We start from the raw sequence: 55,394 nt of genomic DNA on the forward strand, positions 1-55,394 counted from the left end.
CAGATCACCCAGGACGGCTGGACGATCGACTATGTGGCCTATGCCGATCCGCCAGCCACCGGCGTGAAGCGCCTCGATCTGAGCCGCTCGGAGCCGCCACTCGACATCAAGCTCGTGCTGGATCAGTGAGTCGTTCTTGCTGGGCCTTTTGTCCCAGCATCCGCTCACGTAACCTTGCTACCCGTTTGGCGCCACCGTGGCGCATGTAGCCCTACTCATGATCGAAACAACCAATTCGCTGCGCGACTGTCTCGCGCCAGCGAAACTCAATCTCTTCCTGCACATCACCGGCCGTCGGCCGGATGGTTATCACACGCTGCAGACGGTCTTCCAGTTGCTTGACTGGGGCGACACGCTGCACTTCACGCGACGCGACGACGGTCTCGTCACGCGCCGCACCGAAATCGCCGACGTGCCACCCGAGCATGACCTGACCGTACGCGCCGCGACGTTGCTGAAGGTACATACGGGCTCCCGCGAAGGCGTCGATATCGAAATCGACAAGCGCCTGCCGATGGGCGCGGGCCTCGGCGGCGGCAGTTCCGATGCGGCGACGACGCTGCTCGCGCTCAATCGCCTGTGGAAGCTCGATCTGCCACGTCAGGAGTTGCAGGGTCTTGCGTTGAAACTCGGCGCGGACGTGCCTTTCTTCGTATTTGGAAAAAATGCGTTTGCAGAGGGTGTCGGAGAATCATTGGACGTTGTACAATTGCCGCCGCGTCACTTTCTGGTAGTGACGCCGAGGGTGCAGGTTCCGACTGCAGCGATTTTTTCCGAAAAAGCGTTGACAAGAGATACAAAGTCCCTCAAAATTACGGACTTTCCTGCAGAACACAGCTGCAACACTGAATGGCCAGAAAGCTTCGGCCGGAATGACATGCAGCAAGTTGTCGTAGGAAAGTACGCGGAAGTAGCGCAAGTGTTGCGGTGGTTTGGAAGCATCGCGCCGGCGCGGATGTCCGGATCGGGTGCCAGTGTTTTTGCAGCGTTCCGTAGCAAAGCTGAAGCAGAAGCGGCGCAAGCCAAACTGCCCGGCGAGTGGAACAGTGCAGTAGCAGCGGGCTTGGATCAGCATCCACTCTTTGCTTTCGCGTCATAAGTTTTGCATCGTCGAACGAAACTCCACGTTCGGCGGAGCTCAAAGTTAGTGTAGGGGAGTCGCCAAGCTGGTTAAGGCACCGGATTTTGATTCCGGCATGCAAAGGTTCGAATCCTTTCTCCCCTGCCAAAAATTCTCGTAGTTCGCCGTAGTTCGCATTTCTCCCGCCCCCAGCCTGAAGTAGGTGCACGATGAGCAGCCATGACGGCCTGATGGTTTTTACTGGCAACGCAAATCCCGCGCTTGCACAGGAAGTCGTCAAAAACCTCGGTATTCCCCTCGGCAAAGCAATGGTTAGCCGTTTCTCGGACGGCGAAATCCAAGTCGAGATTCAGGAAAACGTGCGCGGCAAGGATGTCTTCGTCCTGCAATCCACGTGCGCGCCGACTAACGACAATCTGATGGAACTGATGATCATGGTCGATGCGCTCAAGCGCGCATCCGCAGGCCGGATCACTGCAGCCATCCCCTACTTCGGTTATGCCCGTCAGGATCGTCGCCCGCGTTCGGCGCGCGTCGCCATCTCGGCTAAGGTCGTGGCGAACATGCTGGAAATCGCCGGCGTCGAGCGGATCATCACGATGGATCTGCACGCCGACCAGATTCAAGGCTTCTTCGACATCCCGGTCGACAACATCTACGCAACGCCCGTGCTGCTCGGGGATCTGCGCAAGCAGAACTACGACAACCTGATGGTAGTTTCGCCGGACGTTGGCGGTGTGGTCCGCGCCCGTGCATTGGCGAAGCAACTCAATTGCGATCTCGCGATCATCGACAAGCGTCGCCCGAAGGCGAACGTCGCCGAAGTGATGAACATCATCGGTGAAGTCGAAGGCCGCACCTGCGTGATCATGGACGACATGGTCGACACGGCTGGCACGCTGTGCAAGGCCGCGCAGGTTCTGAAGGAACGCGGCGCGAAGCAGGTATTCGCGTACGCCACCCACCCGGTTCTGTCGGGCGGCGCGGGTGAGCGTATCGCCGCTTCCGCACTCGACGAACTCGTTGTCACGGACACGATTCCGCTCGGCGAAGAAGCCCGTTCGTGCGCGAAGATCCGTTCGCTGACGAGCGCCGGTTTGCTCGCCGAAACGTTCTCGCGCATCCGCCGCGGCGATTCGGTGATGTCGCTGTTCGCTGAGAGTTAAGCATTTGCGAAGACACCGGGTACCGCTTCATGCGACACGCGGCGTTTTTGCACAATCGGCTTGAACGAACGAAGGTTCTTGCCGCTATCCTGGGCCTCAGCCATTACGGCTTCGAGGCCCTGTTTTTACTGCCTGGTCGCGGGCAGTGCATTGGAGATTCAACATGAAAGTAGTCGCTTTCGAGCGTTCCCTGCAAGGTACGGGTGCGAGCCGCCGCCTGCGTAACTCGGGCAAGACCCCGGGTATCGTTTATGGCGCCGGCGCTGACACGCAACTGATCGAACTCGATCACAACGCCCTGTGGCACGCGCTGAAGAAAGAAGTTTTCCACTCGTCGATCCTCGATCTGGAAGTGGCAGGCAAGTCGCAACAGGTTCTGCTGCGCGACGTGCAATACCACCCGTTCCGTCAGCTCGTGCTGCACGTGGACTTCCAGCGCGTCGACGCGACGAAGAAACTGCACACCAAGGTGCCGCTGCACTTCTTGAACCAGGAAACCAACCCGGCAGTGAAGCTGTCGAGCGCGGTGATTTCGCACATCCTCAACGAAATCGAAATCGAGTGCTTGCCGTCGGCACTGCCGGAGTTCATCGAAGTCGACCTCGCGAAGATCGAAGCAGGTCAATCGGTTCACGCGAAGGACATCCCGTTGCCGGCAGGTGTGGCGCTCGTGGCCCACGTCGACGCGGAAAACCCGGTGGTCGCTGCTGCAACGATCCCGGCTGGCGCAATCGCTGGAGACGCTGCTGCTGCTGAAGGTGGCGAAACGCCGGCTGCTTAAGAGCTTTCCGGTTCGAAGCAAGCAATCCTCTCGATCCGTTTCCTATGAAACGGTCGATGTGACCCGCCGAGGTTCGCCCTGGCGGGTTTTTTTTCGGCTTTTCTAGTCCGGTACGTTTCACTTCCGGACCTGGCGGACTCACGCAATCATGATCAAGCTGATCGTCGGGCTCGGCAATCCGGGCGCCGAATACACCGCGACGCGTCACAACGCCGGCTGCTGGCTGGTCGATCAACTCGCGCGCGAGGCGGGCACCGCGCTGCGCGACGAGCGGCGCTTTCACGGCTTTTACGCGAAAGCGCGGTTGCATGGCGAGGAAGTGCATCTGCTCGAGCCGCAAACCTACATGAACCGCTCTGGTCAATCGGTCGTCGCGCTCGCGCAATTCTTCAAGATTCTTCCCGACGAGATCCTCGTCGCGCACGACGAGCTCGACATGCCACCCGGCAGCGTCAAGCTGAAGCTTGGCGGCGGCAGCGGCGGGCATAATGGGCTGAAGGACATCAGCGCGCATCTGTCGTCGCAGCAATACTGGCGGCTGCGGATCGGCATCGGCCATCCGCGCGATCTGATTCCCGAAAGCGCGCGCGCCGGCGCGAAGCCGGACGTCGCGAACTATGTGCTGAAGCCGCCGCGGCGAGAAGAGCAGGAGGTCATCGACGCGTCGATCGAACGCGCGCTCGCGGTGATGCCGCAGATCATCAAGGGCGAGCTCGAACGCGCAATGATGCAACTGCATCGCAACAACAGCTGACGCGCGCCACACTCATCGACACCCGCAATCGGCCCCGCAAGGAGAATCGCTTGAGCCGCTACTGGAGCGACATCGTTCACCGTCTGACGCCGTACGTGCCGGGCGAGCAGCCCGCGCTCGCGCATCCGGTGAAGCTGAATACCAACGAGAATCCGTATCCGCCGTCGCCGCGCGTGCTAGACGCGATCCGCCGCGAGCTCGGCGACACGGCCGACGCACTGAGCCGCTATCCCGATCCGAGCGCACGCAAGCTGCGCGAAACGGTCGCCGCGTATCACGGCATTCGCGCCGAGCAGGTGTTCGCGGGCAACGGCTCGGACGAGGTACTCGCGCTGACGTTCCAGGCCTTGCTCAAGCACGACAAGCCGCTGCTGTTTCCCGACATCACTTACAGCTTCTATCCGACCTACGCGAAGCTGTTCGAGGTCGACTACCGGACCATTCCCCTCGACGACAGCTTCGCGATCAACGTCGACGACTACACGGTGCCCAACAGCGGCATCCTGTTTCCGAATCCGAACGCGCCGACCGGCCGGCCGCTGCCGCTCGCGGAAATCGAACGCCTCGTCGCGAGCCATCCTGATTCGGTCGTGGTGATTGACGAAGCGTATGTCGACTTCGGCGCCGAGTCGGCGATTGCGCTGATCGCGCGCTATCCGAATCTGCTCGTCGTGCAGACCGTGTCGAAGTCGCGTTCGCTCGCCGGCATGCGCGTCGGCTTTGCGTTCGGCGATCCTGCGTTGATCGATGCGCTCAATCGCGTGAAGGACAGCTTCAATTCGTACCCGCTCGACCGCCTCGCGCAAGTCGCGGCCACCGCCGCCTACGAAGACGACGCGTGGTTTCGCGAATGCTGCGCGAAGGTGATCGCGAGCCGCGAACGGCTTGCGGCGGAATTGACCGCGCTCGGCTTCGAGGTGGTGCCATCGGCGGCGAATCTGCTGTTCGCGCGGCATGAGGGGTGCGACGCGGCGACGCTCGCGTCGCGGCTGCGGCAAAAGGAAATTTTCGTGCGGCATTTCAACGCGCCGCGCATCGACCAGCATTTGCGGATCTCGGTCGGCACCGACGCCGAATGCGACATACTGCTCGACGCTTTGCGCGGCATTTTCAGCGCTTACGTCGGATAGCGGAAACGCCGCCCCCAAAAGAAAACGGCGAAGGCCCGCAGGCCTTCGCCGTTTTCTTTTGCGCGTCTCCCGCGAACGTCAGGTGCCCTTGGCGGCCTGCAACGCGTGATATTTCGCCATCAAACCTTCGGGCGTTTCCAGGTGGTTCGGGTCACGCGGAATGCACTCGACCGGACACACCTGAATGCATTGCGGCTCGTCGAAATGACCGACGCACTCGGTGCACTTCTTCGGGTCGATCACATAGATTTCCGGGCCCATCGAAATCGCGTCGTTCGGGCACTCGGGCTCGCAGACGTCGCAATTGATGCACTCGTCGGTAATCATCAGGGCCATTGCCGCCACCAACTTTGCTAGAGAAAACGATACATTATAGCTTTTTCGCCCCCGCACGGCCGTGCAATCCCACGCCAGGATCATGGACGGCTGCGCTTCTCGGCCAGGTAGCCTTCGTCGCAAACTGGTTGGCGTATGCGCTGTTCAACGCCAACTGGATGCTGAACATGCCATTCGACACGCGGGAATTGCCGGGCTGTTTCGGCAACAAGGCCAGCAGTGCCTTCATCACATACAGAATGATCAGCGCGCCGGCCAGATCACCCACAAACATCGTGAAGAAGCTTTCGAACCAGTTCTTCGTCGTACCGGCCAGCGCGAACCACAGGTGGTGAAACAGCGTATTTGCTCCCGAATAGGCGACAGCCAGAACAAGCAGCCGCTTCGGCGTCAGGTTCGTCAGCGATGCGCGCAGATCGAAATACTCGAGCGCAAACCTGTAGACCAGATACGGTGCCAGTGACCCAAGCAAAGCGCCTGCTATTGCACGCACCGGGTCATGCGGAAACCAGTACAGAAAGTCTGTAATCAGTCCGGCAAGCAGCAGGCCGAGTGCGCCATCGAACCCAACCAGCAACGTACTGAGAAGCCGAACACCAGACGGCAGGAAAATCCAGTTGACGCCTCGCACGAAAGACGTGTGCGTAAACACCTCCTGATTGATCCACAGCGACGCCAGGAACGCGATCAGGGTCCCAGCGATCGACCAAAAATGCAAACGTAAGCTAGACATTGCGGTGAGCCATCCTCGGTTGCTTTTGCCGAATGCATCATAGCGTGCCCGTATGGCGTTCCGCGAGCACAAGCAGCAGGCTTTCGGTCACAGATATCGTGACGCTCACGGAAAAAATTTCGCGAGGCCCTCAAGTTCTGCGCGACGCGACCGAAAACCCATGTATAGCCTTATGCCCGGCTCGACAAGCATGCAGAGCTGCGTCCATATTGATATGCTTTTTATAGCGATGAACCTGAGAGAACAGGCTGGAACGGAACGCGCTATCCGGACGAACCGGTGGCTATCGGCACGCCGACCAGTAGGCCGCCCGCCTGCTGCATGGCTCGCGTGCTATCCCGTCTTTCAAGATGCGTTGCTCGGCTGCGAAACAAGGTTGGGGGCGCTTCCTGACTTCGTCAGGCGCGCTGCTTTGGAAAGGCTGGGTGGCTCCAATTATTCTTGTGTGCCCACTTCAGTACTTGATGAAGTCCGCGCCTCTTACCTGGAACTTCGCAGCACATGCGTCGCAGAAGAAGTACGTCGATACCTGTCTGATGCCGGGGACAGTCTGCTGGCGTCACACGAATCGTCGGACGCCCTTGAAACCCTGGCGGCGGGAATGCCGCGGATGCTGGTTCCGCCTGTCGCTCGCCCTCCGTGTCTGCTGAGTTCTGGCAACGGAATGTTTCTCGGGGGCTGGGCGCGGTTTGTTGCGTACTGGTGTCGGAAAGACCCAACGATTCCGCTACTCGCGGTAGATTGGCCGATCCTCTACGAGCACGTAGCGCCCTACAGCCTTCGCCACCTGATCGACGATCCTGGTTTTGCATCGACCGGTTGAATCCGCATTCGGAAAGCAGCCAATCGTCCTCCAGCGACGGCTCGAGTTGATCACCCCCACGAACCTTGCCAACGCGCGACTTTATCGTTATAGTTTTTGTAACGGCCAAACCTGAGAGAAATGGTTCGCGTGGAACGCGCTGTCCGGACCGACCGGTTTTCTGGCTCGCGCCGACCGGTCGGTTACGTTTGATCGGTTGCATAACGGCAAAAGCCCATGCTCAACCTGCTTTTTCCTTTAGTACCCGTGCAAAAGAGTACGAGGCCGTACGCTGAGCGCGCCGGCGATTGACCGCACAGGTGCATGCGGGAAGAAATAGAAGAGGTCGACGAGCCAGCTCGCTAATAGCAAGCCGATTGCGCCATCGCCCCCAGAAGCAAGGTGCTCAATAGTCTGACTCCTGACGGCAGGTAGATTCAGTTCACGCCCTGGACGAACTCGATGTACGTGAAGACTTCCTGGTTGATCCAGAGCGACAGCGCGAACGCGATGGCCGCGCCCGCGACCGGGAGCAAACCCAAACGTAAGCTGGACATGGAGATAAAATAAAGAAGCCCGGTTGTCGCAGGGCATCAAGGTTCGCTTTCCGCGCTCGGGTGAGCGGCGTTTTCGTTGGAGCGATGGTCATGAGCCGCCCTGCTGATATCTATCTTCGATTTCTTCAATTGACCGAAGCACTGCGAGGTCTTCCCTCACTTCCCGCGCTCGATCCGCTCGAAGAAAAGATCCTGGAGTTCGTTGCTCGCATGAGGCAAAAAAACGAACGCCTGTCGGTTCGAGACATGATGGCCCAAAGTGCGCTGGGGTCGCCGGCTACCTTGCATGCCCGTATCACGTCAATGCGCGAAAAGGGCTGGCTCCTGCTCAACGACACCGAAGACGCTCGCCGCAAACAGGTCGAGCTGACGCCAGCGGCCCTCCGGCACTTCGACAAACTTGCCGAGGCGTTCACGAAAGCTGCGAAGGGAAGCTGACATTGTTCTGCTTCGGTTAAGCCGGCACTATCCGGTTAGGAAAAACTCCTCATTCCTCTTGCAATGCCCGTCTAGTTGCTCCGCTCCGGCAATTCCACGTATGCGGCACCTGTCACCCTGTTGAAATCCATCGTACCGTACTGGTGCGCTTCGTCAGTTCATACTCGGCGAATTGGACAAAGGTATATCGATTGCCCACGCCCGTGACGTTTTCCGGATAGGGTTCCGTAGGAACCCGACAAGCCGGCTTGACTATTGATGATCGCCCCGTTTGCGATGAAGAGACAATTCTTGTTCTTCGCATCATCATTGACATCGCAGCTTGCGCGAACCATCGAATACACCGATGCCCGTGCATAACGACAGGATTGACGTTCGCCGCCAATACGGCTCGCCAACATTACTTGGAACAGCCGACCGATGCACCTGGCGCCGATCACCGAGGCCTGGCCGGTCTTGATCCGTCAAAACCGGCATTCGCGCGACTCAGGCTCAGGTCCCCTGAGCGCCGTCCTGCGAATCCAGCGAAGCGACCTTCTCCTTCAGCCATTTTTCGACGGACGGGAATACGAACTTGCTGACGTCGCCGCCCAATTGCGCGATCTCGCGCACGATCGTGCCCGAGATGAACTGATACTGATCGGACGGCGTCATGAACATCGTCTCGACGTCGGGCAGCAGATAACGGTTCATGCCCGCCATCTGGAACTCGTACTCGAAGTCCGACACCGCGCGCAGCCCCCTGACGATCACCCGCGCGTTGTTGGTCCGCACGAAGTCCTTCAGCAGTCCCTTGAAGCTCATCACCTGGACGTTCGGATAGTGGCCGAGCACCTCATGCGCTATCGCGAGGCGCTCCTGGAGAGTGAAAAACGGCTTCTTGGCACGGCTGTCGGCCACACCCACCACCAGCGTGTCGAAAATGCTCGACGCGCGCCGAACGAGGTCTTCGTGACCGCGCGTCAGCGGGTCGAACGTGCCCGGGTACACGGCGACTACCATGAGACTTCTCCTCTCTTCAGACAAAAGGGCACGACGTCCGGGCGACGCATTTCGCACCGGCGCGGATGACGATAAACCGCCCGGCCCTTTTTTGGAACGCGCATTATTCCTTATTTTCGCGCTGCAGCAAATGAAAGTGCACAGCGCCCGCTTTGCCCTGCCGCACGAGCTCCCAGCCTGACAGCGGCTCGTGAGCGGCCGGTTCGAGCGCTTCGCCGGCCTCGACATAAAGATAGCCGTCGGCGCGCACGAGCGGCACGGCCACCGCGAGCGCCTTGCCGAGCAGGTCGGTATCGAACGGCGGATCGAGGAACACGACGTCGAACGAGCCTGGTGCGAGACTCGCCGCAAGACGCAGGCCGTCCGCCTCGGCGATTTCGATCATGCGTGCATCGAGCCGCTGCTGGTTTGCGCGCAACTGGCCGGCAGCGCGCGCATGGCGCTCCACCATCAGCACGCGAGCGGCGCCGCGCGACGCGGCCTCGAAGCCGAGCGCCCCACTACCAGCGAACAGATCGAGGCAGTGCTGGCCGTCCAGACGCTGGCCGAGCCAGTTGAACAGCGTTTCGCGGACGCGGTCGGGCGTCGGGCGCAAGCCGTCCAGATCGAGCACGGGCAGCGGCGTGCGTTTCCAGTCGCCGCCGATGATGCGAATGGCATGCGGTTTGCCACTTTTGGACGAAGCGCCAGCGGCGCGCGAAGGTGCTAAACGAGGCATGCAGTATCGTGCAGTTTCAGCTAGGTGATGAACACGCCCGCGGCGTCGATGCGCGCGGGCCGGAGCGCTCACGTTACCACAGGGTTGGCGCGCGTCCAGCCTGGCCGAGCGGCCGATACGACGCGCCGCGGCACGCCTGATAAAATGTGCGGCTGCCAGCGCCCCGCCTTTTCGCATCCCGGCGCTGCCCACCGCTTCGCCGGTCCCGTGCCGGCTGCGCGCATCGGCGCGCTCTCCCATACGTCAGATCATGTTCAGCTTTTTCAAACGATTCAAGGGCTCGAAAGAGTCCGATACCGCCGCAGACGAATCGCTGGCGGCGCAAGACGGCGCGGCACCCGAGGCCGAGGCCGCGCCCGTTGCGCCCGCCGAACCGATCGAGCCTACCGCGCCCCCCGTTCCTGTGGCCACAACGATCATCGAGCCGCAGCCCGAGCCGCCAGACGCCATGCTCGACACCGTCGAAATCCTCCCGCCGCCCGTGCAGGATGCCGGCGCGAAGCGCTCGTGGCTTACGCGTCTGAAGAGCGGCCTCGCGAAAACCAGTTCGAACCTGACCGGCATTTTCGTCGGCACGAACATCGACGAGGACCTGTACGAGGAACTCGAAACCGCGCTGCTGATGTCTGACGCCGGCGTCGAGGCGACCGAATTCCTGCTCGAAGCGCTGCGCGAAAAAGTGCGCGGCGAACGCCTGACGGCCCCCCTGCAGGTCAAAACCGCCTTGCGCACACTGCTCGTCGAGTTGCTCAAGCCGCTCGAAAAATCGCTGATGCTCGGCCGCGCGCAGCCGCTCGTGATGATGATCGCCGGCGTCAACGGCGCGGGCAAAACCACGAGCATCGGCAAGCTCGCGAAGCATCTGCAGAGCTTTGACCAATCGGTGCTGCTCGCCGCCGGCGACACGTTCCGCGCCGCCGCGCGCGAGCAACTCGCCGTGTGGGGCCAGCGCAACAACGTGACCGTGGTCGCGCAGGAAAGCGGCGACCCGGCCGCGGTGATCTTCGACGCGGTCGGCGCCGCGCGCGCGCGCAAGATCGACGTGATGATGGCCGACACGGCCGGCCGCCTGCCCACGCAACTGCATCTGATGGAAGAACTGCGCAAGGTGAAGCGCGTGATTGGCAAGGCGCAGGACGGCGCGCCGCACGAAGTGCTGCTCGTGATCGACGCGAACACCGGCCAGAATGCGCTCACACAGGTCAAGGCGTTCGACGACGCGCTCGGGCTCACCGGACTGATCGTCACCAAGCTCGACGGCACCGCGAAGGGCGGCATCCTCGCGGCGATCGCGCGGCAGCGGCCGATTCCGGTGTATTTCATCGGCGTCGGCGAAAAGGTCGAGGATCTGCAACCGTTCAGCGCGGAGGAGTTTTCGGACGCGCTACTGGGCGGCTGATCGCGTGATCGTTGCGGCGCTCGGCGCTCGCGGCGAGCCAAAGGAAAAGGGCACTCCACGGAGGCCCTTTTTTCGTTTCGAGCTGCCGTCGACGTGTCAGCGATCCCGGGCTCACTCCGCGTCCGGCTGCACGCCCGGCGCCGCGCGCGCGAACGCATCGAGTTGCATCGCGTGATCGTAGATGCGCTGGATCGTCGGAAACTTTGCGGTGTCGACCTTGAAGCGCTGCGCGTTGAATACCTGCGGAATCAGGTACGCGTCGGCGAGTGTCGGTGCGTCGCCGAAACACAGTTTGCCGGTGCGCGCGTCGCCGGCAAGATGCGTCTCCAGCGTCGCGAAGCCCGCGTCGATCCAGTGCCGGTACCACGCGTCCTTCGCGTCGTCGTCGACTCGCAGCGTGTGCTTCAGATAGCGCAGCACGCGCAGATTGTTCAGGGGATGAATCTCGCACGCGACCTGCAGCGCCACCGAGCGCACATACGCGCGATCGAGCGGTGCCTTCGGTAGCAGCGGCGGCTCGGGATGCGTCTCCTCGAGATACTCGATGATCGCGAGCGACTGCGGCAGCAAATGACTGCCGTCGGCGAGCGTCGGCACGATGCAGTCGGGGTTGATCTTGCGATACGCGGGCTTCAGCTGCTCGCCGCCTTCGCGCACGAGGTGCACGGGTACGTAGTCGTACGACAGGTTCTTCACGTTCAGCGCGATGCGCACGCGATACGACGCCGAGCTACGGAAATAGCTGTAGAGCTTCATGTTGTCTGCCTCCTCCACCTGCACGCAAGCCGTCTCAGACGACGCGCACGCTGAACTCGCCGAGCCCGTCCACGCCGCCCTTCATCAGGTCACCCTTCGCGACCGCGCCGACGCCTTCCGGCGTGCCGGTGAAAATCAGGTCGCCAGGCCGCAGTTCGAACAGCGTCGACAGATACGCGATCGTCTCGGCCACCGACCAGATCAGCTGCGACACATCCGCGCGCTGCTTGTCCTCGCCATTCACCGACAGCCAGATCTCGCCTTTGCCGATGTGACCGACCGTCGAAGCCGGATGGATCGGGCCGAGCGGCGCCGAGTGATCGAAGCCCTTGGCGGTATCCCACGGACGACCCATTTTCTTCGCTTCGCCTTGCAGGTCGCGGCGCGTCATGTCGAGACCGAGCGCGTAGCCGTAGACGTGGTCGAGCGCGCGGTCGACGGGGATGTCTTTGCCGCCCTCGCCGATCGCCGCGACCATCTCCATTTCGAAATGGACGTTCCTGGTCTGCGACGGATACGGAAATTCGCCGGTCGTGCCCGGCGCGACGTACACGATCGCATCGGCCGGCTTCGTGAAGAAGAACGGCGGCTCGCGGTCCGGGTCGTGGCCCATTTCACGCGCGTGCGCCTCGTAGTTGCGCCCCACGCAGTAGATGCGGCGCACCGCGAACTGCTCGCCCGACCCCACGACCGGCACCGCGACCTGCGGTGCCGGTGCAAATACGTAACTCATCCCGTTCTCCGTTTTCCGATGTGCGCCGCCGAGGCGGCGAGAAACATCGAGTGTAACGCGCGGCACGGCGCGCGGGCGTGTCAGACGGCCCGTCGCGCGCCACTGCGTGCCCGCTTCGTTGCTGTTCGCCCGCTCGCCATAGATGCGATACTCACACCGAACTGTTCCCCGAATGGCGTAGCGAACCGCCAGGCGCGGCACGCCACCCGCCTCTTGCGCACGATGACCGACTCCACCGATACCACTTCTCCCTTCCCCTGGGCCCGATTCATCAAGGAAATCGGCCGCGGCCCGAATGGCGCCCGCGCGCTGACCGCCGACGACACGCGCTCGCTCTACACCGCGATGCTCGACGGCCGCGTCGACGATCTCGAACTCGGCGCGGTGCTGCTCGCGTATCGCGTGAAAGGCGAAACCGCCGACGAACTCGCCGCGATGTTGGCCGCCGCGCATACGTCGTTCGAGCCGGTGCGGCTGCCGCACGGCGCGTTTCGGCCGGTGTCGATTCCGTCGTACAACGGCGCGCGCAAGCAGCCGAACCTCGTGCCGCTGCTCGCGCTACTGCTCGCCCGCGAAGGCGTGCCGGTGCTGGTACATGGCGTCACCGAGGATCCGGGTCGGGTGACGAGCGCGGAAATCTTCACACATCTGCGCATCGCCCATGCGCAGTCGCACGCGCAGATCGAAGCTGGACTTGCGGAGCGCCGCGTCGCGTTCGCCTCGATCGACGTCCTGGCGCCCAAGCTCGCGCGCCTGCTCGCGCTGCGCCGGCGCATGGGCGTGCGCAATTCGACGCATACGCTCGTGAAGCTGCTGCAGCCGTTCGCGCCCGCGGGATTGCGGCTCGTGAACTACACGCATCCGCCGTATCGCGACAGTCTCACTCAGCTGTTCGTCACGCATCCCGATGCGGCCGTCGGCGGTGCGCTGCTCGCGCGCGGCACCGAAGGCGAGGCGGTCGCCGATACGCGCCGCCAGGTGCAGGTCGACTGGCTGCATGACGGCATCTGCGAGACGCGGCTGCCGCACGAGCGCTCGTCGCCCGATGCGCCCGAAGTCGAGCTGCCCGAAGCGCGCGACGCGGCGACCACGGCCGCCTGGATCGACGCCGTGCTGCGCGGCGAAGCGCCGGTGCCTGGCGCGCTCGAGCGGCAAGTCGAGCTGATCGTCGATATCGCGAAGACGGCGGCCTGACGGCCGCGGGTTGACAGGCCAACGCACGCCGTCATACATTTGGCCTCATGCGTTCCCTTCCGAACACCCTCCGAATTATCTCCGGCCGCCTGGCGCGGCCCCTATCGCTACGCCTGGCGTAAGTCTCGCGTAGCGCCGCGCGCTGGCAGCTCCGGTTGCCGTCGGCGGTCCTCCCCGCAGTTTCGCTTCACCCCCGTCGTAGTTCTCCACAACCTGTCGTCGTTTGCATTCGTCCGTTTACCGCGCGGACGATGCGAGAGGATCACATGTACGTTGCATGGGCAGCATCCGCAGCGTGCATGCGTGAACAGTCGGCCAACCGCTCGACGTCCCTACCCTCCGCCGACGACACCACGAATGAGGCACCTCACCATGTTGCGCAATCCCGCTGAAAAGTACCGCCCCTTTCCCGCCGTCCGGCTGACCGGCCGCAAATGGCCGAGTCGCACGGTCGACGCCGCACCCGTCTGGATGAGCACGGACCTGCGCGACGGCAATCAGGCGCTGATCGAACCGATGAACGCTGCGCAGAAGCTCGAGTACTTCGAGATGCTGGTCGCGATCGGTTTCAAGGAAATCGAAGTGGGCTTTCCGTCGGCGTCGCAGACCGATTTCGACTTCGTGCGCAAGCTGATCGACGAGCGACGCATTCCCGACGACGTCACGATCGAAGTCTTCGTGCCGTCGCGCGCGGAGCTGATCGCACGCACGTTCGACGCGCTCGAAGGCGCGCCGCGCGCGATCGTGCATCTGTACAACGCGATCTGCCCGTCGTTCCGGCGCATCGTGTTCCAGCAGTCGAAGGATGAGATCAAGGCGCTCGCCGTCGAAGGCACGGGCCTCATCAAGCAACACGCGCAGGCGCGGCCGGGCACGCGCTGGACCTTCCAGTACTCGCCCGAGACCTTCAACACGACCGAGCTGCCGTTCGCGCGCGAGGTGTGCGACGCGCTCGCGCAAACGTGGCGGCCTACGCGCGATCACAAGATGATCGTCAACCTGCCGGCAAGCGTCGAAGCGGCCACGCCGAACGTGTTCGCCGACCAGATCGAATGGATGCATCGCAACCTCGGTTACCGCGACAGCATCGTGCTGTCGGTGCATCCGCACAACGATCGCGGCACCGCCGTGGCCGCGGCGCAGCTCGCGCTGCTGGCGGGCGCGGATCGCATCGAAGGCTGTCTGTTCGGCAATGGCGAGCGCACCGGCAACGTCGATCTCGTCACAGTCGCGATGAATCTCGACGCGATGGGTATCGACAGCGGTCTGGATTTCTCGGATCTCGCGACGATCAGGCGCGTGGCGGAACGCTGCACGCGGCTTCCGGTTGCGGCGCGGCATCCGTATGCGGGACAGGTAGCGATGCGCGGCGCGCGACGCGGATGCCGATGTAGACGAGCACGGCGCAAACAGCCGCGACAAAGCTGGCGAATGCGCGACCGCGTGAATTCGCGTTGGGCCTCGAGCCTGCTGCAGCGGAGTGCACACCCGCATTCCGCTGCCGCTGGAGACGCGCTCACGAGGCGCGCCCGCCCGATGAGAATCTCACTCGAGCGCGCAGCGGGTCGCCTGCCACGCGATCAGTCGCCACTGCCCGTCTTCGTGTGTGTGAATCGCGGTATAGGCAATCGGAAACAGGAGCGCGCCGTTGTTCGCCTCCATCTCGATCAGCGCGCGGCCCGTGACGACGTAGGTCTCGCGCCCGGCCGGCAAGACATCCTGCGACTGCACCTCGATTTGCCGATAACGACGGCGCCCCGCGGTGATCCCGTCGATGAACTGCCGCTTCGTCTCGCGCTTGCCATTCGTATGGACGTAGCTCACGTTGTCCGCGAGCAGCGTGTCGAGCGACTGCCCATCGCCATCGACCATCGCGCGAAAACGCTCTCGCTCGAGCCCGCGAATCGCTTCGATCATCTTTGCCGCCATTGCAGAGCCCCTCGAACACCGCGAGCCGCAGGCGGCCACGGTCAGAAGTGATATTGCAAATATAGCTGGCTGAAATTTATACCAGGATTCGGCTCTTTGATACCGCCATTGGAGACATGCTGGAAGCGGTAGCCGGCGACATAGTGCTCACGAGCGCCGAACTGCAACCCGACGCCCGCCATCTCGGCGAACTGGAACGCGGTGCCCAACGTGAAGTCGGAAGAAATGCGCGGGCTGGTCAGCAGCCGGACGCCGGCACCCACCTCGATGAATGGCCGCACCGAACCCGACGACCTGATGAAGCGGATCACCGGCGTCACGCCGATCTCGCCGATGTTGTCGTGAACGTTTCCTTCATTGGTGTGCCACCACGCGACATGCGCCTCGCCGAGCAGCGCGAAATGCCAGTCGCCGATCTGCCACCAGGTCGGGTTTGGATCCCAGACCACGCCGAGATCGAGCGTCCTGACGTGATGGTCGCCGACGCCGCCGGCCACCTGCACGCCGAACTGCCCGGCTTGGGACGCGCCCGCCGCACCCAACAGCAGAACGAGCAGAACGGCAAACGTGCTTTTTAGAGTAAGCCCACGCACCACAAGATTCTGCCTGTTCATCCGCCCCCATACTGCCGGGTATTAAGCGAGCGCCCCCTTTATTCCAAGCACGAATTCAAGAGCAAGTATTTTCCAGATAATGCCCCATGAACAGCAATTATTCTCTTAAAACGGGACGATATCAGTCAAACATGAGCCTGCAAGCGCTCCGGGCGGTACTTTGTACAGGTCCAACGCGCAAGGCAAATAGAGCGTATGATGGCTATCAGAAGTCAAAACTCAATAGGGTTTTCGGGAACCCGGATGCCCCTGCGACCTCTAAGTATTAGCACTCGGCAGATCTGAGTGCTAACATCCGTCGCTGGAGTCGTTTACTGAGTACGCAATTGTCTGATTCCAAAGGAGCTTCAAACGTGAGCCATGCAATGACCCTTCCGAGTACTTTGAGCCCGTCGTCGGCTAAGGCCGCTCCGGCAGGTGCACTGGCGCTCTCGCATTCCTCGCTGCTGTCCGGTCACCTGGGCAACATCGACGCCTACATCCAGGCGGTCAACCGGATTCCGATGCTGACCCCGGCGGAGGAACGCCAGTTCGCCACCGCATTGCGCGAACACGACAATCTGGAGGCTGCGCGCCGCCTGGTGCTGTCGCACCTGCGACTCGTCGTGTCCATCGCGCGTAACTACCTCGGTTACGGGTTGCCGCACGCCGACCTGATCCAGGAAGGCAACATCGGCCTGATGAAAGCGGTCAAGCGCTTCGATCCCGAGCAAAACGTGCGCCTCGTGTCGTACGCGATGCACTGGATCAAGGCCGAGATCCACGAGTACATCCTGCGCAACTGGCGCATGGTGAAGGTCGCCACCACCAAGGCGCAGCGTAAGCTGTTCTTCAACCTGCGCAGCCACAAGCAGGGGCTTGGCGCGTTCACGCCGGACGAGATCGACGGTCTCGCGAAGGAGCTGAACGTGAAGCGCGAAGAGGTCGCGGAGATGGAGACGCGTCTGTCAGGCGGCGATATCGCGCTGGAAGGTCAGGTCGAAGACGGCGAGGAGTCGTACGCGCCAATCGCCTATCTGGCCGACTCGCATAGTGAGCCGACTGCCGTGCTGGCTTCGCGTCAGCGCGACCGGCTGCAAAGCGACGGCATCGCAAGCGCGCTCGACGCGCTCGATCCGCGCAGCCGCCGCATCATCGAAGCGCGCTGGCTGAAGGTGGCCGACGACGGCTCGGGCGGCTCCACGTTGCACGAACTGGCCGACGAGTTCGGTGTGTCGGCCGAACGTATCCGCCAGATCGAAGCCAGCGCGATGAAGAAGATGCGCGGCGCGCTGACCGAATACGCATAAAGCGTCGAAGCCATGCGCGCGTCAATTGTGTCCCGCCCATGACATAGGTAAAAACGACAGGCGTTATTCGGTCGCGCCATTTAGCGACCATCGCGCTCAAGCCCCGCCCTCGCAAGACGGCGGGGCTTTTTCATTCTTTTCGCCCTTTCTTGCGCCCCCGCGGCCGCGCATTCGCGTCGGCCTACCCGCAAGCCGGCCTGTCGAGGCCGGTAAGCGTTTCTTGACGTATCGCAAGTCCGGTAGCAATACTGCACAGACGCGGCAAGTTTCGCGACGTGTTGCCGCATGGCTGAACCTGAGCGCGCGAGGTTCACCTCCTACAATCGGCATGCATTCGCCAGACTGCCAGACTGCCTGACGGCCAGGGCGGTCTGGATCCAGCCGGACTCACCGGCATGAAGTCGTCCTCGACCGATCATGACCATAGCCCTGAATCGCAGCAGCACTGTCCGGTCGCGCTTGCGCGGCCGGTTCACCAGGTGGGTGCGCGGTCCAACGCTGGCGCGCGATATCGCCATCATCCTCGCCATCAAGTTCGTCCTACTGATGGCGCTCAAGTACACATTCTTCAATCATCCACAGGCGCAGCACATGATGCTGCCGCCTGAGCAGGTCGCGCAGGCGCTGCTGTCGGTGCCCGCCCCGCATCCGTCTCGAGGTGATCAACATGCCCGTTAGCGAAGTCGTAGAACTGTCGCGGTTCCAGTTCGCCATCACGGCGCTTTATCACTTTCTGTTCGTGCCGCTCACGCTCGGTCTCGCCTGGCTGCTCGTCATCATGGAATCGGTCTACGTGATGACCGGCAAGCAGATCTACAAGGACATGACGCAGTTCTGGGGCAAGCTGTTTGGCATCAACTTTGCAATGGGCGTCGCGACCGGCCTCACGCTCGAGTTTCAGTTCGGCACCAACTGGGCTTATTACTCGCATTACGTCGGCGACATTTTCGGCGTGCCGCTCGCCGTCGAAGGGCTGATGGCGTTCTTCCTCGAATCGACGTTCGTCGGACTGTTCTTTTTCGGCTGGAACAGATTGTCAAAAATCCAGCATCTGATCGTCACGTTCTGTGTCGCGCTCGGTTCGAACCTGTCGGCGCTGTGGATTCTGATTGCCAACGGCTGGATGAACAATCCGGTCGGCGCGAAGTTCAACTATCAGACGATGCGCATGGAGCTCGACAGCATCAGCGCGGTGATCTTCAACCCGGTTGCACAGGTCAAGTTCGTGCACACGGTATCAGCTGGATACGTGACCGCGGCGATGTTCGTACTCGGCGTGTCGTCGTGGTATCTGTTGAAGCGCCGCGACACCGAGTTCGCACTGCGCTCGTTCGCGATCGCCGCCGGCTTCGGCCTCGCGTCGGCGCTGTGCGTGATCGTGCTGGGCGACGAATCCGGCTATCGCACCGGTGAAGTCCAGCAGATCAAGCTCGCGGCTATCGAATCCGAATGGGACACGGCGCCCGCGCCGGCACCGTTCACGATATTTGGCATCCCCAATCAGAAAGAGCAACGCACCGACTATGCGATCCGTGTGCCGTACGCGCTCGGCATTATCGCGACCCGCTCGCTCGACGAACCCGTGGTCGGCCTGCGCGACCTGATCGCCCAAAACGAAGGTCGCATCAAGGACGGCATGCTCGCCTATTCGGCGTTGCAGCGGTTAAAGGGCGGCGACTCCAGCGACGAGGCGCATGCGGAGTTCGACAAGTACAAGGACGATCTCGGCTACGCCCTGCTGCTCAAGCGGTTCACGCCGAACGTCATCGACGCGACGCCAGACCAGATCGCCGCGGCGGCACGAAGCACGGTTCCGCCGGTGTTGACACTGTTCTTCTCGTTCCGCACGATGGTCGGCCTTGGCCTGCTGTTCCTCGCCACCTTCGTGCTCGCCTTCTGGTTCTGCGCGCAGCGCACGTTGCTGCTCGAAAGGCGCCGCTGGTTTCTGCGCTGGGCGGTCATCGCGATTCCGCTGCCGTGGCTCGCCGCCGAGCTAGGCTGGATCGTCGCGGAAATGGGCCGCCAGCCGTGGAGCATCGCGGGCATTCTGCCGACCAACCTGGCCGCGTCGACGCTGACGCCGCGCGATCTGTATCTGAGCATCGGCGGCTTCGTGCTGTTCTACACGGGGCTGTTCGTCATCGAGATCATGCTGATGTTCAAGTACGCGCGGCTCGGCCCTTCGTCGCTGCATACGGGCCGCTATCACCACGAGATCGGACAGCCGGTGACGCAGCCACTGTCGAACACGGCCGCATGACGCACCGCTGCACCGCCCCGGAGGAGAAACCCATATGGACTACGCAGCTCTCAGACTGATCTGGTGGGTGTTGATAGGTGTACTGCTGATCGTCTTCGCGCTCACCGACGGCTTCGACATGGGCGCGGCGATCCTGCTGCCGTTCATCGCCAACACCGACTCCGAGCGACGCATCGTCGTGAACACGGTCGGCGCGACGTGGGAAGGCAACCAGGTCTGGTTCGTGACCGCGGCCGCCGCGATGTTCGCCGCGTGGCCGCTCGCCTACGCGGCATCCTTCTCAGGCTTCTACTTCGCGATGCTACTCGTGCTGTTCGCGCTGTTCTTCCGCCCGGTCGGCTTCGACTATCGCGGCAAGCGCGAGGATCCGCGCTGGCGCAACGCGTGGGACTGGGGCCTCTTTATCGGCGGCTTCGTGCCGGCGCTGGTGTTCGGTGTCGCGTTCGGCAATCTGCTGCAAGGCGTGCCGTTTTCGTTCGATACCGATCTGCGCGTCACCTATCACGGCAGCTTCTTCGGCCTGCTCAATCCGTTCGCGCTGCTGACGGGACTCGTCAGCGTGTCTATGTTGGCCGCGCACGGCGCCGCGTTCGTCAAGTGGAAGACCGATGGGGTGGTTCACGAGCGCGCGTCGAAGGCGCTGCGGCTCGCGGCGCTGTGCACGGTGGTGCTGTTTCTCGTCGCGGGTGCGTTCGTCGCGACGATGATCGGCGGCTATCAGATCGTCGACGCACCGCCGCTCGACGCCGTCTCCAATCCGTTGATGAAGACCGTGATCGGCGCGCCGGGTTTGTGGCTGAACAACTACGCGCTCTACCCGTGGATGGCGATTGCGCCGCTCGTGGGTCTCCTCGGCGGGGTGCTCGCGGTGCTGCTCGCGCGTTCGCGCTTCGAGGCGACGGCGTTTCTGTCGACGTCGTTGATGATCGTCGGCGTGATCTTGACCGCGGGCTTCTCGATGTTCCCGTTCATCATGCCATCGTCACTCGACGGCCGCAGCAGCCTGACCATGTGGGATTCCACGTCGAGCCGCATGACGCTCGAGATCATGCTGTTCGCCGTCATCGTGTTCCTGCCGATCATCCTGCTCTATACGGGCTGGGTGTATCGCGTGATGCGCGGCAAGGTGACCGCCGCGGCGATCAAGGAAAACCACCATTCGATGTATTGACCGGCACGACGCTTCAACAGAAAACAGGAGTTGGCGATGTGGTATTTCAGCTGGATTCTCGGCGTTGGCGTCGCGCTGGCGTTCGGTGTCATCAATGTGATGTGGCTCGAATCGCGCGAGGTGGCGCGCTCGGCAAAGCGGGGGACTCGCTAGGCGCCACGCTCTGGTCGTCAACGCGAAAGCGGCACCTTGGGACCAGGTGCCGCTTTTTTATTGGCGTGCTGCGATCGCCGTGCAACTCAACAGCGCTCGACAGCCATCAACCGATCACGCCGGCACCGGCGCCGCGCCCGCGCCGCCGCCTTGCGACGACAGGCGCTCGGCCAGCTTCTGCGCATAGCGCTGCGCGGCCTCGCCGACGACGATATGGAACGTGTCGGTCGATACCCACGCGGTATCGAGCGTCGCGAGGCGCTGACGCTCGACCGCCGACGGATCGCGCACGACCACCCGCAGACGCGTCGCCGCGACCGCATCGAGCGACACCACGTTGCCCGCGCCGCCGAGCACGGCGAGCCAGCGCAGCGGATCGGGATCGAGCGGACCGCCTTGCGCGTCATCGGCGTGCCCAGCGTTTCGCGCGACCGGCGCGGCAGCGGTAGCCGCCGCGGCAACAGCCGGCGCCGATACAGCAGCACCCGCCACCTTCACCGCGTCGCCCTGACCCTGCGCGATCGCCGTGCGCATCTCATCGGCGATGATGTCCGCCTCCGGTCCGATGATCACCTGCACGTTGTTCGTGCCGCGCTTGAGCACACCGCGCGCACCGATCGACTTCAGTTCGCTTTCGGAGACCTTGTCCGTATCGACGACAGACAGACGCAGACGCGTCGTGCACGCATCCACGACCGACAGATTCGCCGCGCCACCGAGCGCCGCGATATAGCGCTGCGCACGCGGCACGGCCGCACCAGCCGCCGGCGCGACGAAACCGCCCGCCGCGAACGACTCGACCTGCTCGTCGGCAGCGGCGGGCTCGCGGCCCGGCGTCGCCATGTTGAACTTACGGATGAAGAAGCGGAACAGACCGTAGTACACGACCGAGTACACGATGCCGAGCGGAATCGCCCACCAGCCCTTCGTCGACAGACCGAAGTTCAGCACGTAGTCGATGAAGCCCGCCGAGAACGTGAAGCCGAGGTGAATCCCGAGCGCCGAGCAGATCGCCAGCGACAGACCCGTCAGAAGCGCGTGGATCGCATACAGCACCGGCGCGAGGAACATGAAGCTGAACTCGATCGGCTCAGTCACACCGGTCAGGAACGACGTGAGCGCCATCGAGAACAGCAGGCCGAACACCATCGCGCGACGCTCTTTCGGCGCCTCGTGATACATCGCGAGACATGCGGCCGGCAGGCCGAACATCATCACCGGGAAGAAGCCGGTCATAAAGGTGCCCGCGGTCGGATCGCCAGCGAAGAAGCGGTGCAGGTCGCCCGTGACGGGTGCACCGCCCGCCGGCGTGAAGCTGCCGAACACGAACCACGTCAGCGAGTTGAGGATGTGATGCAAGCCCGTGACGAGCAGCAGCCGGTTCAGCACGCCGAACACGAAGGCGCCGAGCGCGCCGGCCGTCGTGAGCCAGTGGCCGGCCAGGTCGATCGCGTTCTGCACCGGCTCCCACACATGCCCGAATACGATGCCTAGCACCACGCAGACCACCCCTGTCACGATCGGCACGAAGCGTTTGCCGCCGAAGAACGCCAGGTAGTCGGGCAGCTTGATGTCCTTGTAGCGGTTGTACAGCAGCCCCGCGACGATGCCCGCGATGATCCCCGACAGCACGCCCATGTTGAGCTTGTCGTTGATGTCCTTCATCACCGCGATCTGCACCAGATAGCCGATCGCGCCAGCCAGACCCGCGACGCCGTTGTTGTCTTTCGCGAAGCCGACCGCCACGCCGATCGCGAACAGGAGCGGCAGGTTGTCGAAGATCGCGCCGCCCGCATCGGCGATCATCTTGATGTTGAACACGTCGGGCTGGCCGAGCCGCAGCAACAGGCCGGCCACCGGTAGCACCGCGATCGGCAGCATCAGCGCGCGTCCCAGGCGCTGAATCTTCAGAAACGGATTTCCATCCATCGGTATCTCCAATTTTGTCTCGTAGGGGTACGTCTTGGTTGAGTGGTGCAGCTGTACGGAGAATCGCGCCGCGCGTGAAGGCAGACGTGCTGCCGGGCGCACGGCGTGCGGGTTCTCAAATTCGCTAGTGTTTCAATCGAGGGGCCACGTGGCGCGGCTTGCGGCTCTGACCGCCTGCGCCGAGTCGAGCGCTAGCGCATCGCGGGCGCGCTGGCGACACAGCTGATAGTCGAGCGTGCGCACGCGTGCCTTGATGCCTGGCACGGAGACCGGATCGACCGACAGCTCGGTCACACCGAGGCCCACCAGCAGCGGCATCGCGAGCGGGTCGCCGGCGAGCGCGCCGCACACGCCAACCCATTTGCCGTGCTTCGCGGCACCTTCGACGGTCGCCGCGATCAGGCGCAGCACCGCCGGATGCAGGCCGTCCGCCTGCGCCGCCAGATCGGGCTGGCAGCGGTCCATCGCGAGCGTGTATTGGGTCAGGTCGTTGGTGCCGATCGACAGGAAATCGGCGTGCTGCGCGAGCTGATCGGCGAGCAATGCAGCCGACGGCACTTCGATCATCACGCCAACTTCGACCGGCTCCGATCTACCCGCTTCGCGTGCAAGCTCGTCGATACGCTTGCGGATGCGGATCAGTTCGCTCGCATCGGTGACCATCGGCAGCAGGATGCGCACGGCGCCGACCGGACGCACCGCGAGCAGGCCACGCAACTGGTCGTCGAGCAGATCCGGGCGCACCTGCGCGAGGCGCACGCCGCGCAGGCCGAGTGCGGGGTTCGGCTCGGGCGGCAGCGTCAGATAATCGACTTCCTTGTCCGCGCCGACGTCGAGCGTGCGGATGATCGCGGTGCGGCCGCGCAACGCATCGACGATCGCCTGATAGCTGTGGCGATGCTCGTCCGCGCTCGGCGCGGCCGGGCGGTGGATGAACAGCAGCTCGGTGCGCAGCAGGCCGACCGCGTCCGCGCCGTTGTCGACCGCGGCGTTCGCGTCGTCGAGTGTGGCGATGTTGGCGGCCACTTCGATCGCGCGGCCGTCCGAGGTCGCCGCTGCCTGCTGCGACGTGCGGCGATTCGCTTCGCGCACGTCGGCGAGGCGGCTGCGTTCGCGTCGCGCGCGTTCGACGTCGAGTTCGGTCGGCGCGAATTCGAGCCGGCCGATGCTCGCGTTCACCACCACCTGAGTGCCCTCGGGTATCGCATGCAACGCGTCGCCGAGCGCGACCAGCGCCGGAATGCCCGCCTGACGCGCGAGAATCGCCGCGTGCGAGGTCGCGCCGCCGCGTGCCATCACGAGCGCGGTCACGCGCGTGCGATCGAGCGACGACAGATCCGACGGCGTGAATTCGTCGGCCGCGAGCACCGCCTCGTCCGGCAGGGTGCGAGCCGCGCTGCTCGTGTAGCCGAGCGCGCGCTGCACGCGCTTTTCGATGTCGCGCAGATCGGCGGCCCGCTCGGCGAGCAGTGCGTCCTCCACATTACTCAGGATGCCTACTTGCGCGCGGATCGCTTCGCGCCACGCAAAACCGGCGCTCTTGCCGAGGCTGATCAGATCGCGCGCGGCGTCGAGCAGTGTCGGATCTTCGAGCAGCACGCGATGCACCGCGAAAATCCCCGCCTCGCCGACCGAGCCGCGTTGCGACGCATCGCGCACGATCGTGTCGAGATCGGCGTCGACGGTCGCGATCGCCTTGTCGAGCAGACGGCTTTCCGCCGCCGACGTGCCGCTCGCCTGCTCCGGCGGCTCGAGATCCGCGTCGTCCCAGCGCACCAGCTTGCCGAGCGCGATGCCCGGCGCGGCGCACACGCCCGCGAGCGCGTTCGGCGCGAGCGGCTCGCCCGCGGCGGGCGCCGCAACGACTGCCGCCGGTGCGGCCGCTGGCCGCGCCGCTTTCTGTTCGCGCTTCGGTTCGACCTCGCCGTGCGCTTCGCGCGTCAGTTCGTCAGCGATTGCATCGACCGCCGCCTGCGCGTGCGGACCGACACCGAGCAACTCGACGCTTGCGCCTTCGCCGGCACCGAGTCCAAGCAGACCCACCACGCTTTCGATCGGCGCCTTGCGCCCGTCGTAGCGCACCTCGACCCGTGCGTCGAAGCCGCGCGCCGCTTCGCGCGCCCGCGCCGCGGGCCGCGCATGCAGGCCGCCCGCGTGCGTCAGCGTGATCTGCCGGCGCGCTTCGTCCATCACGTGCGCGGCGCTCGCCTCGCGCACCGCGTCGTGGCTGACGCCCTCGCGCGCGCGCAGCACCAGCAGCGTCGTTTCGCCGGCCTTGACATGCCCGTTCGGCGCCCGCTCGATGACCTCGAACGCATCCGAATTCGCAATCGCGATCACCGAGACGAGGCTCGGCGCATTCAGCGCGATCTGGTCCAGATCGAACTCGATCAGCACGTCACCGGCGCGCACCTGCGCGCCCTGCTCGATCATCGGCGCAAAACCCTTGCCGTTCAGTCCGACGGTGTCAATACCGATATGCAGCAGAATCTGCGCGCCCTCGGCGCTCTCGAGCGTGACCGCGTGGCCGGTGCGCGCGAGATGCGTGACGACGCCGTCGCATGGCGCGACGAGCCGACCCTCGAGCGGATCGACGCCGATGCCGTCGCCGAACATGCCGCCCGAAAACACCGGGTCCGGCACCTTCGCGAGCGGCACGACCGGGCCGGTCAGCGGTGCAAGCAAAACAATGTGATTCTCGGATTGGCTCATCAGGTTGGACTTCTCGACACGTCGCATCGTCATTCTCGTCAGTGAGTTTCGGTGACTTTGTTGAGATGGCGAGGCGCGTCGGGATTGCGCCCGCGCGCGGCGGCAAGATCCGCGGCCATCACGTAAAAGGACAGGATGGCGGCGATCGGATCGAGCGCCGCGTGTGCGGTGGCGACGAGCGGCAGCGAGGCTTGCGCGACGTCGTCGGGCGCCGCGAGCAGCACGCGCGCGCCGCGCGCGCTCATGTCGTGCGCGAGTTGCAGCAGACCCGCCTGCTCCGGGCCACGCGGCGCGAACACGAGCAGCGGATAGTCGCGGTCGATCAGCTCCATCGGACCATGACGCACTTCCGCGCTCGAAAACGCTTCGGCCTGGATGCCGGAAGTTTCCTTCAGCTTCAGCGCGGCTTCCTGCGCGATCGCGAGGCCAAGACCGCGGCCAATCACGATCATCCGTTCGATACCGCGCAACTCGTTCACGGCCATCGACCAGTCGAGCCGGCCCGCGCGTTCCAGCGCGTCGGGCAGCGTATTCAGTCCATCGAGCAACTCGGCGTCGTTCTGCCAATGCGCAACCAGCTGCGCGGAGATCGACAGCATGGCGATATAGCTCTTGGTCGCCGCGACGCTCAGCTCGGGACCGGCTACGAGCGGTAGATGCCATTCGCACGCGTCGGCGAGCGGCGAGCTCGGTGCGTTCACGGCGGCGACCGTCAATGCGCCGGCCGCGCGCAACGCGTTCATCGTGCCGACGAGGTCGGGGCTCTTGCCCGATTGCGAAAACGCGAGCGCAAGCTGGTCGCGCACCTGCAGCGGCGCCTGCTGCAGCGTCGCGACCGACATCGGCAGCGACGCGACCGGCACGCCGAGGCGGCTCATCGTCAGGGATGCAAAGTAGCTGGCGGCATGATCCGAGCTGCCGCGCGCGACGGTCAGCGCGACATGGCGCGACTGTTGCGCGAGCTTCGCGGCGAGCGCCGCGACGCGCGAGGTGTCCTTGAGCTGCTCGGCTACAGTTGCGGCGGACGCGAGCGCTTCCTTAAGCATATTCGACAATGGCTTCTCCTTCGACGTAGGTCGCGCTCAGCGCCAGCTCGCGGTCGAATACGACCACGTCGGCCCACGCACCGCGCGTGATGCGGCCGCGGTCCTCGATGCCGAGATAGTCGGCCGCGTAGCGTGACAAACGGTGGGATACATCGGCGATCGGCAGGCCGATCGAGACGAGATTGCGCAGCGCCTGATCCATCGTCAGCGTGCTGCCCGCGAGCGTGCCGTCGGCCAGACGTACGCCGCCGAGGCACTTGGTTACGTGCTGGCTGCCGAGGCGATATTCGCCGTCGGGCATGCCGGTGGCCGACGTGCTGTCCGTCACCACATACAGGCGCGGAATCGCGCGCAGCGCGGTGCGGATCGCCCCCGGATGCACGTGCAGCAGGTCGGGAATGATTTCGGCGTATTCGGCGTGCGCAAGCGCAGCGCCGACGAGGCCAGGGTTGCGGTGATGCAGCGGCGACATCGCGTTGAACAGATGCGTGAAGCCGCACGCGCCGTGCTTGAGCGCGTCGACCGCGTCGTCGTAGGTGCCGAGCGAATGGCCGAGCTGCACGCGTACGCCGCGCGCCGCCATCTCCGAGATGATCTCCATGTGGCCGGCGATCTCGGGCGCCAGCGTGACGACGCGGATCGGCGCGATCGACAGATACCTGAGCACCTCGTCCAACACCGCCGATACCGCCGCGTCGGGCTGCGCGCCGAGCTTGCCGGGGTTGATGTACGGTCCTTCCAGATGCACGCCGAGCACGCGCGCGCAACCCGGCGTGCGCACCCGCGTGACGTTGCCGAGCCCGGCGACGACGTTCATCAGCTCGTCGCGCGGCGCGGTCATGGTCGTTGCGAGCAGGCTCGTGGTGCCGTAGCGCGCATGCGTGCGGGTGATCGTTTCGATCGCGTCGCCAGCTTCCATCACGTCGGCGCCGCCGCCGCCATGCACGTGCAGATCGATGAAGCCGGGCAGGATGTACGGTGCGTCGTTCGTCGACGGATCGACGCGCTCGCCGGACAGCGTCGTGATGCGGCCGTTTTCGTATTCGAGCGTGCCGTGGATCCACCCTTCGGTGGTGAGTATGTTTCCGGTCAGCATGAGTCTCTCTGGTGCGTGATACGTATGCGGCAAATGGCGTCCGCCGGACTTGCGGCCTGCGAGGGCCGCGCAGCTCAGGTGCGCAATTCAGCGACGAAGTCGTAGTAGTCGTCGCGGCAATAGGTGTCGGTCAGCTCGATTGCGCGTTGATCCGCGCTATAGCCGATCCGGGTGATGACCAGCAGCGCGGTGCGCGCTTCGATGTCCATCAGCGCGGCGATTTCGCTCGACGCGTTGACCGCGCGGAAGTGCTGCAACGCGCGCACGACCGCCGCGCCGCGCTGCTCGAGATAGCTGTACAGCGAGTCGCCGATCACGAGCGGATCAGGCACGATCGCGACCGGCAGCGCCGAATGTTCGACCGCCATCACGATGCCGTCCGCGCGCCGCAGCCGCCGCAGGCTCGTGACGGCCGCGCCGGGTGACAAGCCGAGGCGCAGCAGCTCGTCGCGATTGGCGGCGCGCACGTCGCGTTCGAGCCAGACCGAATCGGGCCGGAAACCGCGCTGCTGCATCTTCTTCGTGAAGCCGGTGAGACGCGACAGCGGATCTTCGACGCGCGGCGTGATGAAGCTGCCCGCGCCGCGCGAGCGCCGGATCAGCCCCTGCTCGACCAGCAGTTCGATCGCCTTGCGCGCGGTGACGCGCGACACGCCGATCGCGTCGGACAGCGTGCGCTCGGAGGGCAGCGCCTCGCCGGCCGACCAGACGCCGCAATGGATCGCCGTCGCCAGGTTGCGCGCGAGCTGCAGGTAGAGCGGCGTGACGTTGCGCACGTCAGGCATCAATGCGGACCAGCGAGTTTCCATGGGGCTCCAAGGACGCCGTGAGCAGTACAGCCCGGAAAATTGAGAGCCCATTATATAACCAACATAATACCAGTCAACGGACTGGTTCCAGGCCAGGCCGGATCGCCGGAAAGCCTTGCTGAGTGGGAATCACAGCGGGATTCAAGGGCTCCCTCGGAGGGATTTTCAGACCAGGGACTTTCCCGCATCGCACGCATTTGACGATACCAGCGAGTCGTTATCAGCTCTGGTGGTATCAAAACAGCCCAAATAATCAATACCTGTTTAATACCAGTTGGCGTCTCGTTGCAATGGAGTGGCTTTGTAAATAAGGGTCGCGCCGATATAGTGCGCTGTACCGACCATAAAAAGTCCCGGGGAGCCGCCCTTGACAGATTCCGACGCGCTGCGGCGCGCTCAGGCCGTCCGCCATTTCAATCGCTTCTATACCCAATGCATCGGTGACCTGCACGAGCATCTGGCTCGAAGCGAGTTCTCGCTGACGGAAGTGCGCGTGCTGCACGAGCTATCGCGCGCCCGCGCGCAGACCGCGTCGGTGCTCGGGCGCGCGCTCGGGCTCGATAGCGGCTATCTGAGCCGTCTGCTGACCAGTTTCGAGCGACGCAAGCTGATCACCCGCCGTCCGTCCGACACCGACGCACGCCAGTCGCTGATCGCGCTCACCGAGCACGGCCACGCGATCTACGCGCCGCTCGACGCCGCCGCCATCCACGAAGCACTCGGCATGCTCGACAGACTCAGCGCGCTATCGCAGGAGCAGTTGATCGCCGCGATGAAGCTGATTGAGCGCCTGCTCGGCGACAAGCCGAAGCACGAGCTCGTGGTGCTGCGTCAGCCGCGCGCCGGCGAATGTGGCTGGCTCGTGCATCGTCAGGCGCAGTGGTTCGCCGCGCAATACGGCTGGGATCACACGTTCGAGGGCTTGCTCGCGCGCGTCGTCGCCGAGTACGCGCAGCGCAACGATCCGCTGCGCGAGAAGTGCTGGATCGCCGAACAGGAGGGTCTGGTGGTCGGCTCGGTTTGCCTCGTCGGGGTTTCGACGACGGTCGCGGGCGTGCGCCTGCTGTGGGTCGAACCGGACGTGCGGAAGCTCGGCATCGGCACGCAATTGCTCAGCGAATGCGTGCGCTTCGCGCGGCGCGCGGGCTACACGAAGCTCACGCTGACCACCGCGAGCGCATTGGCGGAGCCACGGCGGCTTTGCGAGCGCACTGGGTTCGAGTTGGCCGGCAGCGCGGCGCAGCGCCGCTTCGGCCAGGATCTGATAATCGAAAGATGGGAGCTGGAGCTATAAAAAAAGCACGCGCCTGTACGGCGCGTGCCTTTCCTGATGCCATGCGGCTGCGCTTGCGATCGCGCTGAACGCGTCGCTTAGAACGACGGCACCATCGAACCCTTGAACTGCGTCTTGATGAACTGGCGCACGTCTTCCGACTGATACGCCGCGACCAGCTTCTTCACCCATGGCTGATCCTTGTCCTTCGCGCGCACGGCGATCAGGTTCGCGTACGGGCTGCGGATGTCTTCGAGCGCGATCGCGTCCTTGGTCGGCTGCAGGCCGGCGGCCAGCGCGAAGTTCGTATTGATGACGGCGGCGTCGACGTCGGCGAGCGAACGCGGCAGTTGCGCGGCGTCGAGTTCGACGAACCTGATCTTCTTCGGATTGTCGACGACATCGAGCGGCGTCGCGTTGTTGCCGCCCGTGGCCGCGCCGTCCTTCAGCTTGATCAGCCCTTGCGCCTGCAGCAACAGCAGTGCGCGATTTTCGTTCGACGGATCGTTCGGCACCGCGACCTTCACGCCCTGCGGCAGGTCCTTCAACGACTTCAGCTTCTTCGAGTACGCGCCGAGCGGCGAGACGTACGTGAGGCCCGCGTTGACGAGCTTGTAGCCGCGCTGCTTGTTCTGGCTATCGAGGTACGGCTGGTGCTGGAAGCTGTTGGCGTCGAGGTCGCCCGCGTCGAGCGCGGCGTTCGGCTGAATGTAGTCGTTGAACTCGACGACCTTCACGTTCAGGCCTTCGCGCTTCGCGACCTTGGTGACGACTTCCCAGATCTGCGCGTCCGGGCCGCCGATCGTGCCGACCTTGATGACCTTGTCGTCGGCGTGCGCGCCGAAGCTCGTCAGGATCGCCGCCCCGGCGACGACTGCGGTGAGGGCTTTGAGGATATTTCTGCGCTGCATGTGATTCTCGCTGTTGCGGTTCAACGTTTGAGTCGATGGCTCCGAGCGATGTCGGAGTCGGATGAAATGGGCGGCGCTCCGGTTCGTGCTGGCGCGCCGTCGGCCAAGCCCAAAATTGTTTCATATGGGCGGCAAGCTGGGAAATACCCTTACCGCATATGGTTATGCGGAGCGCAAGCGCAATGGCTAGCGCAACGCAAAACCCGCGGCTGACCGATAATCCAGAGCCGTAGCCGCGCACGGCCCACTCACCCGTCCCTGAGAACGACCATGTACGTGATCAACCTGATCTACACCGCCCCGCTCGATCGTATCGACGACGCGCTCGACGCGCATCGCGCGTTTCTCGCGGAGCAGTTCGACGCGGGCATCTTCGTCGCGGCCGGGCCGAAAGTGCCGCGCGACGGCGGCATCATCCTCGCGGTTCGTATCGAGCGCGACAGGCTGGATCGCATTCTCGCGAGCGATCCGTTCGCCCTGCAACAGCTCGCGCGCTACGAGGTGACGGAGTTCAAGACGACGCGTCTCGCGCCGGGGCTGAATCTGCCGATTCCGGTCTGAGCGCGAGTTGCGAAGAGGGGAGGGATGCGGGGAGGCGTGAGCGGCGCCGCTTTAAAAAGCCGCCTGCGATGCGCGTCAATCGAGCAGCAGCTTGATGTCATGCACCCATGGTGTCGCGCCTTGGCCATCGCGCGCGAACAGACGCAGCTTGCCGTCCGTGTCGAACACATAGCTCGCGGCCGTGTGGTCCATCGTGTAGCTGTCGGGCGTCTTGCCCGGGACCTTCGCGTAGTACACGCGGAAGTCTTTCGCGACCTTCGCGAGCTGCTCTTCGCTGGCGGGACGCAAGCCCACGAAGCTCGGATTGAACGCCGGCACGTATTGCGCGAGCAACTGCGGCGTATCGCGCTCGGGGTCGACGGTGACGAACAGCACCTGCACGCGCTTCGCGTCCTCCGGACCGAGTTGCTGTAACGCCTGTGACAGCTCGGCCATCGTCGTCGGGCAGACGTCCGGGCAATGCGTGTAGCCGAAGAACAGCACGACGACCTTGCCTTTGTAGTCGGCAAGCGTGCGGATCTTGCCGGACGTGTCGGGCAACGAGAAATCGCTGGCGAATTGCGTATTGCCGGTGATGTCGAGATTCGTAAAAGCCGGCGGCTGCTTGCCGCAACCCGTTATCAGCAATGTGCCGCCGAGCGTCGCGCCGAGCGCGCAAGCCATCACAGCGGCGCGCGCGATGCGCGCAAAGCGATTGTTGAGCATGGTGTTACGCGCCTATCACGACGCGCGAGTAGTGGTCGATCAGCAGCGCGGCGAACAGCAGCGACAGATAGACGATCGAAAAACGGAAAGTTTTGCGCGCGAGCTCGTCCGAATACTCCCGGTAGATCTTCCACGCATAAGCGAGAAACACGGCGCCGAGCAGCACCGCCGACGCGAGATACACGACGCCGCTCATGCCGGAGATGAACGGCATCAGCGTGACCGCGAACAGGATGACCGTGTAGAGAAGGATATGCAGGCGCGTGTACTTTTCGCCGTGCGTGTTCGGCAGCATCGGCAGGCCGGCGTTTTCGTAGTCCTTGCGGCGATACAGCGCGAGCGACCAGAAATGCGGCGGTGTCCACACGAAGATGATCAGCACGAGGATCCACGCGTCGCCGGGCACGTGGCCCGTTACCGCGGCCCAGCCGAGCGCGGGCGGCATCGCGCCCGACGCGCCGCCGATCACGATGTTCTGCGGCGTGACTGGCTTCAGCAGCAGCGTATAGATGACCGCATAACCGACGAACGTGGCGAGCGTGAGCCACATGGTCAGCGCATTGGCGAACGTGTACAGCGTCCACATGCCGAGGCCGCCGAGCACGGCCGAGAACAGCAGGATCTGCGGGGTGGTGATTTCGCCGCGCGCGGACGGACGCCACGACGTGCGGCGCATTTTGGCGTCGATTTGCTGCTCGACGAGGCAGTTGATCGCGAACGCGGCGCCGGCCAGCAGCCAGATGCCGACCGTGCCGCCGATCAGTACGGTCCATGGCACCATGCCCGGCGTCGACAGGAACATGCCGATGACCGCGCAGAACACCGCAAGCTGCGTGACACGCGGCTTGGTCAGTGCGAGATATTGGGAGACCCGGCTGCCGGGCGTTTGGGAGAGTGTTGTGCTGTCCATGTGAGTCACGCTGGCGCGGCTTCGCGCGCAGGGAGCGCGGCGCGGCCGGGACGGCTATAAGCGATCCGAAAGTTTAACATAACGAGCAGCAGCAGCAGGATCGCGGCCCCGCCGTTATGGGCGACCGCAATCGGTAACGGCCATTGCAGCACGATGTTCGACAAGCCGGTGACGAACTGGATCAGCACCACCAGCAGCACGCCGTTGGCGGGTCGCCGCAGTGACTCGAAGCGGCGCATCTTCAACGCGAACCACACCAGATAGGCGATCACAGCGAACGCGAACGTGCGATGCGTCCAGTGAATCGCGACCAGCGCATCCTGCGTGATCATGTCGCCGTCGCCGGTCATGCCGAGCGCGCGCCAGAGGTAGAAGCCGTGCGCGAAGTCCATCGGCGGAATCCATTGGCCGTTGCAGGTCGGGAAGTCGGTGCACGCGAGCACCGCGTAGTTCGTGCTGACCCAGCCACCGAGCGCGATTTGCAGTACCAGCAGCGCGAGACCCGCGAGCGCGGCCACGCGCCAGCGCGCGGCCTCGGGCTCGTAGGCCGGCAGCGGCGTCAAGCGCGCCGCGAGCCAGCCGAGCGTGCCGAGCAGCGCCAGGCCGAGCAGCAGATGCGTGGTCACGATGATCGGCTGCAGCCTCATGGTCACGGTCCACGCGCCGAACACGCCTTGCACGACGATCAGCAGCAGCAACGAAGTCGGCCACCACGGCGACACATGCAGCGGACGACGCTTGATACGCGCCGTCCAGGCAATGATCGTCTGCGCGATGATCAGCACGCCGATCGCCATCGCGAAGTAGCGATGGATCATTTCGATCCACGCCTTCGTCATGCTGACGGGGCCGCTCGGCATCGCCTGATAGGCCGCGGAGATCGCCGCGTGCGCGATGAACGGCGACGACGTGCCGTAGCAGCCGGGCCAATCCGGGCAGCCGAGGCCCGAATCGGTGAGGCGCGTGAAGCCGCCGAACATCACGAGATCGAGCGTCAGGAAAGTGGTGAGCCAGACCAGCTTGCGGAATTTGTTGTCGTCGGCCTTGACCCACACGTAGGACAACGGCAGCAACGCGATACACAAGCCGATCAGGCCCAGTTGCAATACGAACATCTCATTTACCCAGGTTGGGGCGTCAGCCGATGGTCGACCATTTGAGCAGCTTGGTCAGGTCGCCTTTGATCTTGCTCGGGTTCGCGTCTTTCGGAAAACGCATCATCAGATTGCCGTTCGGATCGACCAGGTAGATGTGGTCGGTGATCCGCGTGCCGGTGCCGGCAGGCAGCCACGCGGCGACCTGCGCCGGATCGGCGATCAGCATGTCGGTGTTCGGGTAGGCGGTTTGTATCACGTCCGCGACCTTGTCGGCATCGGTGCGCAGCCACACTTCCATGACGCGCTCGCGTTCCGGGCCCTGAGCTGCGCGGATTTGTCGCATGAAGTACAGCTTCGTCACGCAGGCTTGGTCGCACGCGCTGTTGTCCACCGAGATCATGAGCCAGCGGCCATGCAGCGAGGCGAGCTTCAGCGGCTTGCCGTCCGCGTCGGTGACCATCAGCGAGTCCGGGATCGGCCGTTGCGGCTCGATCAGCGCGCCGTAGTTCGTGCTGCCGCCGGTCGGCTTCACGACGAAGTACATGAAGTACGAGATCGCGATCGGCGCCGCGCAGATCACCGCGAGCAGCAGCAGCACCCAGCGGCCGCGCCGCCACGAGCCCGGGCCGTTCGGTTGGCCGGGCATCGCTTTGGCCGCGGCGGGTTTGCCGCTGGATTTGCCAGCTTCCGGCGAACGGGGAGTTTGAGTCGACACTACAGAACCTCTTTCAATGTTTGGACGGCGGCGAGCCGTGCCTTGCGTTCCTCACGCGCCTGGCGCGTGCTCTTTTTTGCCCGCGCGGCGCGCCGCATACAGACCGAAGGCGAGCGCGGCGGCGGCCATGCCCCACCACTGCAGCATGTAGCCGTAGTTGCGCTCGACGCCGGTGGTCGGTGCGGGCCAGTCGCGCACCAGGCCGTCGCCGGCATCGCCGGTCTGCTGGATCACGAACGATTGCAGCGGCAGCCCGGTCTCCGCGGCGTACGAGCCGACATCGAGATTCTGCCGGATCAGGTGATGCGCGGCCGATCCACCCTCGCCGAGCTCGAACGCGCGCGACGCGTCGGCACGCGCAATCCCTTCGATCTCGACCTCGCCCGGCGGCGTCGTGTACGGCGCGATGATCTCGCGACTGCTCAGGTTGCGCGGCAGCCAGCCGCGATTGACGAGCACGTAACCGCCGTCGGCGAGTTTAAAAGGCATCACGACGTAAAAGCCCGGCTGATCGTTATACGGACGATTATCGAGGTACACGACCTTGTCCGTGACGAAACTGCCGCGCGCCTTCACGCGATGAAACTCGACGTCCTTCAGCGCGAGCGGCGCCGCGCTGACCGGCAACGCGGGCGCGTTCTCGAACTGCGTGATGCGCGCCTCGAGCGCTTCCTTCTGATGCGCGCGATCGCGCTGCCAGAAACCGAGCCGCATCGTCACGACGACGACCAGCAGGATCAGCAGCGCGGGAATCAGGCGAAACTTCATTGCAGGCGCTCCGGCATCGCGCTCAGCGCCGCCGGGAACCTGCGGCAGACGCCCGCTCGCGGTGCGATAATGAATCTCTTGCCACTGCGCTTTCCGGTTTCAGTTGGTTCCATGCACATTATCGTTCCCATCGCCTTTGCTCTCATCATCGCCAGCATGGTGTCGGCGCTGTATTTCATGATGCACGACAAAGGCAAGACCAAGCGGATGGTCTGGTCACTCGCCACGCGGGTGGGCCTGTCGATCTCGCTGTTCCTGTTCATCCTGTTCGCACACTGGATGGGCTGGATTCAGTCGACCGGGATTCCGTACGGGCGCTGACGCTCGCGGATAGGTCGCCGCCGCATCCCTTCAGCGGCAAATTTTCCTCGCCGCCAAACAAAACGCCGCCCTGAGAGGTCGAGGGCGGCGCTGCATTCAGCCTTGCATACTGCCTCGTGCGCTCCGCCTGAACGGCGTTGCGCGCACGGATCTGGCCGCATTACAGCCAGTACACGACGACGTACAGACCGAGCCACACGACGTCGACGAAGTGCCAGTACCAGGCCGCGCCTTCGAACGCGAAGTGATGTTCCGGCGTGAAGTGGCCGCGAATCAGACGCACCAGCACAACGGAGAGCATCGTGCCGCCGAGGAACACGTGAAAGCCGTGGAAGCCAGTCAGCAGGAAGAACGTCGAACCGTAGATGCCCGAAGCCAGCGTCAGGTTCAGCTCGTTGTACGCGTGGAAGTATTCGAAGCCCTGCAGGAACAGGAAGCTCACGCCCAGCACGATTGTCGCCGCGAGCCACGCAATCGCCTTCTTGCGATGGTTGTCGCGCAGCGCGTGGTGCGACACCGTCAGCGTCGCACCCGACGACAGCAGCAGCGCCGTGTTGATGGTCGGCACCGGCCACGGCTGCATCGACTTGTAGGTGCCCACGAGTTCGGCCGGGCCGTTGTTCGGCCACACCGCCGTGAAATCCGGCCAGATCAGTTTGTAGTCGAGGCTGCCGAGTTGATGCAGCGCGATTTCGCGGGCATAGAACAGCGCGCCGAAGAATGCGCCGAAGAACATCACTTCGGAGAATATGAACCAGCTCATGCTCCAGCGGTACGACCGGTCGACGTTCTTGCCGTACATGCCGCCTTCCGACTCGGCGATCGCGTCGCCGAACCAATGCCACAGCGTAAAGAGCAGCCACAGCAGACCGATGAGCACGCCAAGCGGCGCCCAGGTATGGTCGTTGATCCAGGCCGCAAGCGATCCGAGCATGACCAGCAACCCCGTAGCGGCGCTGATCGGATGCCGCGACGGATGCGGTACGAAATAGTACGGGCTCTCGTTTTGACCGCTCATTCTTGATTCTCCACTCCAGTCCAGTTGTTCCGGAATCTCCGGCTGTATCTTCGGCGGCGCGTCGATACCGCACCGCTTCTCTCTAATTCGTGGGCTCTTCTCTGCTGCTGCGCCCTGCTACTGCCTCAACCGACCACGAGGCGCACGACCAGAATCAGCACCCCGATCAGAACCGCCGCGCCGATCAGCGCCGCCACGATCACATGCAGCGGGTTCAGTTGCGTCGCGTCCGCCTCGAGATCGCGGCGCTTGCGCACGCCAAAAAACGACCAGAACACCGCGCGCATCGATTGACCGAAACTGCTCTTGCGCGGACTGCCGCCGTTATCGTTCATCTCGCTTCGTCTTCCTTCGTTCGTCCGCGGCTCGCGCCGTCAAATCTGCTTCAGGCCGGCTTCGCGGCAGTGGCTGCCGCGCTGGTCACTGCATCGTTCACTGCATTCGCCTTCGGCACCGCATCATCCGCGCTCGCCGCCGGAGTGTTCAACTCGAAAAACGTGTACGACAGCGTGATCGTCTTCACGTCCTTCGGCAACTTCGGGTCGACGACGAACACCACCGGCATCCGCTTCGTCTCGTTCGCGTTCAACGTCTGCTGCGTGAAGCAGAAACACTCGATCTTCCTGAAGTACTCGGTCGCCTGCTTCGGCGCGTAGCTCGGAATGGCCTGCGCACGGATCGTGCGCGACTGCTCGTTGCTGACGTCGTACATGACCGTCGTTACTTCGCCCGGATGCACGTCGAGACTGCGCTGCTCCGGCTTGAAACCCAACAGGCCCCGCGCGTTCGCATCGAATTCGATCGAAATCGTGCGGCTCATGTCGACCTGCGTATTCTTCGCCTCGCGCGCTGAAACGTCGCGCTGCACGAGGTTGTTCACGCCGGTGATCTGGCAGATCGCGCGATACATCGGCACCAGCGCGAAACCGAAACCGAACATCATCAACGCGACGACGAACAGCTTGATCAGCATCGAACGGTTGAAAGAGCGGTCGGCCTCGGCCGGCGGTTGCGTCGACATCTGAACCCTCAACAAACCTGCATACGGACTGCGAAGTCGGCGTTAGCTGAACCAGCACTGCTTCAGAATCGCGCTCGCGAAAAACACCGCGGCGATCGCGAACATCACCAACCCTATCCGCCTGTTGCTCGCGCGAATCTGCTCCGGCGTACGTCTTTCCTGTGGATTGCGCGTCATGCTCGACTTTCTGAGTACGGTTCTTGACTGGCGAGGCCGCCGCGCGAAGCGCCCGAGTCCGGTGGCGGCATGTCGCGCCGCCGGAACCCGGCACCTCGCCGGGATAGGCTTACTCGACGGTCGGCGGATGCTCGAACGTGTGGAACGGAGCCGGGCTCGGTACGGTCCACTCGAGGCCCGTAGCGCCGTCCCACGGCTTGTCGCCCGCTTCTACGTGCTCGCCACCGCCACGGTAGGCCGGCAGCGCCACCGCGAACAGGAAGTACACCTGTGACAGACCAAAGCCGAACGCGCCGATCGAGATCACCTGGTTCCAGTCGGTGAACTGCGCCGGGTAGTCGGCATAACGACGCGGCATGCCAGCGAGACCGACGAAGTGCATCGGCAGGAAGGCGAGATTGAAGAAGAACATCGACGCCCAGAAGTGAATCTTGCCGCGCGTTTCGTTGTACATCCAGCCGGTCCACTTCGGCGACCAGTAGTACCAGCCGGCGAACAGCGCGAACAGCGACCCCGCCACCAGCACGTAGTGGAAGTGCGCGACCACGAAATAAGTGCCGTGATACTGGATGTCGAGCGGCGCCATGGCGAGCATCAGACCCGACAGGCCACCGAACGTGAACACGATCAGGAAGCCGACCGCGAACAGCATCGGCGTTTCGAAGGACAGCGAACCGCGCCACATCGTCGCGACCCAGTTGAACACCTTCACGCCGGTCGGCACCGCGATCAGCATCGTCGCGTACATGAAGAACAGCTGGCCCGTGACCGGCATGCCGGTCACGAACATGTGGTGCGCCCAGACCATGAACGACAGGATCGCGATCGATGCCGTTGCGTACACCATCGAGCTATAGCCGAACAGCGGCTTGCGCGAGAACGCCGGGATCACCTGCGAGACGATCCCGAACGCCGGCAAGATCATGATGTACACCTCGGGGTGCCCGAAGAACCAGAAGATGTGCTGATACATGACCGGGTCGCCGCCGCCTGCCGCATTGAAGAACGACGTGCCGAAGTGACGGTCGAACAGCAACATCGTGATCGCGCCCGCCAGAACTGGCATCACGGCGATCAGCAGGTACGCGGTGATCAGCCAGGTCCAGACGAACATCGGCATCTTCATCAGCGTGAGCCCGGGTGCACGCAAGTTCAGGATCGTCACGACGATGTTGATACCGCCCATGATCGACGACGCACCCATCAGGTGGATCGCGAAAATCGCGAAGTCCATGCCCGGGCCCATCTGCGTGGAGAGCGGCGCGTACAGCGTCCAGCCCGCGGCGGTCGCGCCGCCCGGTGCGAAGAACGAGCCGACCAGCAGCACAGCGGCGACCGGCAGCAGCCAGAAGCTGAAGTTGTTCATCCGCGCGAAAGCCATGTCCGATGCGCCGATCTGCAGCGGCACCATCCAGTTCGCGAAGCCGACGAACGCCGGCATGATCGCGCCGAACACCATGATCAGCCCGTGCATGGTGGTCAACTGGTTGAAGAACTCGGGACGCATGATCTGCAGACCCGGCTCGAACAGTTCGGCACGGATCATCAGCGCCATCACGCCCCCGGACAGGAACATGGTGAACGAGAAGATCAGGTACAGCGTACCGATATCCTTGTGGTTGGTTGCGAACAGCCAACGACGCCAGCCGTGCGGCGTTTCGTGGGCATGGTCGCCGTGCACGTGCTCGTGACCCGCGACTACATCGTGTCCGATGCTAGACATGACAATCTCCTAAAGCGAATTCTGCGGTGCTGACCATGAACACGTCAGGCTGCCGGGCTGATCTGAACACGCCGGGCTTCCTTAGCGTCGGTGCCGCCGGTGATCGTTTCCGGCTTCTTCAAAATAATATGATCGTCGGCAATGCCGGCTGCTTTCAGCGCGTCGCGAACGGCTTCGGCACGACTCTTCGCGAGCTTCGCGTTGACGTCGGCGGAGCCGGTTGCGTCGGTGAAGCCCGACAGCGTGAATTTCGCGTCCGGATGCGCCTTCGCGTAGGCCGCGGCCGCGTCGACCGCCGCTTTCGCGTCGGCCGGCAGCGTGCTCTTGCCGGTCTCGAAGTAGATGCTCGCCGGCAGCGCGGCCTCTGCGTTGTTCGAAGCAGCCGCGCCAGCCTCGTTGCCCGATGCGGCCGGTGCGGACGCCGCTTTTGCGCCCGACGCTGCTTCCGCGCCCGATGTCGCAACGGCGCCGCTCGCGGCAGCACCGGCGTTGGCCAGATGATCGCCGCCTTCCGGCAGCTTGCCGTTGCGCGCGTCGGCGACCTGCTTCGGCTGCAGGATGTCGCCCGTGTGGTTGCCCCACGAGTTACGTTCGTACGTGATCACCGCGGCGATTTCGACGTCGTCCAGCGTCGGCGCCCACGAAGGCATCGCGTTCTTGCCCTTCAACACGAGGCTCACGTGCTGCCCGATCGGACCGTTGGCGATCTTGCTGCCGTCGAGCGCCGGGAATGCGCCCGCGCCCTTGCCGGTCGGCTGGTGGCAGACCGCGCAGTTCGCCGCGTAGACCTTGCCGCCGCGTTCCATCAGCTCGGCCATCGTGTAGGTCTTGTTCGGATCGTCTTGGCCGGCGGCCATTTTCTTCTTCTCCTCGTCGACCCACTTCGCGTAGTCGTCAGCCGACAGCACCTCGACGACGACCGGCATGAACGCGTGTTCCTTGCCGCACAGTTCGGTACAGAAGCCGCGGAACGTACCGGTGCGGTTGGCCTTGAACCACGTGTCGCGCACGAAGCCAGGAATCGCGTCCTGCTTGACGCCGAAGGCCGGCACGTACCAGGAGTGGACCACGTCGTTCGCGGTGGTGATGATGCGGATTTTCTTGTCGACCGGCACCACGAGCGGGTTGTCGACTTCCTGCAGATACAGCGTGGAGATCGGCTCACGGCCCTCGGTTTGCGCGCGCGGCGTGGCGAGCGTGGACAGGAAGCCGATGCCCTCGCCCGGACCCTTCACGTAGTCATAGCCCCACTTCCACTGGTAGCCGGTGACCTTGATCGTGAGGTCGGCGTTCGAGGTGTCCTTCATCGCGACGACGGTCTTGGTGGCGGGCAGCGCCATCAGCACGACGATGATGAACGGCACGATTGTCCAGATGATTTCGACGGTGGTGCTTTCGTGGAAATTGGCTGCGTTGTGGCCTTTCGATTTGCGGTGCGCGAAGATCGAATAGAACATCACGCCGAACACACCGATGAAGATCACGGTGCAAAGTCCCAGCATGAACATGTGAAGGCTGAACAGTTCCTCAGCGATTCTCGTTGCAGGCGGCTGGAGATTGATCGCGTTGACGGCAGGGCCGCCCGGAGCATCGCCCACTGCCAGGGCGGCACCGGCGAAAAGCAGTCCGCTCGTCGCCAGCACGCTCATGAGCGCTCGCTTGATTGTTTTCATAGCTTCCTTACCCAAATTTTCCATTCAAACCCCTCGACCCCGCTGGCAGCGTGTCGCGCCCCCTTGAACGCCGCGCGTCCGGCACCATCTAACAACGTGCCAGCCACATACGTAGTTCGCCTGCGAACTGCGCGCGCCGATTCTGCGCGAGATGTTGCCCGATCATGATCGTCTGCCCGCGCGAGACCAGCTTGATCTGATCGCGCGGCGTTGCGCCCGGCTCTATCCGCACCCAGCGCGGATTGAATTCGAATTGCGTAATCTGCTCGGCGCTGACCTGCTCGATCACGAGCCGGTTCGGAAACAACCGGATGCGCTCGTAATCGACAGCATGACGCGCATATATTGCAAACGCGATACCTACGGCCAGCAATTCGATTCCGGTGAACGGCAACACCAGCCAGGCGCCGACCAGAACCAGCATGAATGCAATTGCCAACGAAAACAACGCAAGCGACACGTACAGACAGACGAACTGCCGCGGCGATATCGAACAGTTGCGCTTCATGGTCCAGTCCCTGAGGACCGGTTCTGAATCCGCCAGCAGATGATCTGATGCGCCCATCGCTGCCTCCTGCGAATCGTCGAGTCCGGCTTGCCTTCTTTTACTTCCGGATGCATCTCGCGGCCGCCGTTCGTGTCACTGTTTCCAGCATCACTCGCGAGCGCGCCAACCCCTACCGCATCACTTCATTTTGCAGCCCCGCGCCTCGGGCTTGCCACCCCAAATGTGGGAACCTCGGGTGACAAACTGACGCATTATAGGCGTGATCCATAGCATCGACAAGCAAGCCCCGATCGGCCCACAAGCCAGGCGCGACAAGCCTTCGCGCCATTTTGCCCAGCATTTTGCGGCTCTTTTGGAGGGCAAATCCCAGGCATAACGGATGTCCTCTTTACCGCTTTTGCAACACGTCGACCGCACCGTCGGCAAGCAGTTGATGACAGCACCGCAATCTGCTATCCACGCTTGCCCGGACCTCGTCCGATGTCCTCGAGCCGCACGATGCCATGTCCTTCCGCCGTGGTGCGCGGCACGGCTTTCCATGCGTGGCCGTAGATCACCTCGAAGGTCAGCGCGATCGTGCCGTCGGCGCGCCGGCGCGCTTCGAGCGCGGCGAGCAGGGCTTTGTGCAACCGACGCGCGAGCACGCCGGCATGCGCATCGCGCTCGAACGGGTACGCGCCCCAGCGACGCACGTCCGCGAGCAGCGACTCGGGCGACTTATAGGTGATCGTCAGCGTCTCCTGGTCCATCACCGGAATCTCGAAGCCGGCCTCGACGAGCATGTCGCCGAGGTCGTGCATGTCGACGAAGTCGATCACATGCTTGCGAGACGCGACGCCGTGCGCGGCCTCGATCTCGGCGTAGGCACCGCGCAACTCCTTCAGCGTATCGGGGCCGAGCGTGCTGAACATTAGCAGGCCGTTGACCTTCAGCACGCGCTGCCATTCGGGAAAGACCAGATCGGGCCGCGAGTGCCAGTGCAGCGCGAGGTTGGACCAGATGAATTCGAATGCGCCGGACGTGAACGGCAGCGCGGAGAAATCGGTTTGCGCGAAGCGCGGGCCACGCGCGCCGAGCGCCTTGCCGAGCGAGGCGGGAAGAAAGCGCCGCCAACTGGTGTCGCCGGCATCGTGGCGCAGCGCGCGGCGGAGCATGCCGTGCGACAGATCAGCGCCGAACACCGGCGCTTCGGGAAAGCGTTCTCGCAATGCAGGGAGGTCTTCGCCCGCGCCGCAACCGGCGTCGAGCACGCTCGAGGGCGCCACCTTGATGTAATCGAGACGCTCGCGCATGCGCTGCGCAATCTCGCGCGGCAGGAACGCAACCTCGTCGAAGTTGGCAGCGCGACGGTCGAAAATACGCCTGAGGCGCCGTGAATCGTAGGCCGGACGGCCAGATTGAGCGGATGTTGGGGACATGTGTGTCGTGCTGGCGTGAGCTCGAAGTATACTCGGTCGTTCCCCTCCATTCAGCGAGAACGGCTTTCACCGGCGCTCACTCGTGCGATTCCAGTCATTTTCTTCGTCGTGTCGAAATCAGCTGGCGCGTTTTGCGCGCGGTCTGCATTCGGCATGGCCGCGGGCCTTGAACGCCGCGCTGCCGAACCTGTGCGCGTTGTGCGGCAATTTGTCGCATAAGGCGTTGTGCGACGGTTGCGACGCGGCCTACTGGAACGAGAGCCGGCTGCGCTGCACCGTTTGCGCGGTACCGTTGCCGGCGTCACGCTGGGTCGCTCAGGCGCGGTATCACTGCGCGGATTGCGTGGCCGAGCCGCCGCCGTTCGACGCGAGCTTCGCGCTCGCCGACTATCGCGCGCCGCTCGATACACTCGCGGTCGGCCTGAAGTTCCGCGCCCGGCTGATGCTCGCGCGAGACTTCGCGCAACGCCTCGCGCGGCTCGCTGAAGCCAATTGGCACGACGCGGCCGAGCGGCCCGACGTGATCGCGCCAGTGCCGCTCGCCGGTCGCCGTCTGGTCGAGCGCGGCTACAACCAGGCCTGGCAGATCGCGCGGCCGCTCGCCCGGGCGCTCGGCGTGCGCGGCGACCCCACGCTGCTCGAACGAACGCTCGACACCGCGCCGCAATCGCGCCTCGATCTCGATGCGCGCCGGCAGAACGTCGGCCACGCGTTTCGCGTCACGCGCCCAGTGCGCGGCCTGCACGTCGGCATCGTCGACGATGTGATGACGAGCGGCGCGACGCTCGAAGCGCTCGCGCATACGCTGAAGGCCGCCGGCGCGCGGCGGGTTACGAACTTCGTCGCGCTGCGCACTCCGAAAAACTAGCTTTTACGTGGTCTTCTTATGTTCAACGTCGTTCTCGTAGAACCCGAAATTCCGCCCAACACCGGCAACGTGATTCGCCTGTGCGCGAACACCGGCGCCCGGCTGCACCTGATCGAGCCGCTCGGCTTCCCTCTCGACGACACCAAGATGCGGCGCGCCGGCCTCGACTATCACGAGTACGCGGAAATGAACGTGCATGCCGATTGGGACGCGTTCATCGCGAAAGAAACGCCCGACGCGTCGCGCATGTTCGCATTCACGACGCGCGGCTCGGGGCGCTTTCACGACCATGCGTTTCAACCGGGCGACTGGTTCGTGTTCGGCGCCGAAACGCGCGGCCTGCCCGGCACGGTGCTCGAGCGCTTTGCGAACGAACAGCGCGTGCGTCTGCCGATGCGTCCCGGCAATCGCAGTCTGAATCTGTCGAATACGGTGGCGATCGTGGTGTTCGAAGCGTGGCGTCAGGCCGGCTTCGAAGGCGGCGCCTGACGGCGTTCGAGCTCGGCCTCGTAGCGTGCGAACATCGCGTCGTCGAAGCACGCGAACGTCACGTGCTTCATGTGTGGTGTGCGCGGCAATGTGTCGAGTACGGTCGCGACGGCGATGCTGACCGCATCGTCGGCGGGGAAACGGTAGATACCGCAGCTGATCGCTGGAAACGCGATGCTCGTGCACTGAGTTTCGCGCGCGACTTCGAGTGAGCGCTGATAGCACGATGCGAGCAGGTCGGCTTCGCCATGCGCGCCGCCACGCCACACTGGACCGACCGCATGAATCACATGCTTCGCGGGCAGACGATAGCCGGCGGTGATTTTGGCGTCGCCGGTCGCGCAGCCGCCGAGCGTTTCGCATTCGCGCAGCAACTCCTTGCCGGCCGCGCGATGAATCGCGCCGTCCACACCGCCGCCACCGCGCAGCGAAGTATTCGCGGCATTGACGATCGCATCGACGGCGAGCGTCGTGATATCGACCACGCGCGCTTCGAGCGTGCACGCGCCAGGACTGAGATTGAAGGTGGGCATGGGAACCTCGCTGACCCGAGTCTCGCTCACGAAGTGGACAACCCGAAGTGGACAACCGGGCGAGGCAGCCGTTCAACGCTAATTTCCGCTAAACGGCTGATAGAAAAGGCTTTATTCCGCCTTCGAATCGCGCCGCAGGAGCGCGCTAACCGCATCGCGCGGCGCCACGCCGTCGAACAGCACCGCGCAGACCGCCTGCGTGATCGGCATTTCGATTGCATGAGCACGTGCGATCGAGAGTACCGCCCGCGCGCAGCGCACGCCTTCGGCCACGTGACCGAGACCGCCGAGGATGTCGTCGAGCGTGCGGCCCGTGGCGAGTTGCAGGCCCACGGTGCGGTTGCGCGACAGATCGCCGGTAGCAGTCAGAATCAGATCACCGAGGCCGGTCAACCCGGTAAAGGTTTCCGCGCGCCCACCGAGCGTCACGCCAAGGCGCGACATTTCGGCGAGGCCGCGGGTGATCAGCGCCGCACGTGCATTGAGGCCGAGGCCGAGGCCATCGGCGATGCCCGTGGCGATGGCGAGCACGTTTTTCACCGCGCCGCCCACTTCGACGCCGACGACGTCGTCGCCGGTATAGATGCGCATCGCGCCGTGATGGAACGCCGCGACCGTGCGTTCGCGGCATGCCGCCGACGGGCTCGCGATCGTCAACGCAACCGGCAGCCCCTGCCCGACTTCGCGCGCGAAGCTCGGTCCGGACAACACGCCGTTGCTCGCATGCTCGGGCAATTCCGCCGCGACCGCCTGATGCGGCAACAACTGCGAATCCGCTTCGAACCCCTTGCACAGCCACACGATATGCGCGGGCACCTTGCCCGCATCGCGCATCGCGCGCAACAGGCCACGCAGGCCAGCCACGGGCGTCGCGACCACGCACAGCGCATCGTCGTCGAGCGCGTGATCGAGCGCCACGCCGAGATCCGCTTCAAAGCGAAGCGCGGGCGGCAACGCGACGCCCGCCAGATAGCGGGCGTTTTCATGCGAAGTGGAAAGCTCGGCGATGAGCGCGGACTCGCGCGCCCACAACACCGTGTGGTGCCTTAAGGCCAGATGGCCGGCGAGGGCGGTGCCCCAGGCGCCAGCGCCGAGAACGGCGACTTTCATAGCCGGCACTGCGCGCGGCGCCTTAATGCGTGACGCCTTTTTGCGCCGCGCCGTCCTGCTGGGCCGCGCTCATCTGGGCGAGACGCTGCTCGTACAGCGCCTGGAAGTTGATCTCGGCGAGGTGGATCGGCGGGAAGCCGGCGCGGGTGATCGCATCGGCGATGTTCGAGCGCAGGTACGGGAACAGGATGGTCGGGCAGGCAATGCCGACGAGCGGATCGATCTGCTCGGCAGGAATGTTGCGAATGTCAAAAATGCCGGCCTGTTTCGCTTCGATCAGGAACGCGACCTTGTCCGACACCTTGGCCGTGACCGTGCCCGTCACGAGAATTTCAAACACGGATTCGGCGAGGCGCTCGGCCTTCACGTCGACTTCGACTTCGACCGACGGCATTTCCTGCTCGAGGAAGATACCCGGCGAATTCGGCTGCTCGAGCGACATGTCCTTCAGATAGATGCGCTGGATGTTGAAGAACGGCTGGTTATTCTCGTCGGACATGATGGTGATTCCTGATAGGTGTGCGTGGCGGCGGCCGATGCACGCATGGGCCGCCAGATTATTGCGCCGGCTCGCCGGCTCCACGAGGAGCGCGTGCGGCGGCTTATCGAGTGGTCCGCCCGCTCGCGCGGCGCGAAACGCGCGAACTCAGGCTGCTTCGAGCAGCGGCGTCAGACCGCCCGCGCGATCGAGCGCGGAAAGGTCATCATAGCCGCCCACATGCGTCTCGCCGATGAACACCTGCGGCACCGTGCGACGACCGGTCCGGGTCATCATCTCCTCACGACGGCCCGGGTCCTTGTCGATCAGTACTTTCTCAACGTGCTCGACGCCGCGCGACTTTAAAAGACGTTCGGCCATCTGGCAATATGGGCACACCTGGGTGCTGTACATGATCACTTTGTTCACTTGGCTGCTCCTTGTTTCACAACCGGCATACCGGCTTTCTGCCAGGCGTCGACGCCGCCCTCGAGAACATGGACTTCCGCGTATCCCGCTTCCTGCACGATACGCGCGGCCTTGTTCGACTGCTGGCCGGTCTGGCACACCAGCAGCACCGGGTTGCTCTTGTTCTTCGCGAGTTGCGTGACTTTCGCCTGCAACTCTGCGAATTCGAAATGCCGTGCCGAGGGCAGGTGCCCCTTGGCGTAATCGGCGGACGGCCGCAGATCGATGACCGCCGCGTTGCGCCGGTTGATCAGTTGGGTGGCTTCAGCGGCCGACAGGCCGCCACGTCCACGCCGACTGATGGTCGGCCACAGCAGCAACCCACCAGAGATAAGGACGATTGCGATCAGGACAAGGTTTGTGTATTCGGTGAAAAACTTCACGGAAGATCCGCCGGAAAGAGAGAAATCGAAAAGGTCAACGCGAGCATTATAAAATAACCGTTCGACGCGATGGCGATGCGCCGCCCGAGGCGCCGCACAGCGCGAGACCGCTTCCTCACTACCGACCGGCAACTCTCATGTACAAACTCGTTCTCATCCGCCACGGCGAATCGACTTGGAACAAGGAAAACCGCTTCACCGGCTGGGTCGACGTCGACCTCACCGAGCAGGGCAACCTCGAGGCGCAGCAGGCGGGCGGGCTGCTCAAGGAATCGGGCTATACGTTCGACATCGCCTACACGTCGGTGCTCAAGCGCGCGATCCGCACGCTGTGGCATGTGCAGGACCAGATGGATCTGATGTACCTGCCCGTCGTGCATTCGTGGCGCCTGAACGAACGCCACTACGGCGCGCTGTCGGGTCTGAACAAGGCCGAAACCGCCGCGAAGTTCGGCGACGAGCAGGTGCTGGTCTGGCGCCGCAGCTACGACACGCCGCCGCCCGCGCTCGAGCCCACCGACGAGCGCGCGCCGTACACCGATCCGCGCTACGCCAGGGTGCCGCGCGAGCAACTGCCGCTGACCGAGTGCCTGAAAGACACGGTCGCGCGCGTGTTGCCGCTGTGGAACGAGTCGATTGCGCCGGCCATCAAGTCGGGGCGCAGCATCCTGATCGCCGCGCACGGCAACTCGATCCGCGCGCTGGTCAAGTATCTCGACAACATCTCGGACAGCGACATCGTCGGCCTCAACATCCCGAACGGCGTGCCGCTCGTTTATGAACTCGACGACAACCTGAAGCCGATCAAGCACTTCTATCTCGGCGACCAGGACGCGATCGCCAAGGCGCAAGCCGCGGTCGCGAGCCAGGGCAAGGCGGGCTGATCCGGCATTTCCGGGCGCGGCCCACGCCACGAAAACGCGCGGGGCCGCACGCAGACAACCGGGCCGACAAGAAATTCTGTATTGCGCCCGGCGGTCAGATTCAGAGGCCCGCTGCAGGGTTCACCGTAGCGGCGAGCGCATCCGCTGGCCTTGCGCGGCAACTCTCAGTTCCGACCCGCCGAGTGCCATGTCGTACGGCTCGCCATCCGCGGCTCGGGTCGCAAGAACCAGGACCTTCCCGTACTGTCGAAGCACGATTGCCTGCACCGCGCCCTGAGCAGGCGGGTGTGCAGTTATACTTGTCCGTCCAATCTTTATCGACGCTGCCACGCGCTTCCGACCGCAACAGACTCTATGCGAAAGAACCTGAAAAATTTCGGCCTGATTGCCGCGGGCCTTGCTACCGGTGTCTTTGCCACCCTGCAATACTCCGCCTCGGCCCAGCAACCCGCTAGCGCCGCAGTCGCCCCGCTGCCGCTAGACCAGCTCAGGCTTTTCGCCGAAGTGTTCGGGCAGATCAAGCACGAATACGTCGAACCGGTCGACGACAAGAAGCTGCTCACCGCCGCGATCAAGGGCATGGTGTCCAGCCTCGACCCGCACTCGTCGTACCTCGACAAGACCGACTATGAAGAGCTGCAGGAGCAGACCAAGGGCCGCTTCGCGGGGCTCGGCATCGAAATTTCGTCGGAAGACGGCCTGATCAAGGTAATTTCGCCAATCGAAGACACCCCCGCGTTCCGCGCCGGCATCCGTCCGGGCGACCTGATCACGCGCATCAACGACAAGCCCGTGCGCGGCATGACGCTCGACAAGGCGGTCAAGCAGATGCGCGGCGATCCGGGCACCAAGGTCACGCTGACCATCTTCCGCAAGACCGACGACCGCACGTTCCCGCTCACCGTCACGCGCGCGATCATCAAGGTGCAGTCGGTGAAGGGCAAGATCGTCGCGCCGGGCTTCGCGTACGTGCGCATCACGAGCTTCCAGGAACGCACCACGCCCGACCTCGCGGCCAAGCTGCAGGATCTCGCGCGCCAGGAGCCGAACCTGAAGGGCCTCATCCTCGACCTGCGCAACAACGGCGGCGGTCTGCTGCAAAGCGCAGTCGGCGTCGCGGGCGCGTTCCTGCCGCCGAATTCGGTGGTGGTGTCGACCAACGGCCAGATTCCGGATTCGAAGCAGATCTATCGCGACACCTACGATAACTACCGTCTGCAATCGTTCGACAGCGATCCGCTCAAGGACGTCCCGGCCATCTTCAAGACCGTGCCCATGATCGTGCTGACCAACGCGTATTCGGCGTCGGCGTCGGAAATCGTCGCGGGCGCGCTGCAGGATCAGCACCGCGCGCTGATTCTCGGCAAGACCACGTTCGGCAAGGGTTCGGTGCAAACCGTGCGCCCCCTGACGGCCGACACCGCACTGCGCCTCACCACCGCGTATTACTACACGCCGAGCGGCCGTTCGATCCAGAACAAGGGCATCCGCCCCGACATTCCTGTCGACCAATACGCGGAGGGCGATCCGGACGACGCGCTCGTGACCCGCGAAGTCGACTACTCGAATCACCTCGCGAACACGCAGGACCCGAACGAGAAGAAGGAAGCGGAGCAGCGCGAGCAGGAGCGCATGGACCAGTTGCGTCAGCTCGAAGAGCAGAACGACAAGAAGACGCCGGAACAGCGCCAGAAGGAGCGCGAACGCAAGCCGGTCGAGTTCGGTTCGGCTGACGACTTCATGCTGCAACAGGCGGTCGACAAACTCGAAGGCAAGCCGGTTCAGGAATCGAAGTCGTTGATGGAACGCCGTCTCGCGCAGAACAAGCCGGGCACGTCGGCCTCCGCGCCGGTCGCGGTGAAGCCGACGCAACCGGTGCCGGGCGCATCGGGATCGGCGCCGGCTTCGGCACCGGCCCCCGCTGGCAAGTAAGCTGGCCGACAGGCAGCGAACCCCGCGCGTGTCTTCGTAGCACGATAGTCTGCGAAGACACGCCGCAACAGTTTCAGCAAAAGCCGCCGCCTAACCGGTGGCGCATCACGGCAAGCCGCAACCGCCACCCTCCCCGCGCGATTAAAATAACAGCCACGAATGCGCGCCACGGCCCCTCGGCCTGCCTCTCCTTGCGCGACATAGCGACCCACCCCACGCGCCCCGCCATGAATGACGATCAACTCCTTCGCTACTCCCGCCACATCCTCGTCGATGAAATCGGCATCGAGGCGCAGCAGCGTTTTATCGACGCCCACGCGATCATCGTCGGCGCGGGCGGGCTCGGTTCGCCAGCCGCGCTGTATCTCGCGGCTGCGGGCGTCGGCCGTCTGACGCTCGTCGATGCCGATACCGTCGACCTGACCAATCTACAACGACAGATCCTGCACGTGAGCGCGTCGGTTGGACGTAGGAAGGTCGAGTCCGGGCGCGACATGCTCGCGCGGATCAATCCCGAGGTCGTCGTCAACGCGGTGGCCGAGCGCGTCGACGATGCCTGGCTCGACCGCGAGGTGCCGCACGCGAGTGTCGTGCTCGATTGCACCGACAACTTCGCGACGCGTCACGCGATCAACCGCGCGTGCGTCAAGCATCGCGTGCCGCTCGTGTCGGGCGCGGCGCTGCGCTTCGACGGCCAGATCAGCACTTTCGATTTCCGCGATGAAGCGTCGCCGTGCTACGCGTGCGTGTTTCCCGAAGACCAGCCGTTCGAAGAAGTCGCATGCTCGACGATGGGCGTGTTCGCGCCGACGGTCGGCATCATCGGTTCGATGCAGGCTGCCGAAGCGCTGAAGGTGATCGGCGCAATCGGCACGCCGCTCGTGGGCCGCCTGACGATGCTCGATTCGCTGCGGATGGAATGGAACACGATGCGGATCGGACGTCAGCCGGATTGTCCGGTGTGCGGCCACGCGCACGGGTCTTGAGGCGGTTCTGCACTGCCCGTTCGCGTGACGCCGAAATAGCAGAACGCCGCACATGTGCGGCGTTTATTCGTTCAACGAGGCACGACGATGCGCGTCAGATTCAAACCAGCGCGACACGCTTGAGCGCCGCTTGCACCTCCTCCGGCTCGAACGAAGCCAGCACGTCGGCAACGGGCTTTTCGAGCGTCTTCAGATGCGAGCGCAGCACCTCCTGCTTGACTTCGAGGAGTTGGCTCGGATGCATCGAAAACTCGGTCAGCCCCATGCCGAGCAGCAGACGCGTCAACGCCGGATCGCCCGCCATCTCACCGCACACCGACACGGGCACGCCCGCGCGCTTCGCCTCGCGCAGCGTGAACGCGATCAGATGCAGCACGGCCGGATGCAGCGGGTCGTACAGATGCGCGACCGCGTTGTCCGCGCGATCGATCGCGAGCGTGTACTGAATCAGATCGTTGGTGCCGATCGACAGGAAATCGAGCCGCTTCAGAAACAGCGGCAACGCGATCGCGGCGGCCGGGATCTCGATCATCGCGCCCACCTGCACGTTCGGATCGTAAGCGATACCCGCGTCGTCGAGTTGACGCTTCGCTTCGCGGATCAGATCGAGCGTCTGGTCGATTTCCTGCGCGTGCGCGAGCATCGGGATCAGGATCTTCACCCTGCCGAACGCCGACGCGCGCAGGATCGCGCGCAACTGCGTGAGGAACATCTGCGGCTCGGACAGGCTCCAGCGAATCGCGCGCAAACCGAGCGCCGGATTCGCGGCGGTCTCGTAGCCGTCGCCGCCCATCGAATCGAGCGGCTTGTCGGCGCCGACGTCGATCGTGCGGATCGTGACCGGCAAGCCGTTCATCAGTTCGACCGCGCGACGATACGCGCTGAACTGCGCCTCCTCTTCGGGCATCCGGTGCTTGTGATTCATGAACAGAAACTCGGTGCGGAACAGACCCACGCCGGTCGCGCCCGATTCGACCGCCGCGCGCGCGTCGTCCGGCAACTCGATGTTCGCGCACAGTTCGATGCGCGTGCCGCACAGCGTTTGCGTCGGCGAGAACTTGAGCCGTTGCAGCTTGCGCTGCTCGAGCTCCTTCTCGCTTTGCCGGTACGAGTATTCCTCGAGCACGATCGGCGCGGGATCGACGATCACGATGCCGTGGTCGCCATCGACGATGATCAGATCGTCCTGGCGGATCAGCGCGCTCGCATGCTGCACGCCGACCGCGGCCGGAATGCCGAGGCTGCGCGCGACGATCGCGGTGTGCGACGTGCGCCCGCCGAGATCGGTGACGAAGCCCTGGAACGTCTGCGTCTTGAACTGCATCATGTCGGCCGGCGCGATGTCGTGCGCGACCACGATCATCTCGTCGCACGCGCCATGCACGTTGCCGACGATGCCCGGCGCGCCCGCGAGCGCCTTCAGCACGCGCTCGACGACCTGCTCGATATCGGCCTTGCGCTCGCGCAGGTATTCGTCTTCGATAGTGTCGAAATGGCGCGACAGTCTTTCGAGCTGTTCGGTCAGCGCCCATTCCACGTTGTAGCGGCGCGTGCGGATCAGGTCGATGGTTTCCTGAACGAGCATGACGTCGTTCAGGATCATCGTGTGAACGTCGATGAACGCGCCCATTTCGCTCGGGGCATCCGCGGCAAGATCGGCGCGCAATACGTTGAGTTCTTCATGCACGCGTTGCTGAGCCGCGCGAAAACGCCCGACCTCCCCTTCGATCTGGGGCGGTTCGATCAGATAGTGGTCTACGTCGAGTGCTGCCGGGGCGATCAGATAGGCCCGCCCGATGGCGATACCGCGTGACACGGGAATTCCATGCAGCGTGAATGACACGCGCACCTCCTCTAGTTGTGTAATGCCGCGGCAAACCGCTGCAATGCTCTCAGACTGTACTGGGCATTATAAATTCCGCGCCTTTTTGAAGTGTGTCAGCGGTGTGTGCAGCGCAGCACGGATTATCGCAACGAGGTGCCCTCGTACCCGGCGAAGCTTCGCTCTATACACATCGCGCAAAACATATGATTTAAACATTGAAAACGCATGTCGCCTTACGCGCTCTTGCCGATGGCTTTCGCGCCGCTTCTAGATCCCTTTAATCTCGATTAACAGCGCGCCTCTTCTGATATTCAGATGTCGGCGGCGAAAAAAAACCGCGGACTGAGCCGCGGCATTTTCGGGTTTGTCGAAGGCAAAGCGCGTGGCTTTATTGACCTTCGCCAAACTTATCGGCGATCAGTTTCAGGAGCGCGTCCATCGCGTCCTGTTCGTCGGTGCCTTCCGTTTCGATCAGCACGGTACTGCCGATGCCCGCGGCCAGCATCATCACGCCCATGATGCTCTTCGCGTTGATACGACGGCCATTGCGGCTCATCCAGATTTCCGCCTGGTAGTTGCCCGCGAGTTGCGTCAACTTGGCCGACGCGCGCGCGTGCAGCCCCAGCTTGTTCACAATTGTCGTTTCCTGTTGCAGCATGTGATGGTCCGAAGCGCGGGTGAATGAAATGGTGAAAAGTGTTACTGCAAAGCGGCTTCAATGCGATCGGCACCGTTGTGAAACCGCTTGAATCCGTCGAAGCTTGCCTGCGAACCAGCCCGGCTTACAGGCCGGTCGCGTCCGTCTTTTGCGTCAGATCGGCATCGGCCGGCAAAGCGGGAACACAGTCGGCGGCCGCCGCGTCAGGCGGCAGCGCCGGCAGGCACTCGGCAGCGCACGCTGGCGGCGTGACCGGTGTCGGCATCGCCGGTCCGATCGCGTGCACGCCCTTGGTCGCGCCGGCGAGCGCCTTGTCGACGAGCGTGTCGAGCGGCGTCGCGCGATAGCAGACCGCGCGCACCAGCATCGGCAGATTGACGCCGCACAGCACACGCACGTCCGGCACGGCGGCGAGCCGGCCCGCGATGTTGGCCGGCGTCGCGCCGAACATGTCGGTCAGCACGAGCGCGCCGTTCTCTTCCTTCAGCCGCACGACTTCCGAATTCGCGAACGCGACGACCTGCGCAGGATCGCAATCCGGCGACACGTCGATCACGCCGATACGCGCCGGCAAACCGCCATAGATGTGGGAAACGCAATCGCGCAACGCGGTGGCGAATGGAGCGTGCGCAATGATCAGAATGCCTGCCATGTCAGCCTTACTGCAAAAGAACGGCCCCAAACCGTGGACCGGGACTCGAGCCCGGTTCGCCATCGCCCCGGACCGGCCGTGGGTCGCGAGGGCGGGAATGCATCGTCGGGCGAGCGGGCATTGTAGCAGCCTCATTTTCGCGCCAATCCCGACGCCACGCCTGATGCGGATTTACTACGCAGATTGGGGGTGCAGCCGGGCAATCAAGGCCGCTGCGTCGGCGCGCCACGCGAGCGCCACGCGTCAGCCGACCGCGCGCTCCAGCGCGTCGACGAACATCGCGGCGACGTCGAAGCCGGTCTGGTCCATGATCTCGCGGAAACACGTCGGGCTCGTGACGTTGACTTCGGTGAGCCAGTCGCCGATCGCATCGAGTCCGACCAGCAGCAGGCCGCGCGCCGCCAGCACCGGCGCGAGCGTATCGGCGATCTTGCGATCCTGCTCGCTGAGCGGCCGCGCGACGCCCAGTCCGCCGGCCGCCAGATTGCCGCGCACCTCATTACCCTGAGGAATGCGCGCGAGCGAGTACGGCACCGCTTCGCCGCCGATCAGCAGGATGCGCTTGTCACCTTCCTTGATCTCGGGAATGAATTTCTGCGCCATCACCGAGCGCGCGCCGTCGTGGCTCAGCATTTCGAGGATCGAGCCGAGGTTCATGCCGTCCGCCTTCACGCGGAATACGCCCATGCCGCCCATGCCGTCGAGCGGCTTCAGGATCACGTCGCCGTGCTGTTCGTGGAA

58 protein-coding genes, 1 tRNA gene and 1 pseudogene (2 of these 60 cut by a window edge) are annotated in these 55,394 nt (G+C 63.9%); 24 read left to right on the top strand and 36 right to left on the bottom strand.

Features of this window, described 5'->3' with window-relative positions; translation table 11 throughout:
* The 7 genes from lolB to hisC all read left to right on the top strand — a co-directional run.
* Positions 1–129 carry the final stretch of a lipoprotein insertase outer membrane protein LolB gene (lolB, locus tag HDG37_RS29810; protein ID WP_184053939.1) on the top strand. 504 nt of this gene lie to the left of the window's left edge, so only the last 129 of its 633 coding nucleotides appear in the window; its start codon lies off the left edge, out of view; the stop codon is at positions 127–129.
* Positions 130–217: 88 nt separating this feature from the next.
* Positions 218–1,099 carry a 4-(cytidine 5'-diphospho)-2-C-methyl-D-erythritol kinase gene (ispE, locus tag HDG37_RS29815; RefSeq protein WP_184053942.1) on the top strand — a complete coding sequence of 294 codons (882 nt, stop codon included), beginning with the start codon at positions 218–220 and terminating at the stop codon, positions 1,097–1,099.
* A 52-nt stretch (positions 1,100–1,151) separates the two neighbouring features.
* Positions 1,152–1,228 (top strand) — tRNA-Gln (locus tag HDG37_RS29820).
* A gap of 62 nt (positions 1,229–1,290) precedes the next feature.
* Positions 1,291–2,247: a ribose-phosphate pyrophosphokinase gene (locus tag HDG37_RS29825; RefSeq protein WP_008921698.1), complete on the top strand. Its 957-nt coding sequence runs from the start codon at positions 1,291–1,293 to the stop codon at positions 2,245–2,247.
* 163 nt (positions 2,248–2,410) lie between these two features.
* On the top strand, positions 2,411–3,028 hold the full coding sequence (locus HDG37_RS29830; protein ID WP_184053945.1) for a 50S ribosomal protein L25/general stress protein Ctc: 618 nt from the start codon (positions 2,411–2,413) through the stop codon (positions 3,026–3,028).
* 148 nt (positions 3,029–3,176) lie between these two features.
* Positions 3,177–3,782, top strand: a complete 606-nt coding sequence (pth, locus tag HDG37_RS29835; protein ID WP_090802935.1) for an aminoacyl-tRNA hydrolase — start codon at positions 3,177–3,179, stop codon at positions 3,780–3,782.
* A gap of 50 nt (positions 3,783–3,832) precedes the next feature.
* A complete protein-coding gene (hisC, locus tag HDG37_RS29840; protein WP_184053948.1) occupies positions 3,833–4,912 on the top strand; it encodes a histidinol-phosphate transaminase in 1,080 nt (359 codons plus the stop codon).
* Positions 4,913–4,990: 78 nt separating this feature from the next.
* Here hisC and HDG37_RS29845 read toward each other — a convergent pair whose 3' ends face one another.
* Positions 4,991–5,248 (bottom strand): YfhL family 4Fe-4S dicluster ferredoxin, encoded by a 258-nt coding sequence (locus tag HDG37_RS29845; protein WP_090802933.1) that lies wholly within the window; start codon positions 5,246–5,248, stop codon positions 4,991–4,993.
* A 34-nt stretch (positions 5,249–5,282) separates the two neighbouring features.
* The gene (locus tag HDG37_RS29850; protein ID WP_184053951.1) at positions 5,283–5,966 is read right to left on the bottom strand and encodes a hypothetical protein; all 684 of its coding nucleotides are present in this window, start codon (positions 5,964–5,966) and stop codon (positions 5,283–5,285) included.
* A 1,464-nt stretch (positions 5,967–7,430) separates the two neighbouring features.
* Between HDG37_RS29850 and HDG37_RS29860 the strand changes: the two genes are divergently transcribed.
* Positions 7,431–7,778, top strand: coding sequence for a winged helix-turn-helix domain-containing protein (locus tag HDG37_RS29860; RefSeq protein WP_184053954.1), 348 nt, complete (start codon positions 7,431–7,433; stop codon positions 7,776–7,778).
* A gap of 492 nt (positions 7,779–8,270) precedes the next feature.
* Here the strand turns inward: HDG37_RS29860 and coaD are convergent, their stop codons facing one another.
* The gene (coaD, locus tag HDG37_RS29865) at positions 8,271–8,780 is read right to left on the bottom strand and encodes a pantetheine-phosphate adenylyltransferase (RefSeq protein WP_018419336.1); all 510 of its coding nucleotides are present in this window, start codon (positions 8,778–8,780) and stop codon (positions 8,271–8,273) included.
* A gap of 103 nt (positions 8,781–8,883) precedes the next feature.
* The gene (rsmD, locus tag HDG37_RS29870) at positions 8,884–9,498 is read right to left on the bottom strand and encodes a 16S rRNA (guanine(966)-N(2))-methyltransferase RsmD (RefSeq protein ID WP_090802928.1); all 615 of its coding nucleotides are present in this window, start codon (positions 9,496–9,498) and stop codon (positions 8,884–8,886) included.
* Positions 9,499–9,748: 250 nt separating this feature from the next.
* Between rsmD and ftsY the strand changes: the two genes are divergently transcribed.
* Positions 9,749–10,897: a signal recognition particle-docking protein FtsY gene (gene ftsY, locus HDG37_RS29875; protein WP_184053957.1), complete on the top strand. Its 1,149-nt coding sequence runs from the start codon at positions 9,749–9,751 to the stop codon at positions 10,895–10,897.
* A gap of 111 nt (positions 10,898–11,008) precedes the next feature.
* Here the strand turns inward: ftsY and maiA are convergent, their stop codons facing one another.
* Both maiA and HDG37_RS29885 read right to left on the bottom strand, forming a co-directional pair.
* On the bottom strand, positions 11,009–11,653 hold the full coding sequence (gene maiA / locus HDG37_RS29880; RefSeq protein ID WP_184053960.1) for a maleylacetoacetate isomerase: 645 nt from the start codon (positions 11,651–11,653) through the stop codon (positions 11,009–11,011).
* A 34-nt stretch (positions 11,654–11,687) separates the two neighbouring features.
* Entirely contained in the window at positions 11,688–12,386 is a 699-nt protein-coding gene (locus HDG37_RS29885; protein ID WP_184053963.1) for a fumarylacetoacetate hydrolase family protein, read from the bottom strand.
* A 222-nt stretch (positions 12,387–12,608) separates the two neighbouring features.
* Between HDG37_RS29885 and ybiB the strand changes: the two genes are divergently transcribed.
* Both ybiB and HDG37_RS29895 read left to right on the top strand, forming a co-directional pair.
* Entirely contained in the window at positions 12,609–13,580 is a 972-nt protein-coding gene (ybiB, locus tag HDG37_RS29890; RefSeq protein ID WP_184053966.1) for a DNA-binding protein YbiB, read from the top strand.
* A 372-nt stretch (positions 13,581–13,952) separates the two neighbouring features.
* Positions 13,953–14,939, top strand: a pseudogene (locus HDG37_RS29895) (2-isopropylmalate synthase); the annotation flags it as partial.
* A 186-nt stretch (positions 14,940–15,125) separates the two neighbouring features.
* Here HDG37_RS29895 and HDG37_RS29900 read toward each other — a convergent pair.
* Entirely contained in the window at positions 15,126–15,509 is a 384-nt protein-coding gene (locus HDG37_RS29900) for a nuclear transport factor 2 family protein (RefSeq protein ID WP_008921685.1), read from the bottom strand.
* 41 nt (positions 15,510–15,550) lie between these two features.
* Positions 15,551–16,123: an acyloxyacyl hydrolase gene (locus HDG37_RS29905; protein ID WP_184053969.1), complete on the bottom strand. Its 573-nt coding sequence runs from the start codon at positions 16,121–16,123 to the stop codon at positions 15,551–15,553.
* A 353-nt stretch (positions 16,124–16,476) separates the two neighbouring features.
* On the opposite strand from HDG37_RS29905, the gene rpoH reads away from it, so the two are divergent.
* The 5 genes from rpoH to cydX all read left to right on the top strand — a co-directional run bounded on the left by rpoH (position 16,477) and on the right by cydX (position 20,996).
* Positions 16,477–17,412 carry an RNA polymerase sigma factor RpoH gene (rpoH, locus tag HDG37_RS29910; protein WP_184053972.1) on the top strand — a complete coding sequence of 312 codons (936 nt, stop codon included), beginning with the start codon at positions 16,477–16,479 and terminating at the stop codon, positions 17,410–17,412.
* A gap of 417 nt (positions 17,413–17,829) precedes the next feature.
* Complete coding sequence (gene cydP, locus HDG37_RS29915; RefSeq protein ID WP_018419327.1) at positions 17,830–18,090, top strand: cytochrome oxidase putative small subunit CydP; 261 nt, start codon at positions 17,830–17,832, stop codon at positions 18,088–18,090.
* Positions 18,080–19,672: a cytochrome ubiquinol oxidase subunit I gene (locus HDG37_RS29920; protein WP_184053975.1), complete on the top strand. Its 1,593-nt coding sequence runs from the start codon at positions 18,080–18,082 to the stop codon at positions 19,670–19,672. Before cydP ends, HDG37_RS29920 begins: the two co-directional genes overlap by 11 nt.
* Before the next feature lie 34 nt (positions 19,673–19,706).
* Positions 19,707–20,843, top strand: a complete 1,137-nt coding sequence (gene cydB / locus HDG37_RS29925; protein ID WP_184053978.1) for a cytochrome d ubiquinol oxidase subunit II — start codon at positions 19,707–19,709, stop codon at positions 20,841–20,843.
* A 36-nt stretch (positions 20,844–20,879) separates the two neighbouring features.
* A complete protein-coding gene (cydX, locus tag HDG37_RS29930; RefSeq protein ID WP_184053981.1) occupies positions 20,880–20,996 on the top strand; it encodes a cytochrome bd-I oxidase subunit CydX in 117 nt (38 codons plus the stop codon).
* 114 nt (positions 20,997–21,110) lie between these two features.
* Here cydX and nagE read toward each other — a convergent pair whose 3' ends face one another.
* From nagE to HDG37_RS29955, 5 genes are all read right to left on the bottom strand, one after another.
* Entirely contained in the window at positions 21,111–22,925 is a 1,815-nt protein-coding gene (nagE, locus tag HDG37_RS29935; RefSeq protein ID WP_184053984.1) for an N-acetylglucosamine-specific PTS transporter subunit IIBC, read from the bottom strand.
* 132 nt (positions 22,926–23,057) lie between these two features.
* Positions 23,058–25,664, bottom strand: a complete 2,607-nt coding sequence (gene ptsP / locus HDG37_RS29940) for a phosphoenolpyruvate--protein phosphotransferase (RefSeq protein ID WP_184053987.1) — start codon at positions 25,662–25,664, stop codon at positions 23,058–23,060.
* An 11-nt stretch (positions 25,665–25,675) separates the two neighbouring features.
* The gene (locus HDG37_RS29945; RefSeq protein WP_184053990.1) at positions 25,676–26,692 is read right to left on the bottom strand and encodes an SIS domain-containing protein; all 1,017 of its coding nucleotides are present in this window, start codon (positions 26,690–26,692) and stop codon (positions 25,676–25,678) included.
* Positions 26,676–27,779, bottom strand: coding sequence for an N-acetylglucosamine-6-phosphate deacetylase (gene nagA / locus HDG37_RS29950; protein WP_184053993.1), 1,104 nt, complete (start codon positions 27,777–27,779; stop codon positions 26,676–26,678). Before nagA ends, HDG37_RS29945 begins: the two co-directional genes overlap by 17 nt.
* A gap of 74 nt (positions 27,780–27,853) precedes the next feature.
* Positions 27,854–28,588 carry a GntR family transcriptional regulator gene (locus HDG37_RS29955; protein WP_184053996.1) on the bottom strand — a complete coding sequence of 245 codons (735 nt, stop codon included), beginning with the start codon at positions 28,586–28,588 and terminating at the stop codon, positions 27,854–27,856.
* Between the two features lie 367 nt (positions 28,589–28,955).
* On the opposite strand from HDG37_RS29955, the gene HDG37_RS29960 reads away from it, so the two are divergent.
* Entirely contained in the window at positions 28,956–29,882 is a 927-nt protein-coding gene (locus tag HDG37_RS29960; RefSeq protein WP_184053999.1) for a bifunctional helix-turn-helix transcriptional regulator/GNAT family N-acetyltransferase, read from the top strand.
* Positions 29,883–29,959: 77 nt separating this feature from the next.
* Here the strand turns inward: HDG37_RS29960 and HDG37_RS29965 are convergent, their stop codons facing one another.
* Entirely contained in the window at positions 29,960–30,772 is an 813-nt protein-coding gene (locus HDG37_RS29965) for a MetQ/NlpA family ABC transporter substrate-binding protein (protein ID WP_184054002.1), read from the bottom strand.
* Between the two features lie 270 nt (positions 30,773–31,042).
* Here HDG37_RS29965 and HDG37_RS29970 point away from each other — a divergent pair, with 270 nt between their 5' ends.
* Entirely contained in the window at positions 31,043–31,333 is a 291-nt protein-coding gene (locus HDG37_RS29970) for a YciI family protein (RefSeq protein ID WP_018419317.1), read from the top strand.
* A gap of 75 nt (positions 31,334–31,408) precedes the next feature.
* Here HDG37_RS29970 and HDG37_RS29975 read toward each other — a convergent pair whose 3' ends face one another.
* Genes HDG37_RS29975 through HDG37_RS29995 form a run of 5 tightly spaced genes read right to left on the bottom strand, consistent with a single transcriptional unit; the run spans position 31,409 to position 35,528 of the window.
* Positions 31,409–32,038 carry an SCO family protein gene (locus HDG37_RS29975; RefSeq protein WP_184054004.1) on the bottom strand — a complete coding sequence of 210 codons (630 nt, stop codon included), beginning with the start codon at positions 32,036–32,038 and terminating at the stop codon, positions 31,409–31,411.
* 4 nt (positions 32,039–32,042) lie between these two features.
* On the bottom strand, positions 32,043–32,948 hold the full coding sequence (gene cyoE / locus HDG37_RS29980; RefSeq protein ID WP_184054007.1) for a heme o synthase: 906 nt from the start codon (positions 32,946–32,948) through the stop codon (positions 32,043–32,045).
* Between the two features lie 5 nt (positions 32,949–32,953).
* Complete coding sequence (locus HDG37_RS29985; protein ID WP_184054010.1) at positions 32,954–34,063, bottom strand: heme A synthase; 1,110 nt, start codon at positions 34,061–34,063, stop codon at positions 32,954–32,956.
* Positions 34,064–34,085: 22 nt separating this feature from the next.
* Positions 34,086–34,760 (bottom strand): cytochrome C oxidase subunit I, encoded by a 675-nt coding sequence (locus HDG37_RS29990; RefSeq protein ID WP_184054013.1) that lies wholly within the window; start codon positions 34,758–34,760, stop codon positions 34,086–34,088.
* Positions 34,761–34,811: 51 nt separating this feature from the next.
* Positions 34,812–35,528 carry an SURF1 family protein gene (locus HDG37_RS29995; RefSeq protein ID WP_184054016.1) on the bottom strand — a complete coding sequence of 239 codons (717 nt, stop codon included), beginning with the start codon at positions 35,526–35,528 and terminating at the stop codon, positions 34,812–34,814.
* 111 nt (positions 35,529–35,639) lie between these two features.
* Between HDG37_RS29995 and HDG37_RS30000 the strand changes: the two genes are divergently transcribed.
* The gene (locus tag HDG37_RS30000; RefSeq protein WP_008921867.1) at positions 35,640–35,849 is read left to right on the top strand and encodes a twin transmembrane helix small protein; all 210 of its coding nucleotides are present in this window, start codon (positions 35,640–35,642) and stop codon (positions 35,847–35,849) included.
* Between the two features lie 160 nt (positions 35,850–36,009).
* Here the strand turns inward: HDG37_RS30000 and HDG37_RS30005 are convergent, their stop codons facing one another.
* The 8 genes from HDG37_RS30005 to HDG37_RS30035 all read right to left on the bottom strand — a co-directional run bounded on the left by HDG37_RS30005 (position 36,010) and on the right by HDG37_RS30035 (position 43,387).
* On the bottom strand, positions 36,010–36,867 hold the full coding sequence (locus tag HDG37_RS30005; RefSeq protein WP_184054018.1) for a cytochrome c oxidase subunit 3: 858 nt from the start codon (positions 36,865–36,867) through the stop codon (positions 36,010–36,012).
* A gap of 125 nt (positions 36,868–36,992) precedes the next feature.
* Positions 36,993–37,202 carry a DUF2970 domain-containing protein gene (locus HDG37_RS30010; protein ID WP_018419310.1) on the bottom strand — a complete coding sequence of 70 codons (210 nt, stop codon included), beginning with the start codon at positions 37,200–37,202 and terminating at the stop codon, positions 36,993–36,995.
* A 50-nt stretch (positions 37,203–37,252) separates the two neighbouring features.
* Positions 37,253–37,888: a cytochrome c oxidase assembly protein gene (locus HDG37_RS30015; RefSeq protein ID WP_184054020.1), complete on the bottom strand. Its 636-nt coding sequence runs from the start codon at positions 37,886–37,888 to the stop codon at positions 37,253–37,255.
* Between the two features lie 42 nt (positions 37,889–37,930).
* The gene (locus tag HDG37_RS38855; protein ID WP_090802886.1) at positions 37,931–38,065 is read right to left on the bottom strand and encodes a cytochrome oxidase small assembly protein; all 135 of its coding nucleotides are present in this window, start codon (positions 38,063–38,065) and stop codon (positions 37,931–37,933) included.
* Between the two features lie 109 nt (positions 38,066–38,174).
* Entirely contained in the window at positions 38,175–39,788 is a 1,614-nt protein-coding gene (ctaD, locus tag HDG37_RS30020; RefSeq protein WP_184054022.1) for a cytochrome c oxidase subunit I, read from the bottom strand.
* A 44-nt stretch (positions 39,789–39,832) separates the two neighbouring features.
* Entirely contained in the window at positions 39,833–41,485 is a 1,653-nt protein-coding gene (coxB, locus tag HDG37_RS30025; RefSeq protein WP_184054024.1) for a cytochrome c oxidase subunit II, read from the bottom strand.
* Between the two features lie 64 nt (positions 41,486–41,549).
* Entirely contained in the window at positions 41,550–42,026 is a 477-nt protein-coding gene (locus tag HDG37_RS30030; RefSeq protein ID WP_184026596.1) for a DUF2244 domain-containing protein, read from the bottom strand.
* Between the two features lie 395 nt (positions 42,027–42,421).
* Entirely contained in the window at positions 42,422–43,387 is a 966-nt protein-coding gene (locus HDG37_RS30035; protein WP_184054026.1) for a methyltransferase domain-containing protein, read from the bottom strand.
* A gap of 121 nt (positions 43,388–43,508) precedes the next feature.
* On the opposite strand from HDG37_RS30035, the gene HDG37_RS30040 reads away from it, so the two are divergent.
* On the top strand, positions 43,509–44,255 hold the full coding sequence (locus tag HDG37_RS30040) for a ComF family protein (RefSeq protein WP_221312181.1): 747 nt from the start codon (positions 43,509–43,511) through the stop codon (positions 44,253–44,255).
* Positions 44,256–44,273: 18 nt separating this feature from the next.
* On the top strand, positions 44,274–44,744 hold the full coding sequence (gene trmL, locus HDG37_RS30045) for a tRNA (uridine(34)/cytosine(34)/5-carboxymethylaminomethyluridine(34)-2'-O)-methyltransferase TrmL (protein WP_090802877.1): 471 nt from the start codon (positions 44,274–44,276) through the stop codon (positions 44,742–44,744).
* On the opposite strand, the gene HDG37_RS30050 is transcribed toward trmL, so the two are convergent.
* From HDG37_RS30050 to HDG37_RS30070, 5 genes are all read right to left on the bottom strand, one after another.
* Positions 44,717–45,277 carry an O-acetyl-ADP-ribose deacetylase gene (locus HDG37_RS30050; protein WP_184054030.1) on the bottom strand — a complete coding sequence of 187 codons (561 nt, stop codon included), beginning with the start codon at positions 45,275–45,277 and terminating at the stop codon, positions 44,717–44,719. The genes trmL and HDG37_RS30050 overlap by 28 nt on opposite strands.
* A gap of 111 nt (positions 45,278–45,388) precedes the next feature.
* Complete coding sequence (locus tag HDG37_RS30055; protein ID WP_090802873.1) at positions 45,389–46,387, bottom strand: NAD(P)H-dependent glycerol-3-phosphate dehydrogenase; 999 nt, start codon at positions 46,385–46,387, stop codon at positions 45,389–45,391.
* Positions 46,388–46,409: 22 nt separating this feature from the next.
* Positions 46,410–46,886 (bottom strand): protein-export chaperone SecB, encoded by a 477-nt coding sequence (gene secB / locus HDG37_RS30060; protein WP_018419299.1) that lies wholly within the window; start codon positions 46,884–46,886, stop codon positions 46,410–46,412.
* Positions 46,887–47,033: 147 nt separating this feature from the next.
* Positions 47,034–47,294: a glutaredoxin 3 gene (grxC, locus tag HDG37_RS30065; protein WP_090802871.1), complete on the bottom strand. Its 261-nt coding sequence runs from the start codon at positions 47,292–47,294 to the stop codon at positions 47,034–47,036.
* On the bottom strand, positions 47,291–47,716 hold the full coding sequence (locus tag HDG37_RS30070; protein ID WP_013088271.1) for a rhodanese-like domain-containing protein: 426 nt from the start codon (positions 47,714–47,716) through the stop codon (positions 47,291–47,293). The genes grxC and HDG37_RS30070 overlap by 4 nt, the downstream gene beginning before the upstream one ends.
* A 137-nt stretch (positions 47,717–47,853) precedes the next feature.
* Here HDG37_RS30070 and gpmA point away from each other — a divergent pair, with 137 nt between their 5' ends.
* The 3 genes from gpmA to HDG37_RS30085 all read left to right on the top strand — a co-directional run bounded on the left by gpmA (position 47,854) and on the right by HDG37_RS30085 (position 51,518).
* Positions 47,854–48,600, top strand: a complete 747-nt coding sequence (gene gpmA / locus HDG37_RS30075; protein WP_184054032.1) for a 2,3-diphosphoglycerate-dependent phosphoglycerate mutase — start codon at positions 47,854–47,856, stop codon at positions 48,598–48,600.
* 354 nt (positions 48,601–48,954) lie between these two features.
* Complete coding sequence (locus tag HDG37_RS30080; RefSeq protein WP_184054034.1) at positions 48,955–50,532, top strand: S41 family peptidase; 1,578 nt, start codon at positions 48,955–48,957, stop codon at positions 50,530–50,532.
* 227 nt (positions 50,533–50,759) lie between these two features.
* Complete coding sequence (locus tag HDG37_RS30085; RefSeq protein WP_184054036.1) at positions 50,760–51,518, top strand: molybdopterin-synthase adenylyltransferase MoeB; 759 nt, start codon at positions 50,760–50,762, stop codon at positions 51,516–51,518.
* Between the two features lie 100 nt (positions 51,519–51,618).
* Here HDG37_RS30085 and ptsP (HDG37_RS30090) read toward each other — a convergent pair whose 3' ends face one another.
* From ptsP (HDG37_RS30090) to gshB, 4 genes are all read right to left on the bottom strand, one after another.
* Positions 51,619–53,361 (bottom strand): phosphoenolpyruvate--protein phosphotransferase, encoded by a 1,743-nt coding sequence (gene ptsP, locus HDG37_RS30090; RefSeq protein ID WP_090805570.1) that lies wholly within the window; start codon positions 53,359–53,361, stop codon positions 51,619–51,621.
* Positions 53,362–53,731: 370 nt separating this feature from the next.
* Positions 53,732–54,001, bottom strand: coding sequence for an HPr family phosphocarrier protein (locus tag HDG37_RS30095; RefSeq protein ID WP_018419292.1), 270 nt, complete (start codon positions 53,999–54,001; stop codon positions 53,732–53,734).
* A gap of 124 nt (positions 54,002–54,125) precedes the next feature.
* The gene (locus HDG37_RS30100; protein WP_184054038.1) at positions 54,126–54,653 is read right to left on the bottom strand and encodes a PTS sugar transporter subunit IIA; all 528 of its coding nucleotides are present in this window, start codon (positions 54,651–54,653) and stop codon (positions 54,126–54,128) included.
* Positions 54,654–54,896: 243 nt separating this feature from the next.
* Positions 54,897–55,394, bottom strand: partial view of a glutathione synthase gene (gshB, locus tag HDG37_RS30105; protein ID WP_184054040.1) — the 3' portion only. 459 nt of this gene lie beyond the right edge of the window; the window shows 498 of its 957 coding nt (coding positions 460–957); its start codon lies beyond the right edge, outside the window; its stop codon occupies positions 54,897–54,899.

This window comes from Paraburkholderia sp. MM5384-R2, from assembly GCF_014201025.1.
Classification (GTDB): domain Bacteria; phylum Pseudomonadota; class Gammaproteobacteria; order Burkholderiales; family Burkholderiaceae; genus Paraburkholderia; species Paraburkholderia tuberum.

Coding starts and splice junctions, on each gene's coding strand:
- HDG37_RS29900 (WP_008921685.1), bottom strand. CDS start 15,509: ATGGCGGCAAAGATGATCGAAGCGATTCGCGGGCTCGAGCGAGAGCGT.
- HDG37_RS30000 (WP_008921867.1), top strand. CDS start 35,640: ATGCACATTATCGTTCCCATCGCCTTTGCTCTCATCATCGCCAGCATG.
- HDG37_RS29985 (WP_184054010.1), bottom strand. CDS start 34,063: ATGTTCGTATTGCAACTGGGCCTGATCGGCTTGTGTATCGCGTTGCTG.
- trmL (WP_090802877.1), top strand. CDS start 44,274: ATGTTCAACGTCGTTCTCGTAGAACCCGAAATTCCGCCCAACACCGGC.
- HDG37_RS38855 (WP_090802886.1), bottom strand. CDS start 38,065: ATGACGCGCAATCCACAGGAAAGACGTACGCCGGAGCAGATTCGCGCG.
- HDG37_RS29995 (WP_184054016.1), bottom strand. CDS start 35,528: ATGAAGTTTCGCCTGATTCCCGCGCTGCTGATCCTGCTGGTCGTCGTC.
- HDG37_RS30085 (WP_184054036.1), top strand. CDS start 50,760: ATGAATGACGATCAACTCCTTCGCTACTCCCGCCACATCCTCGTCGAT.
- nagE (WP_184053984.1), bottom strand. CDS start 22,925: ATGGATGGAAATCCGTTTCTGAAGATTCAGCGCCTGGGACGCGCGCTG.
- HDG37_RS30015 (WP_184054020.1), bottom strand. CDS start 37,888: ATGTCGACGCAACCGCCGGCCGAGGCCGACCGCTCTTTCAACCGTTCG.
- coxB (WP_184054024.1), bottom strand. CDS start 41,485: ATGGAAAATTTGGGTAAGGAAGCTATGAAAACAATCAAGCGAGCGCTC.
- nagA (WP_184053993.1), bottom strand. CDS start 27,779: ATGCTGACCGGAAACATACTCACCACCGAAGGGTGGATCCACGGCACG.
- cydB (WP_184053978.1), top strand. CDS start 19,707: ATGGACTACGCAGCTCTCAGACTGATCTGGTGGGTGTTGATAGGTGTA.
- ftsY (WP_184053957.1), top strand. CDS start 9,749: ATGTTCAGCTTTTTCAAACGATTCAAGGGCTCGAAAGAGTCCGATACC.
- HDG37_RS29955 (WP_184053996.1), bottom strand. CDS start 28,588: ATGGAAACTCGCTGGTCCGCATTGATGCCTGACGTGCGCAACGTCACG.
- HDG37_RS29845 (WP_090802933.1), bottom strand. CDS start 5,248: ATGGCCCTGATGATTACCGACGAGTGCATCAATTGCGACGTCTGCGAG.
- maiA (WP_184053960.1), bottom strand. CDS start 11,653: ATGAAGCTCTACAGCTATTTCCGTAGCTCGGCGTCGTATCGCGTGCGC.
- HDG37_RS30005 (WP_184054018.1), bottom strand. CDS start 36,867: ATGAGCGGTCAAAACGAGAGCCCGTACTATTTCGTACCGCATCCGTCG.
- HDG37_RS29905 (WP_184053969.1), bottom strand. CDS start 16,123: ATGAACAGGCAGAATCTTGTGGTGCGTGGGCTTACTCTAAAAAGCACG.
- cyoE (WP_184054007.1), bottom strand. CDS start 32,948: ATGGACAGCACAACACTCTCCCAAACGCCCGGCAGCCGGGTCTCCCAA.
- HDG37_RS30035 (WP_184054026.1), bottom strand. CDS start 43,387: ATGTCCCCAACATCCGCTCAATCTGGCCGTCCGGCCTACGATTCACGG.
- pth (WP_090802935.1), top strand. CDS start 3,177: ATGATCAAGCTGATCGTCGGGCTCGGCAATCCGGGCGCCGAATACACC.
- HDG37_RS30095 (WP_018419292.1), bottom strand. CDS start 54,001: ATGCTGCAACAGGAAACGACAATTGTGAACAAGCTGGGGCTGCACGCG.
- cydX (WP_184053981.1), top strand. CDS start 20,880: ATGTGGTATTTCAGCTGGATTCTCGGCGTTGGCGTCGCGCTGGCGTTC.
- HDG37_RS29885 (WP_184053963.1), bottom strand. CDS start 12,386: ATGAGTTACGTATTTGCACCGGCACCGCAGGTCGCGGTGCCGGTCGTG.
- ctaD (WP_184054022.1), bottom strand. CDS start 39,788: ATGTCTAGCATCGGACACGATGTAGTCGCGGGTCACGAGCACGTGCAC.
- HDG37_RS29860 (WP_184053954.1), top strand. CDS start 7,431: ATGAGCCGCCCTGCTGATATCTATCTTCGATTTCTTCAATTGACCGAA.
- cydP (WP_018419327.1), top strand. CDS start 17,830: ATGACCATAGCCCTGAATCGCAGCAGCACTGTCCGGTCGCGCTTGCGC.
- ptsP (WP_184053987.1), bottom strand. CDS start 25,664: ATGCGACGTGTCGAGAAGTCCAACCTGATGAGCCAATCCGAGAATCAC.
- HDG37_RS29965 (WP_184054002.1), bottom strand. CDS start 30,772: ATGCAGCGCAGAAATATCCTCAAAGCCCTCACCGCAGTCGTCGCCGGG.
- ybiB (WP_184053966.1), top strand. CDS start 12,609: ATGACCGACTCCACCGATACCACTTCTCCCTTCCCCTGGGCCCGATTC.
- ispE (WP_184053942.1), top strand. CDS start 218: ATGATCGAAACAACCAATTCGCTGCGCGACTGTCTCGCGCCAGCGAAA.
- HDG37_RS29970 (WP_018419317.1), top strand. CDS start 31,043: ATGTACGTGATCAACCTGATCTACACCGCCCCGCTCGATCGTATCGAC.
- HDG37_RS29825 (WP_008921698.1), top strand. CDS start 1,291: ATGAGCAGCCATGACGGCCTGATGGTTTTTACTGGCAACGCAAATCCC.
- rsmD (WP_090802928.1), bottom strand. CDS start 9,498: ATGCCTCGTTTAGCACCTTCGCGCGCCGCTGGCGCTTCGTCCAAAAGT.
- HDG37_RS30030 (WP_184026596.1), bottom strand. CDS start 42,026: ATGGGCGCATCAGATCATCTGCTGGCGGATTCAGAACCGGTCCTCAGG.
- coaD (WP_018419336.1), bottom strand. CDS start 8,780: ATGGTAGTCGCCGTGTACCCGGGCACGTTCGACCCGCTGACGCGCGGT.
- HDG37_RS30055 (WP_090802873.1), bottom strand. CDS start 46,387: ATGAAAGTCGCCGTTCTCGGCGCTGGCGCCTGGGGCACCGCCCTCGCC.
- HDG37_RS29830 (WP_184053945.1), top strand. CDS start 2,411: ATGAAAGTAGTCGCTTTCGAGCGTTCCCTGCAAGGTACGGGTGCGAGC.
- HDG37_RS30010 (WP_018419310.1), bottom strand. CDS start 37,202: ATGAACGATAACGGCGGCAGTCCGCGCAAGAGCAGTTTCGGTCAATCG.
- gpmA (WP_184054032.1), top strand. CDS start 47,854: ATGTACAAACTCGTTCTCATCCGCCACGGCGAATCGACTTGGAACAAG.
- HDG37_RS29920 (WP_184053975.1), top strand. CDS start 18,080: ATGCCCGTTAGCGAAGTCGTAGAACTGTCGCGGTTCCAGTTCGCCATC.
- HDG37_RS30050 (WP_184054030.1), bottom strand. CDS start 45,277: ATGCCCACCTTCAATCTCAGTCCTGGCGCGTGCACGCTCGAAGCGCGC.
- secB (WP_018419299.1), bottom strand. CDS start 46,886: ATGTCCGACGAGAATAACCAGCCGTTCTTCAACATCCAGCGCATCTAT.
- HDG37_RS30100 (WP_184054038.1), bottom strand. CDS start 54,653: ATGGCAGGCATTCTGATCATTGCGCACGCTCCATTCGCCACCGCGTTG.
- HDG37_RS30080 (WP_184054034.1), top strand. CDS start 48,955: ATGCGAAAGAACCTGAAAAATTTCGGCCTGATTGCCGCGGGCCTTGCT.
- HDG37_RS29975 (WP_184054004.1), bottom strand. CDS start 32,038: ATGCTCAACAATCGCTTTGCGCGCATCGCGCGCGCCGCTGTGATGGCT.